Source organism: Leuconostoc carnosum, from assembly GCF_014207505.1.
In the GTDB taxonomy this organism is placed as follows: domain Bacteria; phylum Bacillota; class Bacilli; order Lactobacillales; family Lactobacillaceae; genus Leuconostoc; species Leuconostoc carnosum.
Map to the genome: position 1 here is coordinate 1 of NZ_JACHGL010000008.1, position 57,671 is coordinate 57,671.

Sequence of the window (57,671 nt, forward strand, 5' to 3'; positions counted from 1 at the left end):
CTCTTTCTCTCACTCTTTTTCTTTCCCTTACTCTTTCTCTCTATCCCCCTCTTCCGTTCGCTTTTTCTCTCGGTTTCCCTCATTACCGCTTACTCCCGTTCATGTTTTATCTATTTGAAAATTTGCAGTTTACCAATGCGTTCAGCTGCTTCAATTAATCTGGCCTCGTCAATTGTTAACCCAACTCTTATATAACCTTCTCCAGCATCCCCAAATCCAGAGGCATCGGCTACCGCCACGTTTGCCTCTTCCAACAAGAGTTCTGCAAATTCTGCAGAACTATACCCTTTGGGTACTGGCATTAAAACATAAAATGCACCTTTAGGTACATAGGGTTCCCACCCATATGCTCTCACTGCGTTCACAAAAGCATCACGTCGTTTTTGATAGACAGTATTCAACTTTACAATAGCTTTTTGACGTTCAGAGATATTTGTCAATGCTTCGACTGCTGCATCTTGAATAGCTGGAAATAATGAAACAAACAAGTGATCTTGTATGACATTAATTGCCTCGATCATATCTGCATTACCAACAGCAAAACCTATTCGCCATCCTGCCATATTAAAAGTCTTTGAAAAGGTATAGGTTTCAATACCAACATCCTTGGCACCGGCTGTTTGCAAAAAAGATAGTGGTTTGTATCCATCAAATCCGATGGCACCATATGCAAAATCTGATACGATACCTACTTCATTATTAACCGCAAAATTGACTGTTTCTTCATAAAAATGATCTGTCGCTACTGCACCAGTTGGATTATTAGGATAATTCAGGTATAAGAATTTTGCTTTTTTCGCAGTTTCCGAATCAATTGCTGTGTAATCAACAAGGAAATCGTTTTCACGCGTCAATGGCAAGAAATCACAATGCACTTGCCCTAAAGCAGCACCTGATAAATAATCCGGGTACCCAGGATTAGGTAATAATAACGTTTCACCCGGATTCATCAGCGCCCATGGTAATTCTACTAAACCAATCTTACTCCCAGCTAGAATGGCTACTTCTGTTTCAGGATTTAACGTTACACCATATTCTTCTTTATAAAAATCAACAATAGCTTGTTTCAAGCGATGCTCACCACGAAAAAGAGAATACTTATGATCCCCACTATTGGCTGTTGCTTCTTGCATTGCTCGGACAATGTATTCAGGTGTCGGTTGGTCAGGGTTCCCCTGGCCAAGATTAATCACATCAGCGCCTGCTGAAATTTTGGCATTCACTTTAGCAACTAATGATGCAAAAAACTGCTTTGGCAATGTTTTAAGTAACTCTGATTTTTCAAAATGCATATTTTCACCTATTGATATAACTCTGGACGACGATCTGAAAATACTGGTATTTCACCGCGAACATCTTGTTCGTCATTAGTATTAATCTCTGCCACTAGTAGCGTTTCCTCTTCACCAGCCTGTTGTACGATACGCCCCAACGGATCAATAATGAGCGAACTTCCACCGAAAACATTATGATCATCATATCCGACACGATTAGCTGCCACAACAAATGCTTGGTTTTCAATAGCACGTGCTTGTAACAAAATTTGCCATTGATTAATACGTTGAATTGGCCATTGTGCCGCAATATACAAAATTTCTTGTGGACCTGGCGCCATAATTGTTCGTAACCACTCAGGAAATCGGATATCATAACAAATGGCACCAGCTGAAGGGACACCAGCAAGCTTAAAGCTATTAGTTTTAGTGCCCGAAGTTATATACTGGCCTTCATTCATTAATCCAAATAAATGTAATTTATCATATTCTTGAACTTTTTGGCCATTCTTGTCAAAAATATACATCGTGTTATAGAAATCACCATCACGCAAAATAGCAACAGATCCGCCAATAATATTAAGTTGATAAGTTTTGGCTAATTGACTTAATACCTGTTGACTATTAACACCATCCACATCCGCCAAAGTATCCAATGCAGTCAATGCATAACCTGTATTCCACATTTCAGGATAAATTAAAACATCAGCACCCGCGTCTGCAGCTTTTTTGGCATAATCTGTGATTGTTTTTTGGTTAATTTGGGGCCGTCCTAACGCAATATCAATCTGCGCAATCGCAATTTTTAATTTCATGAATGTTACCTCTTGTGTGTTATTCTGCATTAAATGAGACGTTTTGTCAAATTAAATGATTTTTTATTCATTTTAATCAAATAAAAAACGCCAACGGCGTTTTAAGGAAACTTGGGAAATTGATCAAAGTTAGGGTCGCGCTTTTCTTTGAATGCGTCACGGCCTTCTTTGGCTTCATCACTTGTATAATATAGCATCGTCGCATCACCAGCAAATTGTTGCAACCCAGCTAACCCGTCTGTATCGGCATTCATAGCTGCCTTAATAAAGCGCAATGCCGTTGGTGACTTAGTTAACATCTCATCCGCCCATTCTATTGTTGCTTTTTCAACTTCTGCTAGTGGGACAACCTTGTTAATCCAATTCATTTGATAGGCTTCTTGGGCTGTATAAAAATGATTTAAGAACCAAACTTCCTTGGCGCGCTTATGTCCGATGACACGGGCTAAGTAACCTGATCCATAGCCTGCATCAAACGAACCAACCATTGGCCCTGTTTGCCCAAATTTAGCGTTATCAGCAGCAATCGTTAAATCTGCCACAAGCTGCAAAATATTACCACCACCAACTGACCAACCTTTAACCATCGCAATAATTGGCTTTGGGATGATACGCATCAGACGTTGTAAATCTAACACATTCAAGCGTGGAATGCCATCGGATCCAACGTAACCCCCGTTACCACGGACTTTTTGGTTGCCACCTGATGAAAACGCTTGATCACCGGCACCCGTCAAAATAATGACACCGATATTATTATCATCACGCGCAATCGTAAAAGCTTCAATCATTTCAGTTACCATACCTGGGGTAAACGCATTGTGAGTTGCGACATCATTCATTGTGATTTGAGCAATTTTACCAGGATTTTCACCATCAGCATTTGTTTCAAATAAAATTTCATCATATTGTTTTACGGCGTTCCAAGTTGTCATGTGTTATACTCCATTCAGAAAGGGGAATTTTGTTCTTATGAATATTATAGAACTTTTGGGATTAAAAACTACCTTATTATCAGCAGAAAAAATAATTGTCGAAGTTGACGTCAGTGATAAATTGATGCAACCATTTGGTATTGTGCACGGTGGTGTTAATGCCCTCATTGCTGAAACAGCTGCATCACTAGGTGCAAATGAAGCAACATCTGAGAATCAGATACCTGTCGGTGTCGATATACACACACACCATTTAAAAGCCGTCAAATCTGGACATCTAATCGCTACTGCGACGCCGATCAATATCGGCCGTACGCTACAGATTTGGTCGGTAACTGTTATTGAAAGTCAGCACAAACAGCAAACAAGCATTAGTACTGTGACGCTGATGAACAAAACACGTTAGTTATGACTATCTTTTTTGAAAAAATTGCGTAGTGGCTTGTTTTTTGACTGCATTGCTTTCAATTCATTTTGTCTTTGTAATTCTTCAGGTGTTGGTGTGTCATAGTCTAACGTGGCTAATCTTTCAGCCTGTGGCTGTTTAATCAGTAATTTAATCGTATCGTTAGGCATCATTGGATTACGAAGATAGTTAACGCCCTCGACTGACCGTGTGATAGCTAATGTTGGCGTTGGTGCTAGATCCACATCTTCACTAATAACAGCAAGGCCACCCTTGAATTGACTTTGATAATACAAAGCAGCATAACTAGATATCGGACCATAGCCAATAAATTCGACTTGATGTGCGTGAGCTTGCTTACGTGCTTTTTTAATTGCTGTCATAATGGCATTTTCGTTTGCCCGATAGAAGCCAGCATCAAATTCACTACTAGCGATATACTGTACCGCTTGATGCGTGAGTTTAACCCAATCAGACATATAATCAGTCACATATCGCTCTGGTTCAGAAAAAATCACACGCAAAGTTTTTGTCATGATTTTTTTCGGTTGTTGCAAGTAACTGTACAATCTTGGTGCCAATGTCTCATCATCATCACGCAGAATGCCTTTTTTGTGTGGGCGTATCACGAAATCATGGAAAACAAAACTACCATTACCTGCAGAAACTAAATCAATTGTGTAAAAAGCATACTCATTTGGCACTGTAATCGTTACTTCGTCACTATTTTGACTATTTGTTAGCAATGGTTGGTGATCTTTGTCAAAAAAAGTAACCACTAAATAAGCAAACATGCGCTCACTATTATCAATATGACGCGCAATGGTATAAGTTTGTCCCTTTAATAACCGTGGTAGATCCGATATGCGTTTTTCACCAACATAATATTGTTGAGAATGCCAAGTTGCAATAATTTGACCACTTGGTAAAAAGTAATGTTCGTAATAAACGTCGTTGACAGACTTAAAATCTACCGTCGCACCTTGTAACTGATGTAATTGCGTTTGCGGTGTCCAATACATGTGATATTGCATAAGTATTACTGGTCCTCCTGACGCATATTATCTCTTGCCTTTTTAAGTTCTGTCATAAAAAAACTGATCATTTCTGGGATTTTATCGGTGTGACTACCGACTGCTGTCACATGAGTTACTGTAGCTTGTTGTGCTGTAAAAAAATCATTTAATTGCAGCAAACTATTACCATCATATTCATCTTGCGACATCGTGAATAATGATATTTTGATCTTTGACCAATCAACATTTTGAATATGTTGCCAGAGTCGTTGATCCAATTCTTCTGTATCCTCTGGATTCATACGCCCAACTAAATAACGTCGTACATCCAATATCCAATCTTGGTTGAAAAGTTGTGCAAATTCTGCCTGACTAGTAAATGTTCCTAAATTCAGGATTGGTTTGGCTATCATAACGGTGCTAGGTTTAATATCAGCAGCATAATACAGTGCCGGAAAACTCCCCATGGAACCGCCTGTTAGAATGACATCTTCTGGCTTCAAATTTAATGTTGCCATCGCCTTTTTAATCATGTCAATCACTGCTTGTTGATAAACGGGTGTCCCAATATCAAAGGCGCCACCTTGTATTCTTGAATCGGTAAATAGTAAGTAGGGTGTCCCTAATTCATCTAGAGATGTTTTCATTTCAAAAGCATCGCCATGTAAACGTAAACCAGAGAAATTGACAATAAGCGGTGCCTGACGGTCACCTGGATTAAAGTAACTTAATATTTCTTCATTTTCAGTGGTTAAATGCCAATCATCCCCCGGTAACAGCATCCCCAATCCATGTCTTGACCGTCGTTGATGTAGGGCATGCAAGTCAATTAATCCCTCTCCTCGTGCAAAAACAAGAATTTGATAAGCTTGATAATCCTGCAACCCCCCCACTGTTGTCAGTTCACGCAAGGCTGCACCTTCGATAACCTGTATCGTTTGAATATCATTATCTTTATAAAAAACAAATTGCACTTGTACTTCAACTGACCCTGTTTGACTGTAGTCTAACCAAACTAAATTTGCTTGTGTTGAGGTAAAATCAGTCTCATAAGTTTGAAGTGTTCCAATCTGTTGCCATTCCAAACCAAAGTTACCACTATATTGTGCTGAAAATCGCCCTTCACGTTTAAAATGAATGCCTTCTGGTGGCAGTAGTAAAAATTGTGCTTCACTAAAACGCGTTGAAAAACCAATTTGTTCGGAAGATAGGTCGTTTTGGATACATTTAGTGATTGCTTCAGGTGTATTCTCTTGGATCAAGAAGGCACGTCGTTCATCCAAAACAGCTTGAAATTCAGGTGTGACTTCATGCGCGAAATATAGGGTTCGTAATGGTGGCCAAGCATCGAGCTGGCTAGATAATAATGTACTGTCTAACACGTCGTCTGTCAGCACAACATAGCTTTGCTCCAAGACATAAGGGTCTTTTTGAAAGGCTAACATCGTCGGTAAATCTAAAATAGATGTATATTGCCAGTCAATATCTTTTGACTGCATTTTAGGGGTCCAATCATCGGATCCAATTTGAAGAACTGAAATATTTGACATTTACTTCTGATGACCCCCTTGTTTGATTTTATTGAAAACTTGCTGCCATTTAATCCAAAGCATTTCCTCATTTGACGCCTGACTCATTTCAATTGTAACTGCTCTGGATTTATCAACGTTAGCATAGTCATCAAGATAAAAATGTAATGCTGTTGGTATTTGTTCGTCGTTTGTGACTAACTGACCGTTTCCTCTGGGCACCATATAGTCTGTTTGAACGCGGTTAATTTGTGGTATGCCATAAGTTAATGCTGTTGCCTGCAAATGATGATCTGGTATGTCGTCAAGATCAATCAATAGTCGTACATTGCTCATATAACGCTGACGGCTAGCTTCATTTTGTGGTGGTAAAAACTGAAAGCGAGCTTTGTAGGACTGCTGACTATTTTCATCAATAAGACCATGCTCATTAGTTGCTGACAAACTTGCTGCCTCAATCATATCATCATATACTTCATGATTTTGGGACGTCTCAACCAATAATATAACATTTGAATAATGCGCCACTATCTGACTTACTATTGAAAATACTGCCACTGTTAATTCTTTCGCTGACCAATAAATCGGAACGATTGGCATTGTTGCCTGAGAACTCGCTTTTATGTCCGTAACATAAGGTGGAATAACCGTCATATCATCAGACTGATAGCCATGCTTTACAATAATTTCTGATTGTTTTAATGTATCTACAACAGACAAGTCAACTTGTTCGGGTTTTTCCAGCAAGACATGACGTTCTAATTGTGCCCTAGTACGTTGTGCTTGATAACTGAAGATAGTCGGTTGTTGGGGTGACACATGTTTAACCAAAAACTGAGTAAGTTGGCTCTGAGCAAAAATGAGATAATCTGTCTCGGGCACATGCTGCAAGTGATAATTTAATGCAGCAGCTAACACTTGTGATAAATTATCAAAATGTGTTTGCATTGTCCAAAGTTGTTTTGTTACCACGTGACCTGTTTCAAGATCTTGTTGCATTGCTATTTGTCCGCTCGGTGTCAAATAATCCACTTTTGTAGCGCTGTGATTCTCTTTATCAAAACTTGTCACACGCGACACAAACCCGCGATCATCAATCATTAATTCTTGTATACGTTGATTATCACTCATTAAATCAATACGTTCAAAACGAGAACGTGTTAACATATCTAACCAGACAGTGGCATAATGTGCATCCGCTACGCGAACAATAATACGATCTGGCAAATCAATAAACTGCGCACCAGCAGGCCAAGAAAAATCCATTAAAGCTACAGGTTTGACCGCCTGCAATCGTATTTGCTGCAAAAAATCATATACGGACCATGTCGATACAGCTTCAATATTTTTTTCTGCTAGAATACCACGTAAATTAGGTAAAAAATCAACTAAAATTAATTCTACTTGTTGATTTTGTGATAGAAAAAGCTGTGCTTGGTGAATAGAATCATTAAATTCTGGCAATATCATGCTGTAATCATGCCAATCGGGAATAATATGCAATGTCATGTATAACCTCTTTATGTACGGCGCATACGCGCCTTTTAAAATTGGTAGCAAAGTTGCTCGACTTTGCTTACCATCAAACCTATCGATATAAAACTATTATACCAATTATTCTCATAATTTTTGAAATGAGTCATAATAAAATATGTTTCACGTGAAACATGATAGACAAAACCCACCCATTTACTGGAACTGCTGCCATAATTTAACGATGGCTTGCACACCTTCATCACCGTGATCCTGACTCAGTTTCTCAAATAAGCTTTCAGCTAACTTGGTGCTAGGTAACTCAATGTGCATTTCGGCTGCTGAATCCAAAGCGATGCGTAGATCTTTAAGCAAATGCTTCGCATAAAATCCCGCAGCATAATCACCTGTCATAACACGGGGCATATAATTATCCACTGACCAAGAACCGGCAGCACCAGCACGCCAGACATTGTAAGCTGATGTCATATCCAATCCAGCAGCTTTGGCATATACCATCGATTCAGCCATTGTAATCACAGTCGCCGCTACACCGATATTGTTGCTCATTTTCATATGCTGGCCTTTACCAGCTGAACCTGCATGTACAATTTGCTGGCCAATGTCTTTCAGCACAGGGCGCAATGCCTCGAATGTTGCTGTCTTACCACCGACCATGATCGATAACGTGCCATTTTTAGCCCCAATATCACCACCAGAAACTGGGGAATCTAAGACTTGAAAACCTAATGATTCACCTTTTTGGGCCAATTGTTCAGCTAATTTTGGGGTAGAAGTCGTCATATCAACTAAAATATCCCCTCGACTCGCACCCGCAAAGACACCATTTTTACTCAGCCAAACTTCTTCAACATCACGTGGATAACCAACCATCGTAAAAGTAATCTGCGACTGCTGGGTAACCGCTTTCGGTGTTTCTGCCCATACGGCACCATGAGCAAGAACTGGCTCCGCTTTGGCTGGCGTACGATTATAAACAGTTACCTGGTGCCCCGCCTGCAATAAATTATTGATGATGCCAGTACCCATAACGCCTGTCCCAATAAATCCAATATGCATAAGCTTTTTCACCTCAAAATTTCATTTTCCGTGTAACCATCATTTGCTAGGGTAACCGCATCGTTTAAGGCTATTTCCACCATGTTCTTAATGGCTGTATTGGTATAAAAAGCAATATGTGGTGATAAATAGAAATTGTCCAACTCGGTCAACCGTTGAATGTTTTCAGGTAGGTCGGATAGTGACTGCTTTTGATCCATAAATTCATTTTCGTTTGGTGTTACATCAAACGCCGCACCATATAATTGACCTGACAATAAAGCATTTTCTAAAGCAGTCATATCAACTACTTCGCCTCGTGACATATTCAACATAATTGTACCAGGTTGAATTTTGTCAAAAAAGTTTTGATCAGCTAACCCACGTGTTTCATCATTTAATGGTGTATGAAAACTAATAACATTGGCACGTGATAAAGCATCGTCCAATGTCGTGTACTCAACAAATGCCTCATTTTGTGCATGATACACTGGATCCACTCCTAATACTTTGGCTCCCAATGCATGCAGCATTTGGGCAAAAGCCGTACCAATACGACCAACACCAATTACTGCAACTGTTAACTGATAAATTTCACGCGCTTGACCACCAGCAGCCCAAGTATAATCACCAGTTGCCATGGCTCGGTCAAACTTTTTGCTGTGACGCAATACATTAAAAAGTTGTGTCAAAGTATATTCAGCAATCGCACGGGGAGAATAAGCCGCAACATTAGACAAACGAATATGGTTTTCAAAAGCAGCTGGTAAATCAAAAACATCATACCCTACTTGACGCAAGGCAATTTGCTTAATACCGTATTCATTTAATTTTTTGTAAACTATTGCCGGAATCGCTGTGGTTTGTTGACTAGAGACCGCATCAAATTCTTTTGCTAAATCAACATTATCTTCAGATAATGGGCCAACTTCTCTCACAACTTCATGCCCAGTTTTAGTTGACCAAGCTGTCATAAAAGGTACTTCTTCTTCAACGGCATTATACATTAAAATTTTCATATTCAAGCTCCTTTTCATCCACAATATATCTAAAAACGCTCGCCTAAAGTGTACGCCTTCTTACTTCACTTTACCTAAGAAATACTTTTTCTTACCTCGACGGACTAGTACAAATTGACCATCGTAATGTGTCGAAGGATCAATGTCTGCTGTGACGTCTGTCATCTTATCACCATTTACAGTAATTGCGCCATTCATGACATCTTCACGTGCTTGGCGTTTTGATTTTTCCACACCACCAGCCACCAAGAAATCAACAACATTCTTAACTTCAGCCGCTGTATCAAAACTAGGTACCCCACCAAAGGCATCAGCAATTTGTGCTGCTGATAACTCAGCTACATCCCCATTAAACAACGCCTTTGATAATGCTTCTGCTTCCTCAACCGCTGCTTGACCATGAACAAATCGTGTCACTTCTTGCGCCAAACGACGTTGTGCTTCACGCGCACCAGGATCGGTTTTAACAGTTTGTGCTAAGGTATCAATTTCATCTGGTGCCAAAAAAGTAAAGTATTTCAGATATTTCACAACGTCTTCGTCACTTTGATTCAACCAGAATTGATAGAAAGTGTATGGCGATGTCTTCTCAGGATTTAACCAGATGGCGTTACCTTCTGACTTACCAAATTTTTTACCTGTTGCATCTGTCATCAAAGGAATTGTTAACCCGTACGCATTGGCGTCACTACCTTCAAGTGAATGAATTAAATCAACACCTGATGTGATATTTCCCCATTGATCCGAACCACCAATTTGCAATTGCACATTCTCACGACGCCATAATTCATGAAAGTCAATTGCTTGCAAAATTTGGTAAGTGAATTCTGTGAAAGAAATACCTGATTCCAAACGTGAAGCAACAACATCTTTTTTCAACATGACATTGATAGAAAATAACTTACCATAATCACGTAAAAAGTCAGTTAATGTTAATTTACCTAGCCAGTCGTTATTATTAACAATGGTCGTATTATCGTCCCCAAATAACTTCGTAACTTGTGTTGTAATACCTTTTTCATTGATTAACAACTGTTCTTGACTCAATAACTGGCGCTCAGTTGTTGGGCGCGGATCACCAATAGAACCAGTAGCGCCACCAACAATAATCACTGCTTTACCGCCAGCATTCTGAAAACGTTTAAGTACCATAAAAGGAATTAAATGTCCCAAATGTAAAGAATCAGCTGTTGGGTCTGTGCCAACATAAGCCCCGATTTGTCCTGATTGCATGGCTTCTAACAAACCAGCTTCATCAGTCACTTGATTAAGCGCACCGCGCCATTTTAAATCTTCAATAAAATTCATATCTATCTCCTTATTCACGAAAAAGCCGTCCTATTTTATTCATCAATAAAATAGGACGGCTTTAACCGTGGTACCACCTAAATTGTAAGTCATCGGACTCACCACTTAAATCGCCTTATCGCGGCATACGTCATGTGTTTTTTATGTTGCGTAACTCGATAATATCCGCGGATTAGTTTACAGCAACCACTAACTCTCTTGATTTCGCGCCTGATATATCTTTATCAACTAATGATGGTTTTATTATAGCAGATAAATAGTTTGAGCGGTAATTTTAAAAAGTATATTTTCGATTGCCTAGCCAAAAAATACCAGTACCAGTCCTTGCACCAGCTCTCTTTTGTTGTTATGATGTCATTAACTTAAGGAGAATGACGACTAATTATGATAACCACCCATTATATTAAACGCCACGCATGGCTACGCGTAACTAAACATTTTAAAACCGTTTTTTTAATATCACTCATCCCTATGATTTTTACAGTATTTGGTGTGACTATAAATCATCAAACAACTATTATTGACACCAGATCCTATCAAAATCATGTCAACATTGAAGGTACCTTACCAAATGGTGCCAACTATAATATTTCATCAAACGAATTAGTCCATTTTTTAAATGATAATTGGTTTGTCATCTTAATCATTGGCTTGCTTGTTCTATTTATTACTTTATTGATCGGTATCATATTAACAGCTATTAGTGATTTCTTCACTGAAAGTGCAATTAGTGGCTTAATAGATTGGCGCGATGATGATAGATTACCTCATGATCCAATTAGAGCCGGTCTTCAGTTGCTGACTGGTGTTGCTTTCCGCATTGTGTTGTTGCGTGCCTTATATATTACACTATGGTCTTTCTTATTAATTGTCCCAGGTATCATCAAAAGCTTTTCTTATTCTCAAGCCCTGTACCTATACCGTGACGATTTACGTGCTGGTCGCCCAATTAAAAGTGCTAACGCCTACATCAAATCATCTCAATCATTAATCTACGGTTACAAAGGTCAACTCTTTGTCATGTATATTAGTCTGATTGGCTGGTATATATTAAATTTGATCACTTTTGGTATCGCTAATTTATTTACTTTACCTTATATTCTTGTCTTACGTTCAGAATTTTATATTGCACTACGCGCTACGGCACCAGAACCAACCAAAACAACAATTTTATAGGTATTATAAAAAGGCGCAACGTTATTAGTTTAGTTACTAATAACGTTGCGCCTTTTTAATATCATTCATCAGCTCGCTATCTAAAAACACACTACCTCAGTTCTCGATTTATCCCGTAGTGGCAATAACTATGTAAAATTTATTGACAGCTGGACTCAATTTTGAACGGTGGTCTAGCTGCGAAACTGCTAATTCTTTTACCGTCTTTACCAAATGCATCAACGCACTCTCAAAATTCTTACCTGATTCAATCGCATTTTTAAATGACAATAGCGCAATACGTTCTTTCTCTAATGTCTTAGGATTTAAAATCAGGTCATATGCCTCATTTAACAATAGCTGCTCTTTACCTTGTCTCTTTTTTGAATTCATTATGATTCCCCCTCAAGTAACTTTCCTGTCACTCACATTCAAGTGAGTTATCCAGCACTATTGGCATATATTGTACACTTGTTTTATTTTGCCGTAAAGCATACATTGTCACATCTCAAGCTGAAAACTAAGATGTTTTAGTCTGAAAAATAACGCGTTGACTGAATATATAATTAACTAATACAACGACAATATTATCAATTATTTTCCACACAATTGGATTTTGTCGTAGTAACTGTACACCAAACCAAATAATAATCATCTCAACTAGTAATGTGATAACGCGAGCTGAAAAAAACAGACTCATTTCTCGAATAATGCCACGAAATGATTGTGACGATGATTGAAAAACCCAAATTTTGTTAGTGCTATAAGCAAATAGTATTGATAATAACCAAGAAATCACGACAGCCACTTGAATATTAACATGCCATTCTAATAACATGTAATAAGAAAGAATATTAATAATGGTGGTCAACACACCAAATATAAGGTATAAACTCACAGTACGGTATTGGTTTATTCTTTGCATATTGTTCCCCCTATTCTCTACAAAGCCTGGTGCTACTTCAAATTTTGTCGGCGTGAGTGGTAAAAATTAAATAGGACAATACCCAAATTCAAACCAGCAACGGCTAACAAACTTGACATGATGCTTGGTAGATGGTTCGTAGCAAAAAAGCCAGTTACAATTGGCATCACGAAGAACGCAATACTACCAAAAAAGAAATAAAGTCCTGTAAGACGCCCAGAAAATTTAGGATAACGTGTGATTAACTGACTCAATCCTAATTGCAAGGAACCACCCGCAGCAGATATACCAAAAATGAAACAACCAATACTAGCACTCCTCATATCATGACTCAACACCACAACACTCAGTCCTAATAGTGTCCCTAAAGCTGTCACTATCAGTAAGTTCGCTTCTTTAATCCAGCTTCGATTTGTAATTAAAAAGAGCAAGCCGACCCCGACTAATGACCCCACGCTGTAGAAACTCATCAGCAAATGCGCATTAACAGTTGAAAATGATTGTACAACATGAAAATAACGAGTAATCCACTGAGTAAAGTGAATCATTAACCACATCGAACTAAAACCATAAATCAAAAACAATATTTTTGTTGTATCCCACTGCCAAGTAGCGTCCTTTGTGTTAACCGCCACTTTTTTACTTGGTTTTGCAACATAGAAATTATCAGAACTGATGGTTGCCATGAGGATAAGATTCACGAGTAGTATCGCTGTGGCTAACCAATATAACCAACCAAACCACATATCACGATTCATAATGGCTACTAACACAATCGGCAATATACCTTCACCCAATGAAATCATTGCTTTAATCAGCACGTTACCACTTGAATTACCGTGGTTAATTTCTAACAATGTTGGATATGCCACAGCATCTAAAGCGGCATTACCTAATCCAGCTAATGTTGTTATGATAATGGCAAAAAAGACAGTATGTGTTAGTGGTAATATCGTAAAAAACAGCAAGTACAGGACAGCCGCAACCATCAATAATTTTTTGCGATTTAAGTGGTCAGATAACTCACCTAAAATTGGATAAGCTATCAATTTTCCAATCCCAATTGCCGAAACAACAGCAGTGGTACTAGCAATAGAAGCCTGCCACAATGTACTCAATTGTTGCACAGTTTGTGCCAAAATAATTAACGCAAACCCTTGGACGATGTAATTTAAATAAACTACAAGCCGCAATCGCAAATTACGGCTACTATTCTGACTATTTTTTATAATTCCAGTCATCTTAAACTCTCCTAAATTAAACTACAATGTGATTAAATAATAGTATTAATCTTTAAAAATATATATTTTAGAAATCATTTCATTTTAACACAAATATTATGAAATACCCGACAATTTCTTAAGGATTAATAATAAAAACAGCCTACTCATTTAGTAGACTGTTTTTATTATTTCATTAACTGTGTGCATAATTAATTTTTTTGAGTTTACGTTTTTTCATCATGTAGAAGCTAATGATGATTAATGTAAATACCACAAACATTCCCAATAAGACGAGTACATCTGCTGTTGCCGAATGACCAATCATCAACGACTGACGTAATGCACTCACAGAATACGTCATAGGTAAGTACGGATGGACAACTTCAAAGAAATGATTTGATAGCTCAATCGGATAAGTTCCAGCTGACCCACCTAATTGCACTATCATCAAGAGCATTGTCAAGAAGGAACCTACTTTTCCAAACCACAAATTAAGAGCCGTAACGATGGTAACAAATGCAAAGGATGTCATAATGATTATGCCAAAAGTCGTAGCATAATTTACGGGTTTCAATCCAACAATGACAACTGATACCAAGTACATCAGCGCGCCTTGAAGAAAAGCAAACGGATATACAACTGCCATTTTACTTGCCCACCAACTCATAACCTTTTTAGGATACTTAAGTGGTGTCACCAAATCATACATCAAGTTAAACGAGACTGCACCAATGAATAACGATAACGATAATATATAAGGTGCCATGCCTGTCCCGTTATTCGGTACAGTATCCTTTTCGCTATGTTTTGTGGTAGTGGGATTTGCTAATTGCTCATAAGTCTGTGGTGTTGCCTTAGTTGCACTGACCTTACCACCTACTTGTCTGAGCTTATTAGCTAATAAACTATTGCCATCGGCTACTTGAGAAATACCATCTCCTAGTTTCTGAGAGCCTGATGCTAATTTATTTGACCCATCAGACAATTGCGTGGCACCCTGAGTTAATTTCTGAGAACCACTCAATAGCTGGTTACTATGGTTCGTCAATTGACCTAACCCAGCTGTTGCTTGATTGCTACCACTAGCCAACTGTGATATTGCTGAATGCATAACTGGCATGTTTGTATTAAGTGATGATAGACCATTGGTCAGCTTTTGTGAACCAGTATTCAGCTGCTTGCCATTAGAAGATAATGCTCTGGTTCCTGTATTGAGTTGTGAACTCCCTGTTGCCAAAGCATTAATACCATTGGTTAACGTTGGCATATTCGCATTAAGTTGTGTCAAACCATTCGTTAACTGTGTCGCACCATTAACCAGCTGATTTGACTTCTGATCAAGCTGTGAAAGTCCTGTCGTTAACTGTGTTGCCCCAGTTGCTAATTTATTCGTGCGATCTCCTGCTTGCTGAACTGAACCAATAAGACTGTTGATACCGCCATAAACTGTTGTCGTTTCTGCACCAGTACCGTAGCTGTCAACCAGACGGTTTACTCCATTTTGAACTTGCTTTGAGTTTTCATCAGCTGTTCCTAATGTTTGTAAACGCGTTTGCAAAGTACTTAGATTATTTGTAGCCTCTTTAAGTGCGCTGATAACTCCTCCAGTCGGCAATATCGCATTTGATATTGCTGTAGTCTGTTGATCACTGAGATGCTGTTCTTTGGCTACAGTATTTAACTTTGCTTGCGTCCCAGTCATATATTGGTTAATTGTCGTGATATTGCCCGCCAAACTTGCCATACTAGTGGTGAGCTGATTAATTTCACCAGCATGCTGATTATTACTACTGCTATTCACAGCTGCTTTTAGTTGGTCTAATCCTGTCTTAAAACTTGTTAATCCTGCTTGTAACTGCTGGATTTTATTTTTTGAACCAGCATCGTTTAATGCACTATTCATCTGTGTCAAACCACTAGAAATTTTTTCACTCGCTTTAAATGCAGTTGTTGTCCCATCTGTATATTGAATGACGCCAGTATTTAAATCATTTGAACCATGAGATAATTTCTCAACGCTAGAATTAACTGCTGTACTACCAGTAACTAACTTCTGCGCGCCCTGATTTAGAGCACTAGCACCAGTATTGACTTTATCAATACCAGTAGTATATTGATTGAGTCCTGATTCAAGATTAGTTGAGCCTGTATACAATTGTGACACACCAGTATTAAGACTAGGCATTTTTTCTGACAGTTTGTTTAGCCCTGTTGCAATCTTAGCACTGCCCTTTTGTGCCTGAGACACGCCACTAAAATACTGGCCCAACCCTTGGGTTAATGTATTAGAACCATCACTAAATTTCAGACTACTGGTAGCTAGAACTTGTAAATTCGTTGCAATTTTATCATTTCCATTTTGTATTTTTTGACTACCCGCGGCTAATTGCTGGTTTCCTTTTGCCGCAGTTGAAAATCCACCACCTAACGCCTGCATTTGTTGAAACATAGCTTCAGCATAATTTTGAGTTATTTGTTTAGAAATAGTTCGAGCAATACTTTCAGCTCCAGTTTTAGAGAGCTGACCCGCAATAAAACTATGTCCTAAACTAGTACTATAGTGTAGAGACATTTTTTTCGGATGTTCATCTAACAAAGTTGTGGCATTTTCAGAAAAACTTTTAGGAATGGTTAAAACCATATAATACTTACCGTCTGAAAGTCCTTTGTTGGCAACTTTTTGACTTGGAAAACTAAATTTCATTGTATTCGAATTTTCTAAATTGTGTTTTAATTGTTCACCAACAGCTAGGGTCTTGCCGTTATACTTGACTGATTGATCCTCATTAATCACTGCAACAGGTAAATTTTTAATTTCACCATACGGATCCCACATTGATTTTAAAAATCCTAAAGCGTAGAGTGACGGAACCAACATAACAGCAATTAAAACAATCACCATAAATTTATTCCGCCAAATCTTTTGCCACTCTATTCCAAGCATGATTTTATTCCCCTTTTTTGAACAACGTGTTGATTTATTTTAAACTATAGTTTATATTAGTCATTAAAAGGCACAAAATCAATATACAATTTTTTGAAAAATGTCTAATAATTATCGGAGTATCTCATGAACAGACAAAGGAAAAACGAAATTACACAACAGCGAATTATATCAGCGTTAATTGTTTTAATTAACGAGAAAGGATTTACTAACCTCACCGTTTCAGACATTGCGCGTGTTGCTGAACTCAGTCGTGGCACATTTTATGTTTACTATTTAGATAAATATGACTTATTAGAAAAAGTTGAACAAAATCTGATCAGCAACTTAACAAGGTTAATGCAAACAAATATTGACTGCACAATTTCTTGGTTAGATCACTCAGAAACAAAAAAAACTACCGAAAACTTAACCGACTCACCTTACCGTAGTTTTATTCAATCTTTTGATTATCTTGATCAAAATCGTACCATCATCAAATCTTTATTATCACAAAATGGTGATTCACAATTTCTTTACCAACTGAAAACTCTGATTGATAAACAAATCAAGGAGCATTATCAATTAATTTTTAAAGATGAGAAAAATGTTATACCAATTGATTACAAGCATGATCTATTAATCACTAGCTTGATGAGCATTATTGGTCATTGGCTCCAAAAAGAATCACCTGAGTCACCTACTGAAATTGCTGAAATTTTAATTAATAGTCGTCTACTTGCTTCGTATCAACTAAAGTGAAAGATGTCATGAACAAAACGTATGATATACGTTTTGTTCATGATGTCTTTCTTTTACTCTCTTATTACTGACTACAATTAAAAATTTAAATAAAAAAACCTATCCCGAAAGATAGTGAATCAAGCGCTAATCAAAACATCGCTCACTATTTTTTAGAATAGGGTTCCCCAGCGTATCTTTTTGCTACAATTTGATATGCTCCCAATTAAATTGTAGCAAAATAACCCAGCAAAAATTTCAATTAATTACTGCTAATTTAGCCCAATATATATTATTGATTTTTATAGTTTTTGTGATATAATGTTGTTTTTTAATGAGTTAATCTATGCTACATAAATTTATAATAAATACTTATTGTTCATTAAATCACGAATAGTAGGTGTTTTCGTTATTTTGCTGTATAATGTAAACATTAAACTAACTGATAGAGGTATGAATGAGTATTGGCGAAAAAATCAAGCAACTTCGAAAAACAAACGAACTAACACAACAAGAATTTGCTGAAAAGTTATATATTTCATTTCAATCTGTATCTAATTGGGAGCGCGGTGTAGCGCATCCAACAACTGAAATGATGTTACATATTATTGAAAATTTTCAACTACCAATGGCTTTTTTTATCGATGAACCCTTTGATAGTAAAGAAGAAAAACTCATTTTATCATCCTTTGTAAAAAGCATGTATCATAGTAGAGATGAGGCGCCAAGTCTTGAAAATATTCAAGCTTTATCCGGCCTATCAGCAGAACAGATTACGTCATATTTCCCATCCTATGATGATTTAGTTTATGCTATCATACACCAAGTTGATCAAAATATTAAAATGAGAGTGGCAGACAGGCTGGCGACTAATGATGACGTTATGGCAGTTTTTATAGATGATATGGCCCCTTTACTTTACAGTAAAAAAAATGAACTACATATTTTATACACACGTCCTTACATTAAAGGTGTGTGGATGCAATTTATTAAGTCAAAATATAAATCAATCCTCCTTCAACATACGTTAAATGAGTCGTCATACAATGATAATCTAGCGACTGAATATCTTATTGAAACACTTATGGGCTTTATCTCAGTATGGATGAGCCAAACTGAACCAGAATCTTTAGAACAGTTTCAAAACCGAATTAAGTATCTGGCAAATAATAATCTGTCCTCTTGGCAATATTAAATTTAAAAAGCGCACATGTAATCAGATTCAGTCTAACTACATGTGCGCTTTTATATGACATGCTTATATTAAATCTACAATAGCAAAAATCCCTGTAAATAACATCAATTAATTGTGATTTACTATGCCAGCTGCCACATGATACTTTGTTAACACCATATTGATTCAACTTAATAGCCTCATAAAACAAATTACTTTGACAAACACAGTAATTTGTTTTATGCTATACTTATAAGTTAAAAGAAGGTGGCAAAATGGATATTTCTAAAGATCTTATTCGTGGTCACACAGATACGATTATATTAAACATTCTCAGCCAAGGTGATTCCTATGGCTATCAAGTATCAAAATCTATTCGTAGCCTAAGTGATAATCAATATAGCCTTAATGAAGCCACGCTTTATACTGCATTTCGTCGTTTAGAAAAAATTGGTGAAATTGAGAGCTATTGGGGCGATGAAACACAGGGTGCCCGCCGTAAGTATTATAAAATTACTAGTTCAGGTAGGCAACATCTCGAAGCTGCTTTGAACGAGTGGCAATTCGCCAAAAACATCATTAGTCACCTAATCAGTGGCGAAGTAACTGAAGGAGACAATCTATGACAAGTATAGAAATGGAAATACGCACGCGTTTGGATGTCCTTTTCTCACAATACACACCAAATAACCAATTAACTGAATTCAAAGAAGAGCTTGTCGCTGATTTGCTTGAAGCTTATCAAGACTTTGCTAAACAGGATCGTTCGCACGATGAAGCACTCGATGATGCCTTTGATCAATTGGGTGATATAGAAAGCGTCCTCAGCGATATAAGTCAACAACATACAAGCGATGAGCATCAATCCAAATCCAATCAAAACAAAAAACCCTTTGTAGACTTTTCTGATGACGGCGTGCATATTGGTAATTTACACATCAACGGTAAAGGTGTTAGATTAGGTGATGATATTGTTATTGATGGTAAAAATGATAAAGTAAACCTTGGCGATTGGTTACATGTTGATCATGATGGTGCCCGTATTGGTAGAAAATATTATAAGTTTGATGATAACGACAACAACGAAGAGAGCATGTTCGACTCTGGAAATTTTAAAATGCCATCCTGGGCTGCAGCTCATCATAACGCCCAAATTCCAATCAGCACGCAATCACTAATTTTTGACTATAAAGATGCAACCGTCCATTTTTATACAAATGATAAACTTGATTTGATCACTTTAGATGAGTATTTCAGTCGTGATAACAGCCGATATTTTGCCACTATACATGAGACAGATGATCATATTTCAGTAACTCAAGGTGATTCCCCACTCATTTTCCATGTACGTAAATTAATTAATATTGGTCTACCAAAATCTATAACAAACAGTGATATTACCATTATTAATCGTAATGGCAATATATTAGTACAAGATATTACTTTAGCCAACTTCAATGTTAATATCGAATCTGTTAACTTTAAAGCCCAGCATATTCAAGCTAAACATGCTGACTGGCAAGCGCACTCTGGTAATATTCAAGCTGATCACATACTCTTTGAAACCGCAAAAATTGATAGTCGCTCAGGTCATACTAAACTTGACCACACCACAATTAATCAAGCTCAAATCGACCTATCCTCTGGATCAGCGGACATTAATCACTTTACCGGTGGTGGCAAAATAAAGATCAATTCTGGTTCTGTTCGTTTACGAATCAATAAACTAACTAGTGATCTTAAATTGAAAACTAGTAGTGGGCGTGTTCGCATGACAACACCAGAAACGCAAGATTTCTACTTTGACTTAAACTCCAATTCTGGCAGTATTAAAATTGAACGCACAGATAGTAGTCATCTTGATAAAGATACAAGCAATTATAAACGTGGATTCTTTGGAGATGACCCGCGCTTTACAATTGACGCAACAACTAATTCTGGTACAATTAAGGTGTATTAATACCAATTATTTCAATTAAAAGGAGATTAATTATGACTCATAAAAAGCAATTAACGCGATCACGTAATAACCGCATGGTAGGTGGTGTTATCGGTGGCATTTCGGAATATTTTGGTTGGGATGCAACAATTGTTCGTGTAATATATGTTATTCTCTCTATCTTCCCAGTTATTCCTGGTATTGTACTTTATATTTTGGCGTGGATTATTATTCCAGATTCACCACGCCGGACACATCGCTACACTCATGGGAGCCGTAAAGACATTACACCAGATGATAATTAAATAAAGTTAGCCTCCTCGTCAAGTGATATAACCATTTTTTTCGTATTATAATTTATCTCACTGACAATGGAGGTTATATGGTAGATTACGTATTTAGTCTTTTTACAATAAAAAAAGGACGTTCATAATAAAAAACCGATGACATTAACAGTCATCGGTTTTTTATTGTAATGATGTTACTCAAACATTTACTATTCTTCGGTTGAGGTATCATCTGTTGAGGCACGATCTAATAAATCAGTAACCTGATCAAGTTGATTACTATCTAATGGTGTTTCACGTGGAACATCTTCAGTCACTTCATCAAGTGGTTCATCTTCATGATCGACTTTAGCTAGGGTAGCCACTTGTGCGCCATCTTCTAAGCGAATCAAGCGAACACCCATTGTTGCTCGTCCTGTTTGGCTCACAGTTGATGCAGCAAAGCGAATCATTACGCCTTGAGTCGTTGTTACCATAATATCTTTATTAACATTAATAATAATCATACCAGCTAATGAGCCATTTTTCTCAGTGATATTAGCTGTTTTTATACCCTTACCACCACGCCCTTTAATTGGGTACTCTGTAGCAGGTGTTTGTTTCCCGTAACCATTCTCGGTGATGATCAATACATTATCTTGTTGGCTCAAAACATCAGAACCAATAACTAGATCTCCCTCACGTAAGCGAATACCTCGGACACCAGCAGCAGCACGGCCCATAATACGGACATCTTCTTCAGAAAAACGAACAGAATACCCATCTTTTGTAGCAATAATAATACTCTGTGTTCCATCAGTAATTTGAACAGATAAGACTTCATCATTATCACGCAACGTCAAAGCCTTTAGCCCATTTGTTCGAATATTTGAGAATTCACTCACAGCAGTACGCTTAACGACACCTTGTCGTGTCACAAAGAATAGATAATCTTGGCTTTCACTCGCCTCACCTTTCACAGTGATTACAGTCTGAATTTTTTCGTCACCTTCAAAATTCAGTAAATTAACAACTGGAATACCCTTGGCTTGACGGCCATATTCAGGTACTTCATAGCCTTTCATCCGATAGACTTTGCCCTTATTTGTGAAAAAGAGTAACGTATCATGTGTTGATGTGGCAACCATCTGATCAACGAAGTCCTCATCATTAACGTTCATCCCCTGAACACCACGACCACCACGATTTTGGGCTTTAAATTCCGCCTGTGGTACACGTTTAATGTAACCATTACGTGTTAATGTAACGATGACTGCTTCTTCTTCAATCAAATCTTCATCTTCAATATTTGTCACATCACCAACTTGTAGTTCTGTGCGACGTGGATCTCCAAATTTTGTTTGAATTTCAAGTAATTCATTATAAATGATATCATCAACACGATGCTCATGTGCCAAAATATCTTTCAAATCAGTAATTAATTCAACTAATTTCTGATACTCATCTTCGATCTTATCACGTTCTAAGCCTGTTAAGCGCACCAAACGCATGTCTAAAATCGCTTGTGCTTGTTTATCGCTTAGTGCGTAACCATCAATCAAATGTCTCTTAGCTTCTTCAGATGTTTTAGATGAACGAATAATACCAATGATGGCATCAATATGGTCCAACGCTATCCGCAAGCCTTCAAGAATATGTGCACGCGCCTGTGCCTTCTGCAAATCAAAGGCCGTACGACGACGAATAACTTCTCGCTGGTGTACGAGATAAGCCTCTAAAATTTCTTTGAGGCCCATTGTTTGAGGCTTTCCACCATTAATTGCTAACATGTTGAAACTGAAGTTTGTTTGCAATAAAGTTTCTTTATATAAATTATTTAAAATCACACTAGCTGACGCATCACGACGTACATCAATAGATACACGCAAACCGTCACGATCTGATTCATCACGAATTGCAGTAATGCCTTCAATACGCTTATCACGCGCAAGCTCAGAAATACGCTCAATCAAACGTGCCTTATTAACAGCGTAAGGCAACTCAGTAACAATAATTTGTTCTTTCCCTGTCTTGGTTTGTTCGATATCAACCTTGGCACGCACTGTTACACGACCACGTCCTGTCTCATAAGCACGTCGAATGCCTGACTTACCCATGACAATACCACCTGTTGGAAAATCAGGTCCCGGCAATGCCTCCATTAAATCAGTTGTTGTTGCTTCTGGGTTATTCATCAGAATATGAATGGCTGAAATAACCTCACCCAAGTTATGTGTTGGAATATTTGTTGCCATACCAACGGCAATCCCAGTCGCACCATTGACTAACAAATTTGGAAAACGTGCAGGTAGTACTTCAGGTTCTCGCTCTTCACCATCATAGTTGGGCACAAAATTAACCGTGTCTTTATTCAAGTCACGGACCATTTCCATAGCAACTTTAGATAAACGCGCTTCAGTATAACGCATAGCCGCAGCGCTGTCACCATCGACCGAACCAAAGTTACCATGACCATCCACTAACATGTGACGGTATGAAAATGGTTGCGCCATACGCACCATTGATTCATAAATCGCCGAATCACCGTGTGGATGATATTTACCCATAACGTCTCCAACAATACGTGCAGATTTTTTATGCGGTTTGTCGGGTGTATTCCCTTGTTCAATCATCGAATACAAAATACGACGATGAACAGGCTTCATACCATCACGAACATCAGGTAAAGCACGCGCCACAATAACTGACATTGCATACGATAGAAATGATGTTTTCATTTGTTCAGACAAATTCGCATTGCGAATGCGCGTGTCATTTTGTTCAGACATTTGTTACTCCTTGGTCAATTTTTTGAACTCTTACTATGTACCCGCTTGAATGCTATCATTCAAACTTAACGTTAAATCAATACGGTATATATCAAATATCTAAATTCTCAACAAACACCGCATTTTCTTCAATAAATTCACGACGTGGGGCAACATCGTCCCCCATTAACATATCAAAGATACTATCGGCTGCCTCAGCATCTGCAGGGTCAACACGCAATAAACGACGATTTAAAGGATCCATTGTTGTATCAGCAAGCTGATCAAAATCCATCTCTCCTAGTCCCTTATAACGTTGTACCTTTGGCTTAATATTTGATGGTAATTGCGCTAAATATGCCTCAAGTTCTTCATCAGAATCTAAATATTCTCGTGTTTTAGAATTACCAAGCGCCACACCATACAAAGGTGGTTGTGCAATATAAATATACCCAGCATCAACTAATGGTCGCATGTAGCGATAAAACAATGTTAACAGCAACGTCCTAATATGTGCACCATCAACGTCGGCATCGGTCATAATAATCACTTTGTGATAATTCGCTTTTCCAGCGTTAAAATCTTCACCAAATCCTGTACCCATTGCTGTGAATAATGAACGGATTTCTTCGTTAGCTAGTACCTTATCCAAAGTCGCCTTCTCAACATTTAAAATCTTACCACGAATTGGTAAGATAGCTTGAGTCAAACGGTTACGCCCTTGTTTAGCTGAACCACCGGCCGAGTCTCCCTCGACGATGAACAATTCCGAAATAGATGGATCATTAGAGGTATTATCGGCTAGTTTTCCAGGTAAATTACTAATTTCCAAGCCAGACTGCTTACGCGTCATTTCACGTGCACGCTTAGCTGCCAGACGGGCCTTTTGTGCCAAAATACCCTTTTCAACAATTTGCTTAGCAATTGGTGGATTTTCCATCATGAAACGACTAAAAGTCTCTGAAAACATACGATCAGTCGCTTGACGCGCATCTGAATTACCTAGCTTGGTCTTCGTTTGCCCTTCAAATTGTGGATCTGGATGCTTGATTGAGACAATTGCTGTCATCCCCTCTCGTACATCTTCACCTGTCAAACTTTCCGCATTATCTTTAAGTTGCCCATGTTTACGGGCATAATCGTTGATAACACGTGTCAAGGCTGTCTTAAAGCCTGTTTCATGGGTACCACCTTCATAGGTATTAATATTATTAGTAAATGTTCGTAAACTATCTTTAATATCAGTGGTATACTGCAGTGCCGCTTCAACAACGATGCCATTTTCTTCACCTTCAACATACACTGGATCTGGGAATACAGCTGTTTTATCAGCATTTAAATAAGCTACATATTCTTTAATCCCACCCTCAAAGTGAAAACTTTCAGTCACTGACTGTTCTGGTCGATTATCAGTAATTGAAATACGTAATCCTTTATTCAAAAAAGCTAATTCTCGGACACGAGTCAATAAAGTATTGTAGCTAAATTCTATTGTTTCACGAAAAATATCTGTATCTGGTTTAAAGTGGACAATTGTCCCACGGCTAATCGTTGGCTTTTCATCTAACTTAACCATTTTGGTGTTCACGCGACCGGTCTTGAAATCCATATAATAGACTTGCCCATCACGAATAACTCTAACATCTAGGTCAGTTGATAACGCGTTAACAACTGATGCACCAACCCCATGAAGACCACCAGAAACTTTATAACCGCCACCGCCAAACTTACCACCAGCGTGTAAAATAGTAAACACTGTCTCAAGCGCTGGTTTTCCAGTTTTGTTTTGGATATCAACTGGAATACCACGACCATCGTCTGTAACCGTAATTGAATTATCTTTTTCGATGGCTACCGTGATATGTGTTGCAAAACCAGCTAAGGCTTCATCAATACCATTATCAACAATTTCCCAGACCAAGTGGTGCAAACCTTGTGCTGTTGTCGTTCCAATATACATTCCTGGTCGCTTACGTACCGCTTCAAGACCTTCCAGTACTTGAATTTGGTCTGCATTATAATCACCAGCGCTGGCATCAACCGTACTAGATTGACGAATTTCTTCATCATCCGTAACGATGCCATCAATATTTTCTACTGCTTTATTATTTTCTTCAGACATATTTTTCTCCAGATAGTTGAATATAATAAAACCTGATTTGCAACAGGTTAATCACGCAACTTACTCATGATTGCGCCTCTTCTTCGACATCAATACGACCTTGCTGGACGTGAAACACTTTAGGTTCATGAATCAACTGCCGTGCAACATCACTTAATGATGGCGCCGTTATAAATGTTTGAACTTTATCTTGAATCGCCAACAGTAAGTGTGTCTGACGATTAGCATCTAATTCACTTAAAACATCATCTAGTAGCAAAACCGGATATTCTCCCGTTTCTTGCTGCATCAAATCTATTTCAGCTAATTTAATGGCTAAAGCTGTTGTTCTTTGTTGGCCCTGCGAGCCAAAGACTGCCACATCATTCTCATTAACAATGAATTGAATATCATCACGATGTGGCCCAACAAGTGTTGACCCTTGCATAATTTCGCGTGGTCGCTGCCGCATTAAAGCTGATTCAAAGGCTGATTTTATTGTTTCTAAGTCTATGCCTTGATTAACTTCAACAGCACTTTGATACTTGAGTGTTAGCGTCTCTTGCTGATTAGAAATCGTTGCATGAATCGGCTGTGCTGCCTGTTGTAATTTTTCTAAAAAGCCCTGCCTCGCTAATAGTACTTGGGCGCCCACATCAACTAATTGTGATGTTAAGACGTCCAAAAACATGGTATCTGTCGTTTGCTTGAGTTGCAATCGTTTTAAGTAGGCATTGCGATCCTTTAATATACGGCGATACTGTGTTGTGTTGTATAAATACAATGGATTCATTTGTCCAAATTCCATATCAATAAATCGTCGGCGAACACTAGGTGCCCCTTTAACCAACTCGAGGTCTTCTGGTGCAAATAAAATAACATTCAATTGGCCAATATATTGAGATAACTTGGATTGTTCCAGATGGTTAACACGTGCGCGCTTGCCTTTGTTAGAAAAATGCAAAGATAATGGCGTTTCGCTAATATTTTTCTTTACACGACCACTAATGGTTGCTTCTTTTTCTTGCCAACGAATTAAATCTTTATCACTACTCGTACGATGCGAACGCGCTAAAGCTAAAACGTAAATGCTCTCCAACAAATTCGTCTTTCCTTGCGCATTCTCACCCAAAAACACATTAATGCCCTCACTAAAATCCAACGCTAAATCAGCATAATTACGATAATTTGTGAGCTTTAACGATTTGAGTTCCAAGAACCCGGCCCCTTTGGTCCTCTAGTACCTTGCTTTGATCTCCCAAATCCACCAGCGCGTGTGCCATTTTTACGACGTAATTCTGCAAAACGTGCTTCTTTACGTTCTTTAGCGACAGCGGCCTTTTGTGCTTTGATGCGATCATTACGAATGGTCTTTTTGGCAGCGGCAGCACGCTCATCTTTTTCTTGTTGTGTCGCTGCGATTAGCTCATCAACATTTTCCGCTAATTCGATAACGTACGTTTCACCGTCAATGATAATCTGATCATGGTCGTACAATTTTTTACCACGACGGTTTTCTTCCTCGCCATTAAGCATCACCGGAAAATCCATGAGATAGTATTTAGCTTGTCCACCAGAAGAAATAATATTTTCTTCTTTGAGCAATTGAGTGAGTGTGATGTATTCAGTTGTGATTTTTACATTTTTCGTCATATTAGTTACTTGAGTATTATACCATTTTTTCATCTTAAGTTCTTTAAAAAACGTCCTAAAATCGTTTTTAAGCGATTTTAGGACGTTTTAAGGATTTTTGTTTATTTTCGATTAAATTTATTGAGAACGTAAATCAGTCTATTCTAGCGACTATTGCTTAAAATGTGCGTACTGGTGTAATTAATTGTAATTGCTTATTATCTGTTTCACCAGCTGGTGTAATTGTAAATGGACGTAAGTTACTGGTAAATTTCACATCAACAGACTTACCACTAAATATACGTAATGCATCTCGAACATAGTCTGGGTTAAATGAAATTTCTAAATCAGCACCGTCAACTGATTGAGCTACCAACTCTTCCTGAACTTCACCAACCTCTTGTGATGTCCCTTTTAAAGTCACAACACCGCTAGTTAAAGTTAGCTGTACGACGTTATTTCGACTTTCATGACTTAACAAACTTGCTCGGCCAATGGCACCAAGTAATGTACTAGCCTCAATTGTTAATTGTGTTGTACTTTCAGTCGGAATTAATCGATCAGTTTCTGGATAGTTCCCCTCTAATAAGCGTGAATAAAATGATGTATGTCCTAAATCAAACATCGCTTGATTTGTAGCTAGTTTGATGTCCACACGGTCTTGTCCTTCAAGTAGGCTCTGTAATTCATTAAATGACTTAGCTGGAATAATCACATCAGCCTGAATATGCGCATCTGTGCCAGTTAATGTCACAATCCGTTGTGATAAACGGTGTGAATCTGTGGTTACTGCCTTAACATCTGTACCATCTAATGCTAAATGAATCCCCGTTAAGATAGGTCGACTTTCTTGTGTGGATGCTGAAATTTTTGTTTGTGAAATAATATCAATTAATTGCGCTGCTGAAACACTTAAACTCTGCACATCATCCATTTCTGGTAATTGTGGATAGTTACGGACATCTTGACCATTAATTGTAAAATCTGATGCGCCTGAAGTGATACTTGCACGAACGCCTTCAACGGCTAATGTCATATCATCTGCTGGCAAATTTTTGACAATATTAGAAAAAAACGTTGCGGGTAGTGTAATGCCACCAGTTTTTTTAATAACGAGTTGTGCCGCTGTATCTGACTGGTCAATTCGCGTTTCAATAGAAATATCTGCATTTGATCCGGTTAATACTAATTCTTCATCGTTTAAGAGAATTTTGATATTTGTCAAAATAGGAATTGTTGTTCGAGATGAAATAGCACGTGAGACATCATTTAATGCTTTGATAAAAGCTTGACGATTAATTGAAAATTGCATCAGGTATTCTCCTTTTTATGTGAGCAATCCAGCGGATTAATTGTTTTAAATAAGTTAATTAAAAATCTAGTAGTAATAATAAGGGCTGTGAAAGTTGGGGAAAAGCGGGTTGTGTATAATAAGGCTATAACTTTTAGTTGTGCACAATGCTGTGGGAAAAACGTCATAGTTGTTCTTCTTTATCCACAATCAGTTATTTACCGTTTTTGATCTCGTCAGTCAATGCATCGAGCATTTCTTTTGTTCGGGCATCTGATTCAGCTTTTTCGGTAATTTTGTTGGTTGCATGTAACACCGAGGAATGATCTCTGCCACCAAAAGCTCTGCCAATATCTGGTAAGCTTTCATTTGTCAAAGTTCGTGTCAAATACATGGCAACGTGACGAGCTGTCACGAGATCTTTTTTCCGGCTGGTGCTTTTGAGATCGGCGATTGTCTGCATGTAATAGTCAGCCACAACTTGTTGAATGCGTTCAACTGTGATTTTAAAACCTTGGTTAATATTTAGATCACCTAATATTTGTTGTGCCGTTTCTTTTGTGGCGGGTTTATTTCTAAACCTTAACATCGCTTCAAATCGGTGGAAAGTACCTTCCAACGTGCGAATATTAGAATCGATTTTATCAGCAATCAGCTCTAATACATCATTTGGAATTGTTAAATTGTCTGTTTCGGCCAAATTTTTCAAAATAGCAACACGCGTTGGCAAATCAGGCTTTTGAATGTCCATTGATATCCCTGCTTCAAAGCGAGAAGTTAGACGAGATTGTAAATCAACAATCTCGGTTGGTAACTTATCTGAAGTCATGATAATTTGTTTACCAGTTTTGGTTAGGACATTAAATGTGTTGAAAAATTCTTCTTGAACTTTTTCTTTGCCCGACCAAAACTGAATATCATCAATAAGTAGCAAGTCAACGGTGCGATATTCTTTTTTAAACGCTGCAGTTGCGCCCTCTCCTGCTCGCAGAGATTCGGTAAAATCGTTTAGAAAATCTTCGGCTGTTGCATATTTGATACGTGCACTGGGTGTGGTTTTCGAATACGCATTGCCAATTGCTTGCATCAGATGTGTTTTCCCTAAGCCGACACCACCATAAATTAAATATGGATTGTAGACACGACCAGGATCTTCAGCAACTGCACGTGCGATGGCATAGGCATTTTCATTACCTGTGCCAACAACGAATTTGTCAAACGTAAAGTTCTCATTTAAGTCAGATTCACGTGTAAATGATAAATTGTCATTGAGAACTTGTGCGGGTTTCGTGAGTGTTTGTGCTACCCGTAATTCCGGCTTAATAAACCCTTCTGCAATTTCCATGGCATATTGTACAAAACTCATCGCGTAGGATTTATTCCAATTATCAATAATATCCGTACTCTCATCAGCTGGTACCTCTAGGATAATGCTAGACTCTGTTAAGGTAACCGGCGAAAGTGGTTCTATGTACGTGTCGAACGAAACCGGGCCAATTTCTTGATAGAATTTGGCTTTGATTTGATTCCACAATTCTTCTTTTGTTATGGGTTTTGTCACAAAAATATCTCCTAATATATCGGTCGCTGTGCGAAATTGATGGTAAATCAATTCGAATTAACATGACGACCGATCGACTCACTTATCTATTTAAAGAAGTAGCAAGATTTATTATAACAGTAAGGAAATAAGTTTTCCACAGCTGAGAGACAACTTTAGAGAATATCAACAGCTGTGGACAAAATAGTAAACACTTTGTGGATACAAAAACGAACAAATGTGCGAGTTATCCACAAACGAACAATGTTGTGCACATTTAAAAGTGGGTAAGGACACTATTTGAGATTCGTTATGAACATTATCCACAATTTGGCAATCACAAGCTGTGGATATGTGGATAACTTGTGAACACCCTTGTGGTTAATCAAAGTTAAAAAGCTACTCGTACACAAGGTTGTGACTTGTTTTTTATAACCTTGTGAATAGTAAAGAAAAGGTTAAGACCTTAAAAAACGAGTAGACATCTGTTCGCCTTTTAAGCTATGTTATAATTAATGCTATGATTGTACTATTTAACAAACCATATAACGTTCTAACTAAATTCACCGACAATGAGGGACGCGCAACACTAGCTAACTACATTGATATACCACGAGTTTATGCTGCTGGCCGCTTAGACATGGATAGTGAAGGGTTATTATTGTTAACAGATAATGGTAAGCTCAACCATCAACTAACTGATCCGGACAACAAAGCTTATAAAACTTATGTTGTTCAAGTTGAAGGGATACCAACAAAACAACAGTTAAAACAGTTAGAGCAGGGTGTTGACTTAAAAGATGGACTAACTTTACCAGCCAAGGTTAAACGCATACCGTATCCAAAATGGTTGTGGGAGCGCGATAAACCAATTCGTGTACGTCAGAATCAGCCAACGAGCTTTATTCAACTTAAAATTAAAGAGGGTCGTAATCGTCAGGTGCGACGTATGACAGCGGCAGTAGGGATACCAACTTTACGGTTGATTCGTACTCATATTGGTGATTATCACATTGCTGATTTAAAACCAGGACAATATCGCATCATAAAATAGAGAATGATTGATGCAAAGTGATTAGAAACCGTTATAATAGTAAAAGATATAAATGTCATGAGGTAGAACATGGGACGCAAATGGGAAAACATTAAGATGAAAAAGGCGCAGACAGATGGCGCCGCCGCAAAAACTAATAGTAAGTATGGTATTGAAATTTATGCTGCTGCCAAACAAGGTAACAGTGCTGATCCAGAAGCCAATTCGACATTAAAGTTTGTGATTGAACGTGCTAAGCAAGCACAAGTACCAAAACATGTGATCGAACGTGCGCTTGAAAAAGCAAGTGGTTCAGGAGACGAAACATTTATTAAGGGTCGTTATGAAGGTTTCGGACCTAATGGTTCGCTGATTATTGTGGACACATTAACATCCAACGTTAACCGTACTGCAACAAATGTACGGACAGCATTCAACAAGAATGGTGGTAATTTCGGCGCAGCAGGATCGGTCAGCTACCTGTTTGACGAAACTGGTGTCATTGTTTTTGAGGGTAATGATGCTGATACTGTGTTGGAGAACCTGTTAGATGCAGAAGTAGACGTACGTGATGCTGAACAACAAGATGATCAGGTTGTTGTTTATACTGAACCCAGTGATTTGCATAAAGCTATCGAAACTTTGCGCCAAAGTGGGGTAACTGAATTTACGACGACAGAAATTAGCATGCTACCACAATCTGAGATGACTTTAAGTGGGGATGATTTAGCCGTATTTGAAAAATTAGTTGATGTCCTTGAATCTGATGAAGATGTACAAACTGTTCATCATAATGTGGCCTTATCATAATCAGATATTGACGTAGTTATATCATAGTGAATGTATGAAGTGGTCAGACGTAAACACGCATAGTATTGAGAAGCTAAATTTTGATTATATTTAATTGGTGGCATAAGGTTGCTAATGAAGTTGATCCATGTTATGATTAATGTCGAATTGCAAAGTTTTTGCAGGTAAAAATCGCGAATGGAGGTGAACACACATGAAGCGTACATACCAACCAAAGAAGCGTCATCGTGAACGCGTACACGGATTCCGTAAGCGTATGAGCACGAGCAACGGTCGTAAAGTTTTGGCTCGCCGTCGTGCAAAGGGCCGCAAGGTTCTATCTGCCTAACAAGGTCGCTGCTATGCAGTGGCTTTTTTATTTATTAAAAATTGTGAGCAGTATGGTTAACGGCCATGTGAGCACCTCAAGTGAGATTAAATCTAATGAGAAAAACTTTTCGAATTAAAAAACCAGCAGATTTTCAGGTTGTTTTTAATAAACACCAATCTGTTGCCAATAAATACTTTATTGTTTATCAATTGCATAAATCAGAGCAAAAACATTTTCGACTAGGACTTTCTGTCAGTAAAAAGGTAGGTAAGGCACACGATCGTGTTTGGGTGAAACGTCGTATTCGGCAAAGTATTTTGGAATTAAAACCGCAATTACCAAATGAGCTAGATTTATTGGTAATTGCACGTCCAGCAGTGGCTCACAAGAGTCAAAAATTCATTAAAGAACAGATGATCCATGTGCTACAATTAGCTCAAATACTGAAAGTAGAAAAATAATTGATGAAACGTTTTGAAAATATTTTAAAGAGAATTGGACCATTACCACTTATATTGGCTGTTGTAGCGCTGGTTATTATTGTTATTGCTAGTGTAACCTTTGAGGGACATATTGCATCGCACAGCTTTTGGAGTGCGATTGTTGCGGCATTTACATCAGCTATCTTAGGGACATCAGCATGGTTTGGCAATAGTTATGGTATTGGTATTATTATTTTCACAGTTTTGATTCGTTTTTTGATTTTACCGTTGATGGTTTATCAAATTCAATCAATGATGAAAATGCAAGTTGTTCAACCGGCTTTAAAGGCGTTGCAAGCCAAGTATCCAGGTAAAGACACTGAGAGTCGTCAATTGATGATGGCAGAACAGCAGGCGCTGTATAAGGACGCAGGGGTCAATCCCTTTGCTTCAATGTTGCCTTTGATTGTACAAATGCCAATTTTGATTGCCTTGTATCAAGGTATTTATAATTCGCCAGTTTTAAGATCAGGTCAATTTTTGTGGTTACAACTCGGGAATCGTGACCCGTACTTTGTATTACCCATCTTAGCTGCAATTTTCACATTTGCTTCATCTTGGTTATCAATGCAGTCTAACCCAGAGCAAACGGGGATAACAAAAGCAATGCCGTATATTTTCCCTGTTGTTATCTTCTTTTCCGCAATAGCCGTACCAAGCGCTTTGTCGCTGTATTGGGTTGTTGGAAACTTGTTCCAAACGATTCAGACATTTTTCTTACAAAATCCATTTAAAATTCGCCGTCAACGTGAATTAAAAGCGGAAAAAGAGCGTGAGATTCAGCGCAAAATTAGAAAAGCTAAGCGTGGTAATAAGCGTTAATTAATATAAATATTTACTGTAAACCGTACCTGGTTTGCTTTTTTTTTGCAGAATAATTCAAATTCGTGGTCGGGCTAATGACAATTACTGTACCTATCGGAAATAATATTGTTAATTGTTGTGCTGTAAAATGTGAGTTTGGCATTGAAGTGAACAAAGAGTTGTCCGCTTTTTCTGATAATAGTTGATTGTTAAAACAGGATTATATTCAACAAGTCCTAACTCACTCAACGTAACAAAAACTGTTATAATATAAACCATAGGTTTTAGGCATTCTTATGGCATTTATGACCGTTTCTAAGTTAATAGGAAATGGTTATGGTGTGATAAGTTAAATATGCCTGGACAATCAGATTAAGAAAGACACATTAAGATTAATGATTAAGCAAAAAAAGACTTTAGCCAATAATCATTTAAAATTACGTGCAATGCGACCAGACGATGCGACTGCGCTTGCGCGCATTTACTTAGACACACGTTTAGCTAGTTTCCCTTGGGTAAAAAACCCACGTCTAGAAGATTTTGTGACAGTCACGCAAGGTGAACATGTGCAGGTAGCGATCATTGAAGAAGAAATTGTCGGTTTTGCATCACTTTCAGAAGAAGACAGCTTTTTACATTTACTTTTTATTAAGGAAGGGTGGCAAAATCAAGGGATTGGCCAGCAATTATTGACGTGGGCGCGCCAAGAAGTACGACGACCTTTGGAACTTAAAGTTGTACGTATTAATAAGCGAGCACAACAGTTTTATAAACGTGAAGGTTTTAAAATAATAGCGACCTCAATTTTAGCAAATCCAGCGAATGTGACGTATAGAGATGATCGAAACAGTTAAAGTATTTAAAAAATTTACATGGTATCATGTGCCAAACATGACTTCAGATGATAGGGAAGAGTTAGTGATTACTCATCATTTGACCAGTGAAATGATAGGTTATGCGGTTGATAATAACGAGGCAGTTCGTATGGAATATGATACTTCTGCCGATGAATCGCTAATGGTCATCGATGTTATCTCATACCATGATGAAGCTGTTGAAACACGCCCCATTGGTATCTTATTTGCTCACGGTAATTTATATACGTTCTCACACGATGTGACGGATTATATTCAAGCTGTTTTATTGGACCCTCAAAATCGCCAGAAGCGTCATGATGATACGGAAATTAGTGCGGTTGACTTTGTTATGACGGGTTTATATTCTTTAATGACGCGTTATGTTGAACAAGTGACAGAGATTAATCGTAAACGGCGCATTATTCAAGCGCAATTTGGTCAGCAAAAACGAACAACAAAGCAAATGAATGAACTATTACGGCTGCAAACACAGATGATTTATATTCAAAATTCATTAGCTAACAATCATGTGATGCTTGATGTTTTTAAAAAAGACTTTCAAAAAACGCTGTTAACATTTGAAATAGAGCATATTGATGATGTACGTGTGGAAGTTGGTCAGGCTGAACATATGGCTAACCTAGCTCTCACGGTGATTAATTCTATTTCTGATGCTTATGGTAATCTCAGTAACCGTGATTTGAACTGGACAATGAAGGTATTAACTGTCTATTCGATTGTTTTGACAGTGCCTACAATTGTTAGTGGCTTTTACGGTGAAAATGTTAAATGGCTACCATTTGCTGACGCAATTAGTGGTTGGTGGGTTACCATTGTCATAACGGTCTTGTTAATGGCAGCTGTTAGTTTATTATTGGCTATCAATGGCTTCTTTAGAAAATAGGCCATAAACAACATGTTTATTGGTGAAAAATAACAAGCTTAAACCCTAGAAAAAGGAATGATCATGAAACTATTAGAGGAACGTATTCAACAAGACGGTCGTATTTTGGGAGATGAGATACTGAAGGTAGATGCTTTTTTAAACCATCAAATTGATCCAGAACTTATGGCTGCTATGGGTGAAGAATTTTCACGGTTGTTTGCCAATGATAAGATTGATAAAATTTTAACAGTTGAATCATCTGGTATCGCGCCAGCAGTTTTTGCTGGTTTATCATTACATGTACCAGTTGTATTTGCACGTAAAAATAAATCTTTGACTTTACCAACCACCGTTTGGGCAGCAGATGTTTATTCATTTACAAAACAAACCACAAATCAAATTATGATTGATCAGCAATTTTTAAAAAGTGGTGAAAAAGTGCTCATTATTGATGATTTTTTAGCTAACGGTCAGGCTGTTAATGGGTTATTGAAAATTGCTAGTCAAGCTGATGCACACGTTGTTGGTGCAGGTATTGTTATTGAAAAAACCTTTCAAAAAGGGCGTCAAATTTTAGATGAACAAGGTATTCGTGTCGAAAGTTTAGCTCGGGTAAAAGCATTTGTGGATGGGCAAGTAGCATTTTTGTAATGATATTATGTTCCACGTGAAACACTGTAATAAGTGATATCATATCAATTAACGCAAGTTGTTGATGGCGATATAATTTATAGCAAAAAGCGCTTATGGACAAAGGAAATTTAATTAAGTCAGGGGAACAGAAAATGGTGAAAAAAGCATCTATAAAAGATGTTGCACTTTTGTCTGGTGTGTCAATTACAACTGTTTCGCAAATCATTAATGGTAAAGGACACCGATTTTCTAAGGCAACAATCGACAAAGTACTGCAAGCACGTGATGAACTTGGTTATGTGCCAAATCATGCAGCGCGATCGTTGAAAAGTAAAACAACGATACTGATTGGTGTGATTGTGCCATCTTTTCGACTACCTTTTTTTGCTGATTTAATTCAGAGTATGGAAACACATGCGCCATCATCGGTTAGAATGGTATTTTTATCGTCACCAGATAATCATCTTGAAAATACTATTCACTCACTTGTTGAAAGAGGCGTTGATGCGCTTATTTTTGGGCGACAGTTTCCAAATGATAAAGCCATAGCTCAACTTTTAAGTAAACAAAATATTCCATACCTTGTTTTAGACCAAAATAACGATGAAGCAGCTCGTGATAAAATTATTGTAGATGAATTTCAAGGCGGTAGTTTAGTGGCTGATCACTTTGTGACGCTAGGTCATCAAAAGATTGCTATGGTATTGCCTGAAATGTTGACACAAAATATGCTTGAGCGCCAAGATGGTTTTTTAGCTACCTTACAAAAATATGATGTTAATCCTATTATACTAACAGCTGAAAAATTATCTAAGCATGGTGGTTTTCGTATGAGTCAGAGCGTGATTGACAGTCAAGTAACAGCTGTTTTTGCATTTAATGACGAAATGGCAATGGGGTTGATGCGTGGATTGGTGAATTTAGGCATGACAATTCCAGGAGATATTTCAATAGCTGGCTATGATGATGCCGATTATGCTGAGTTTTTTATTCCAACTTTAACGACAGTAACACAACCAGTTTTTGAGATAGGTTCAGCTGTATTAAGTCTCATTTTAAATCGGCTTAAGTTTCCACAATCACCGCCACAAATACAAAAATTTCAACTAAAATTAGTAGCACGTGAGTCAACTAGAAAAATATAAAGTATGATAAAAAGCTTATTTTAACTTGAGGAGAGTTTTGAAATAAGCTTTTTATTGTGTCTAAGTGACATGCTGTGAGTTTAATGAGTTGACAAATATCATATAGCACGTTAAATTAGAATCGTGGAAGCGCTTACAGAATAAAAACTATTCTGTTTGCTGTATTTTTTTCCGCTTAAAGTAAAACGTTTTACTAAAAATAAAATGGAGAAGAAAAGCCATGAAAAAGAAAGGTATATTAAATTCAGATATTTCACGTGTCGTTGCTGATATGGGGCATATGGACTGGTTAGCGATTGGTGACGCTGGGACACCTGTACCTCGAGAAACAGAGAAGATAGATCTAAGTATCAAAAAAGGATTGCCTAGCTTACTAGCTGTTTTAGATGCGGTGCTAGATGAATTGGCTGTTGAAAAAATATATCTTGCTGAAGAAATTAAGCAACAAAATCCGGCTATGTTGGAGCAGTTGACGCAACGATTTGGTGAAAGCGTGACGGTTGTATTTATTTCACACATAGCGTTAAAACAAAATTTGAAGCAAAGTAAGGCATTTATTCGAACAGGAGAGGAAACGCCTTTTGCCAATATTATATTAGAAAGTGGTGTCATTTTTTAAGCTGGTAGCAGCACAAAGGAGAAAAAATGAAAGTTGATATGATCGGTATTTCAAAATCATTTGGTAAAAATCATGTCCTACGTGACGTAGATTTTCATTTAAAAGATGCAGAAGTACATGCCTTGATGGGGGAAAATGGTGCTGGAAAGTCTACATTGATGAATATTATGACTGGTCTACTTAGTGCTAATGATGGTGATATTTTAGTGGATGGTCAGCAGGTTCATTTCAATGGCCCGAAAGAAGCAGAGGAGGCAGGTATTAGTTTCATTCACCAAGAAATGAATAATTTTGGTGAAATGTCTGTGTTGGAAAACTTATTTTTAAATAAAGAAATAAAAAATAAATTTGGTTTGGTTGATGACTATACGATGCGGCAACAAGCTAATCGTATTTTTAAAACGTTACATATTAATTATGATTTGGATAGACCAATTGGTGAATTGAGTATTGGTTCACAGCAGATGATTGAAATATCTAAAGCAATGATGACGGATGCGAAGGTCATTATTATGGATGAGCCAACTGCTGCTTTGACTAGTTCTGAAATACGATCTCTATTTGAAATTGTCAGACACCTAAAAAAGCAAGGTGTGAGTTTCATTTATATTAGCCACCGTATTGAAGAAATTATGCAAATAGCAGACCGTATCACTGTGATGCGCGATGGGCATACTGTTGATGAATCTTTTATTTCTGATACAAGTGTCGAACAGATTGTGACAAAGATGGTTGGTCGTGATATTGGTGATTTTTTCCCAACACGTCAAGTCCATGTTGGCAAAACAGTGTTGTCTGTTTCAAATCTGAATAGAAAAAATACATTTCATGATATTAGTTTCTCTGTCCGAGAGGGGGAAATATTAGGTTTTTCAGGTTTAATGGGTTCTGGACGAACAGAAATTATGCGGGCAATTTTTGGTGTTGATGCTAAAACGTCTGGGGATGTGTCTATTGATGGTAAAATAGTTCAGATTAAAGAGCCCTCACAAGCTATTAAACAGGGTATAGGATTTGTGACAGAAAATCGTAAAGATGAAGGATTGATTCTTGATTTTTCCGTGGCTGAAAACATCATTCTTCCTAGTTTAAATGATCTCGTTAAGCATCATATATTAGATGAAAAAACAAAAGTAGATTTTGTTGATTTATTGATTCAGCGATTAACTGTTAAAACAGATGGACAAAACATTAGTGTTGGTAGTTTATCAGGCGGGAATCAGCAAAAAACGGTATTGGCTAAGTGGATTGGTGCGGGAAGTAAAATACTGATTTTAGATGAACCGACGAGAGGTGTTGACGTTGGCGCTAAAAGAGAAATTTATAATTTGATGAATGAGCTAACAGATCGTGGTGTTGCTATCATCATGGTTTCAAGTGACTTACCTGAAGTTCTAGCTATGAGCGACCGTATTGCCGTGATGTATGAAGGTACCTTAATGGCTATTGTTGATAGCGATGACAAATTAACAGAAGCAGATATTATGACACTCGCAACGGGAGGAAAAAAATTATGACTCGTGCAAAAGTAGAACAAAAATCATCTGAATCAGTGAACCAGAAAAAATTTTTTAGTCAGTTAGCTGGATTAGGACCAGTGCTAGCTTTAGTTGTTTTGGTCATCATTACAACAATGATGAATTCAAGCTTTTTGGACGTTAACAATTTACTGAATTTATTACGACAAGTATCAATCAATGGCTTGATTGCCTTTGGCATGACGTTTGTGATTTTAACTGGTGGTATTGATTTATCCGTTGGTGCAATGTTAGCTCTAACATCAGCGTTAACGGCTATGATGATTACCAGTGGTGTACCAACACTGTTGGCGATGCTGATTGGTATTTTAATCGGTGGCGTATTAGGCGGTATTAATGGCTTAATTATTACTAAAGGTGGCGCAGCACCGTTCATTGCTTCCTTGGCAACAATGACTATCTTTCGTGGCGCAACATATGTATTTACAGATGGTAATCCGATTACTGGCAAAGTGATGAATGATAGTTTTGCTTTTCAATTTATCGGTCGCGGATATTTTTTTGGTATACCAGTGCCAGTTATTATTATGATTGTTGCCTTTATAATTTTATATATTCTACTTCATAAGATGACTTTTGGTCGTAAAACTTATGCATTGGGCGGTAATGAGAAAGCAGCATTTGTTTCTGGTATTAAAGTAAAGATGACTAAGACATGGATTTATGTCATTTCCGGTATTATGAGTTCAGCCGCTGGCATGGTTTTGATTTCACGTTTGAGTTCAGCACAGCCAGATGCCGGTACTGGGTTTGAGATGGATGCAATTGCGGCTGTTGTCCTAGGAGGTACCTCTCTGGCTGGTGGGCGTGGTCGCATCTTTGGTACATTCATTGGTGCATTGATTATTGGTACGCTTAATAATGGTATGAATTTAATTGGTATTTCGAGCTTTTACCAACAAATTGTGAAAGGAATTGTAATTATTATTGCAGTTCTACTCGATCGTCGCAAGAGCGCATAAAAGAGGAGTTGATTATCATGACTAAGAAAATTATTGGCATAATTGCAGGGCTTATTGTATTAGCATATGGCATCTTCTTTATTGTTTCGGGACGACCAATTTTTTCAATTACTAACCCATTTCAAGTCAATAGGCTACAAGAACGTAAAAAACCAGGTGATTTAAAAATCGGCGTGTCATTATCGACGTTAAATAACCCGTTCTTCATTTCTATCAAAGATGGTGTCAATGAAGCGGCTAAAAAAGAGGGCACAGATGTACAATTGTACGATGGACAAAATAGTACGAACAAACAAAACAACGATGTTGAAGATTTAATTCAAAAAAAGGTTGATGTTTTGATTATTAATCCAGTTGATTCTTCAGCTATTACGCCTGAAGTTAAATCAGCAAATGAAGCGGGTATTCCAGTGATTACGATTGATCGATCATCAGAAGGTGGGAAAGTACTGAGTTTAGTAGCTTCTGATTCACGTGAAGGTGGAAAAATGGCAGCTACATTTATGATCGATGCGTTAGGTCAAAATGCTAAAATTGCGCAATTACAAGGGACGCCGGGCGCCTCTGCAACAAGGGAACGTGGTGCTGGATTTGATGAAACCGCTGAAGGTCATTTAAATATTGTAACCAAACAGACTGCAAATTTTGACCGTACGCAAGGTCTCAACACTTCAGAAAACATCGCGCAGGCACATCCTGATATTAAAGGGCTATTCTCTCAAAATGATGAGATGGCATTAGGTGCTGTCCAAGCTTTGAAATCACAAGAGGATATTGTTATCGTTGGTTTTGATTGATCAGAAGATGGTATTAATGCCGTCAGAAGAGGCCAGATGGCAGCAACTGTTGCACAAAAACCAAAAGAAATGGGAAAGTTGGCTGTTCAAGCAACCTATGACTATTTTCAAGGTAAAAAAGTATCTCCTAATATTAAATCACCGTTGGAATTGGTTGTGGCAGATAAGTACAAGTAGACTTTAGTTGTTAAGTAAAACGTTTTATGAAAGGATTAGGATCATGAATAAAGTTGTTGTCATCGGAAGTTTAAATACAGATTTAGTCACTAAAATCAAGCGACTACCGGCACAAGGCGAAACAGTGTCTGTTATCGAACAAACAACCAACTTTGGTGGTAAAGGTGCTAATCAAGCTGTTGCCGCTGCAAGGCAAGGCGCTGACGTTACATTTATTGGTGCTGTTGGTAATGATGACTATGGTCTCTCATTTAAAACATTACTTCAGGAAGAAAGCATAGTGACAGATTACATTGTGACTAAAGAAAAACCAACTGGAATGGCTACTATTTTATTAGAGTCAAATGGTCATAATACGATACTAGTTAATGGGGCTGCTAATCTGGATTTAAATGCATCTGATGTTAAACAGGCAAATCAAGCTATTGCAGCTGCAGATATTGTTGTGGCACAACTTGAAGTCCCAACTGAGGCAATTATTGCTGGATTTAAAATTGCTAAAAACAATGGGGCAATCACCGTTCTAAATCCAGCGCCAGTTACCAGTCATTTAAGCGATGAATTGATTAACTATACTGACATTATTGTGCCAAATGAATCAGAAGCAGCGGCTTTGGTTGGTAGTACACCAAGTACAGACATTGCGGTGATAGAGGAAACAATTGATCCAGAATTACGTCATAAAGGATTGAAAAATGTCATTATCACTTTAGGTGACAAAGGTGTCTATTATCATGCCGCAGAAAATAAAGGTGTGTTGCCTATATTTAAAGTAGCTGTTGTTGATACCACGGCTGCTGGAGATACCTTCATTGGTACGTTAGTAGCCTATTTACAAGAAGATATGTCAAATTTGCGTGATGTCTTGCGACGTAGCTCTAAGGCAAGTGCTTTAGCAGTTAGTAAAGCTGGTGCAATTACATCTATTCCATACCGAGCAGAAGTTGATCAGGGACTAGTTTCTCTGGTAGATTACGAGGTTTCGCAATGACAGTACAAGATAATAAGAAAAAGCGAGCTGCCAACGCAGCGCTGAGATATATTGAAGATGGCATGGTCGTTGGTTTAGGAACTGGCACAACTGTGTTGTATTTATTACAAGCAATTGCGGCAAGTAAGATCAACATTCTGGGAGTAACAACATCAAAAAAAACCACAGTAATATGCCAACAGTTAGGTATTAAAGTTACTGATATTGATGATGTAGATCATATTGATGTGACGATTGATGGTGCTGATGAAGTTGATACTTACATGAATGGTATCAAGGGAGGAGGTGCGGCACTGTTAATGGAAAAAATTGTAGCCAAAAATTCTAACAAGAACATTTGGATTGTAGATGATAGTAAAGTACATGATACGCTAGGCACTTTCCCCTTACCGGTAGAAGTCATCCCTTATGGTAGTGGCAGATTACTACGTAAATTTGAGGCTAATGATTTTAATCCAGTACTCCGAGTTGATCAAAATCATCAACCAATCATAACAGATAGTGGTCATTATATTATTGATTTACATTTAGGAGATATTATCAATCCCCAAACTTTAGCAGATTACCTTGAAAATCAGGTTGGTATCGTTGAGCATGGTCTGTTTGTCGATATTGTCGATATCATCATTATCGGAGGTGACTCGGTTACCCTCAAGGAAAGACAAACGCAACTTAAATAAATTTTGCGGCATGAGATCAATAAGCTAACAAGGTTGACCTGCAATTAGAAAAAGAAAGAGGAAAATGATATAATGAAAATGTAATAATATTTTTCATGTAATAGGTTACTGAAAGGAGAATTATTATGGGACTATTATGGACATTAATTGTTGGCGCTATTATCGGTGCTGTTGCTGGCGCAATTACCAGTAGGGGTGCAGCAATGGGGTGGATTAGTAATATTATTGCTGGTCTTATTGGTTCATGGCTTGGAGAAAGCCTTTTGGGATCTTGGGGGCCATCGCTTGCCGGTATGGCTTTGATTCCATCTATTATTGGGGCGGTGATACTAGTTGTTATTGTATCTTGGATTGTTGGCAAACAACGCACCTAATTGAAAATAAAAAACAATATGAATTGAAAACACAGTAGTCCCGATCTTAAAATCGGGACTACTGTGTTTTTCAGTGAGATATGGCTAAACTGCTATGTGAATTAAATCATATACGATAGCAAAATAGTGCCGTGCTTCACAATAAGATTATGCTAGTCTTTTGACGTATGATGATTTATCACACAAAAGGATTTAGGATATGAAGAATAAATTAGTAACAAGTTTATTGACGGTTAGCCTAGTTAGTGGACTAGCTGTGAATACAGTTAATGCGGCAGTAATTGGGGATGACTATCCGGCACAGTTGAAAAAGGCGGCCCCGGATACATTGGTAGATAATTGGACGATGTATAATCGTGAATGCGTCTCATTTGTGGCCTGGCGTCTACATGCAATTAACAAATTTGAATTGCCAATCGGTTTTGGTAGCGCAGTGAGTTGGGGTGCACAAGCTCGTGCTAAAGGGTATCAGGTAAATGCAACACCAAAAATTGGAAGTGTGGCGTGGTTTGCTGCAGGGCATGTGGCTTGGGTAGCGGATGTCAAAGGGGACAACGTTGTTATTGAGGAATATAATTATAATTACAATCATAATTATCACCAACGTACAATTAATAAGCGAGATGTTTCAGGTTATATCCATTTTAATGATTTATCCACGAACAATGCGGTCACTGCGAATACGACACCGAAACCACACACAAATAACACAACAATTAAGGTGGGTACAACAGTGAAGTTTACTGGTGTATACCAAGTTAATATGGTGAATTCAGTAAAAAATAGTGTGGCGAGCGACCGCCTATCTGGTGGTAAATCAACGACATTGAACTTAATTGATGCTGTACCATTAGATGAAACAACATCTTCAGGTGCTAAATCAGGAAATCAGGTTTTAGCTGTTGGCGAATATTTTAAAGTCAACGGCAGATACAAAGTATTAGCAGTAGATCCTGCTTCTAACGGTATTAAAGTTAAAATTGGATCCTATGAAACATGGTTAGATATACGCCAAGCCACTGTTGCATAATTGTTTGCCAATTGGCTCAAAATTTTACATAAAAAAGCATTTTCAGACAAGATGACAATTGTATCTGAAAATGCTTTTTTTGCTACCGCAGTAGGAGTCGGTTAAGCCATGGTGATTAAATGTATTCGGATAAATCGACGGGTTGGGTAACAGTCCAAGTTTTATCCCCATAAGTTAAATGTAATGAAGTGCTTTTTAAATCAAGCATTGTTTTAAAGCCTAATTTATGTGCTTGAATGTAAGTATTTCTTAGCTGTTCAGGTATGCTAGCAAAAATCTCATCAATAGATTCTTGACGACGTTCCGATGACAGAACTTTTCCTTGTTTGAGAGCAAAATCAACGAGAGAGCGATTGTTGATAAAAGTTGCTAGTTTAGCAGCAAGCGTTTTGTCGGGGGTAGTTACTGCTGATTTAGCAAACGATAAAGCCTTTTGAAAATCTGATTTTTGTGTTTCCGGTGCATGAGCTACAATTTTTTCTAAGCGCAGGAATAGTGTTTGTGCAAAAACTTGTGCAAATTCAGGCAATGTCTCGCTAGGTGTTTGTGTCGCCACCACATGATTAAAATTAGCGGCGCCGCCATCAATATGTGGCCATTGATTAGGATTTATAATAGCATCTATGATGAGTAAATGTAGGAAGCTTAAAGCTGTTTGTGAAATACCATCTTGAGTGAATGGATCGATATCAAACATTCTAAATTCAATATACGCAGCACCATTTTTGACAATATCTGAGAGGTTATCAGCACCTTTTAGTCGTACTGGCCCATAAAATTCACTTTGGTCATAGAAATCACCGTTCTGAATATACTGTTGAATTTGTTGGATATAAGTTTCAAAATTCGTATAATCAACGTTGATTTCTGGTAAATTAGCAAAACCATGGTGGCTTGAACGCCAGGAACGAACGGGATGCCAGTTATCGTAATGTGTTGAAATATCATCATTGCTATTTTCGGTTAGTGGTGATGCACCAAATAAATAGGTTATGAGCCACCGATAATTTGCGACTTGTTGGACAATTTGGAAAAATAGATAATTTTTAGCTGTGGCATAAGGCAGTTTGGGATGTTGTTTAGCAAAGAATTGTATCAAATCCTCACTTGGTGAAAAATTAACGTGGACACCTGTTAGAATATGTTGATAGTTACCGTAACGTTCAAATAATTTGTTGCGATATTGTTGATACCATGAACGTTCAAAATGTGTTTGTAAAAATTTAATATCAGATGATGTCAGATGTGGTGGCATCGATAATGGCCAAATAATCTCATCATCAGATAACTCGTCAGATAGCATACGCTGTAATTCATGTAAGTGTTGCAACGCCTCTTTTGACGATGGTTTTGGTGCAGTAACAACTTCTTCTTGGCTTTCAGAAAAATCAGTTTGGAAGTATGGTTGTGTTCTGCGATCACCAAGTGTTGTTGGATGAGGATGTTGAGAGAGTGAGTGACTATTGCGGTTGACACGGTGTTCTTCAATTTCCAGACCAAAAAGCCCGTCATATAGCATGTGGTTGGTTGGATTCATGAGTTGATCTGTCATGGCTTTTCCTCACTCAAATCTTTTTCTATATTTTACCGTATTCTGAAAAAAATTGGTAGAATATCAGCTTGTTATTTCTTTATTTTGAAAGTATTTATTTGCAAGATGTTCCACGTGAAACACTAAAAACAGTAATTAACTGGTTCTGACATGGCAATCATGATGGTGATTATTTCTTAAAAAGCTGACCAAGTGCCGACTATTGTGATTGTGCAATGTGAACAAATTTAACAAAAATATTGTTTATTTAGTTTATTACGTGTATGATTATTTTTAATCTCTAGTTGATGTTTTGATTGTTGTATTGTTATTTAACCGGTTAATGGCTATATAAACATCATTAGTAAAATTAGAATTGATTAGTCATTTATCATAATATCTTCATCGGAACAGTAGGAGGCGTTTTATGAATAATTTTTTTCAACCACACCTTATCTGGCAATACTTCCCTGATGTATTATCGGCTTTGCCGGTAACACTACTACTAACACTAGTATCAACAATAATTGGTGTGATTGTTGGTGCTGGAATTGCATATGTCAGAATGGAAGATACACCAGTTTTTAAGCAAATAGCGGCAGTCTTTACTTCATTTATTCGTGGGACACCCATTTTGATACAAATGTTTTTAGTTTACTATGGTTTACCACTTTTCTTAGGTTATGTTGGTATTGATACGGACGGTGTCAATGCACTGGTATATCTATTTATTACTTATGGATTAAATATGGCAGCGTTTTTATCAGAAATTATTCGTGCAGCATTAGAAAGTGTCCCCGCAACACAACGTGAAGCTGCTTTAACTTCAGGCTATACCAAGAGGCAAATGTATTTTAAAATTATTTTCCCTCAAGCAGTGATTATTGCCATGCCTAGTTTTGCAACAATGGTCATATCCTTACTGCAAGATACATCACTGGCATTCACAATTGGCGTACTTGATGTTGTGGGTAAAGCTAAAGCATTGGGGACAGCAACATTTCATACCGTGGAAGCTTACCTAAGTGCCATGATTATATTTGTCATCTTAAGCTTCATTCTTGAAAGACTGTTTCGTTGGATTGAGAAACGGAGTAATTATTCCTCTCGTCAGATGCCAATTGTAGCTACTAACCCTGTTATACCTGTTATTGAGACACCAAAAACAAGTTAAACAAGACACACGTTAATTATGTTTGGGAAGAAATTTATCATAGGAGAACGATTATGCAAAGTAAAACACGAAGTAGTAAGGGATTATGGATTGGCCTAGGGGTTGTTATTGTTGCTATTATTGCCGTTATGTTTTTACATAACACAGGGCAAAGTAGTGAATCATCTTCTAAGGTAGAAACAATTAAGGTTGGTTCTGGAAATGATGGACAGCCCTTTGCCTACTTGGATAAAGATGGTAAACCCGCTGGTATGGATATTGCACTACTTCAAGCAATTGATAAAAAATTGCCACAGTATAAATTTAAGCTGACATTGTCGGATTTTCCAACAATGATTACTAATTTAAAAAGTGGTAAGACAACGATTGCTATGTATCAGATTGAACAGAATGCTGAACGTAAGGAGAATTTTAAATTTGGAACAGTTGGTTATACAGTTTGGGATACGTTGTTAGCTACTAAAAAATCTACCGGTGTATTGGATTCTTTTGCCGATGCTAAGGGTAAAAAGTTATATGTCACTAATTCAACTAACCAAGCGACTTTAACTGATGCTTATTTAAAGAAAAATGCTAATGCATACTCTGTTGTTCGTGGTACTTATACGATGGAACAGGTCGCACAAGGATTAAATTCAGAACAATTTAATGTGTACCCTGCACCTAAATACTCGATTGATTTATTAAATCGTCAATTTAAAACAAATTTGGTTTATGGTAAGTCAGTTAACCATTCTAATGCTTACCCAATGTTTAATAAAAAAGCAGATCCTAAGTTCGTTAAGGCTGTTAACAAGGCAATGGCAGAGATGAAAGAAGATGGTACACTTAAAAAGTTAAGTAATCAATGGCTTAAGGGTGACTATGTACCTAAGGATTAATGGAGGTTTCAGATGAACTTTGATATTGGATTTATATTTCAAGTTATGGGCCAAATTATTCGTTACGTACCAGTCACAATATACATGGCAGTGGTCAGCTTGATTATTGGTGGTGCATTAGGCTTAGTTGTGGCACTGGTCAGGTATTATAAAATACCTGGGTTGTCACAACTGTTATCAATTATGATTACGATATTGAAGGGTGTCCCGCTCATCTTAATATTCTTAATTATCTTTTTGATAACATCTCAAAATTTTAACCGTTTTGCTAAAGCGGTTGGTTGGCATATACGATATGGTGATTTACCAATGAGTGTTTTAGCTATTATTGGTTTATCTTTAATGGCTACAGTTGGATTGAGTGAAGCATTCCGAGGGGCGTTTGAATCAGTTAAGCAAGTACAATTTGACGCTGCGCGTTCCCTAGGTATGACTAAAATGCAAACGATTCGTCGTGTTTTGATACCCCAGACGATGCCTGTGGCATTACCCATGATCATTAATATGCTTATTAATTTAATTAAAGGGACGGCTATTGCATCGTTAGTATCAGTTGTTGAACTTTTTTCGGCAGCTACACAAACTGCCAGTTCAAATTATAAGTATTTTGAAGCTTATATCGCTGCAGCCCTGATTTATTGGATGATGACCATTGTGATTGAGCGTGGCGCTGTCTTCCTAGAATTACGTATGGATAAGAAAATAAAGAGGTCTTGATCATGATTGAAGTCAAAAATGTTCACAAAAGTTTTAACGACAATGAAGTTATTAAAGGCGTCAGTTTATCCCTCAAGGAGGGAGAAGTGGTTACAATTTTAGGACCTTCAGGTTCAGGAAAAACAACTTTTCTACGGTGCTTGAATTTTTTAGAAGAAGCGGATTCAGGTTCTATTACGGTTAATGATCACGAAGTGATTTTTGGACAAGCGAGTGCAAATGATGTTTTACAGTTGCGTCGGAGCATGGGCATGGTTTTTCAGAATTATGCCTTATTCTTAAATAAAACAGCAAAACAAAATATCATGGAGCCGATGGTCATTGTCCATGGGTATAGTACTCAGCAAGCCGCAGCACGTGCAGAAGAGTTACTAGCAGTTATTGGTTTGCCAGATCACGGTGATTATTACCCCTCGCAACTTTCTGGTGGTCAAAAGCAGCGGATAGGGATTGCCCGTGCTTTAGCGGTTCATCCGACAGTATTATTATTCGATGAACCAACCGCAGCGCTTGATCCAGAATTAGTTGGCGAAGTGCTTAAAGTTATGAAAGCAGTCAAAGACGCTGGTGTTGCCATGATTGTCGTGACACATGAAATGCAGTTTGCTTATGAGGTGAGTAATCGTGTTATTTTCATGGCTGATGGGGTCATTGTTGAAGAAGGCACCCCACAACAGATATTCGAGACCCCACAAGAAGCGCGTACCAAATCATTTTTGAACCGTTTTACTGTACATTGATTGATTATTTAGAAGGAGATTTGCTATATGTCAGAATTGCGTTATCAGTTTGCATCACGTGTGTCTAGTTTGATCCCCAACCCTTTACGTGAACAAGCTAAGCATGTTCAAAGGGCCGACGATTATATTAAATTAACCTATGGTTATCCGAGTAATGAGGCTTTCCCAATCGAAAAGTTAGCCAGGCTTTCTGATAAAATTTATCGTCAACATGCTGTCGAATTTATGCAATATGGAGAAACTGAAGGTATTCCAAGACTCCGAGAGCAAATTAAAGCACGGTTACATCAATACCAAGATTTAGATATTGTGACTAATGATGTCTTGATTACCTCTGGATCAACTCAGGGGATGGATTTGGTATTTAAAATATTTGTTAATGAGGGTGATACAGTACTCACCGAAGAACAAACATTTATTGGGGCTGTCAATTCAATTAAGTCTTATGGTGGTCACGCACAGGGATTACCATTTGATATGGTTAGCGGTTGCATTGATACTGGGGCGTTAGAAGCAACATTAGCTGCTGACACGGCACATCATATTAAGCTACTTTATTTGATTCCAACTTTTCAAAATCCAATTGGGACATCAATGTCTTTTGAGAAGCGACAAGAAGTTTATGATATTTGTCAGAAACATCAGATTATGATTTATGAAGATGATCCATATGGTGATTTACTTTATTCAGAAATCGAATCAATTCCTAAAATTAAGTCGTTGGACACAACTGGAAATGTGATTTATGCGGGTTCTTTTTCAAAAATTTTAGCGCCTGGTTCACGGTTAGGTTACTTATTAGCACCAAAATCAGTGTTTGATAAATTAGTATTGGTCAAGCAGGTGGCAGACTCGTTTGCTAACTTGTACTGGCAGTATCTTGCCAGTCAGTTAATGGATGATTATGATTTTAACGAACATATTGATTATTTACGCCAATTATACAAGGTGAAGGCAGATGCAATGGTTGGCGCATTACGGGACTATGCCACACAAAATATGACTTTTGTTGTACCTGACGGTGGTTACTTCATTTCTGTTAAGCTCAACGATGATATTGATCCTAGTACATTCTATGATGCATTAGATCAGCACCATGTAGGTGTCATTCCTGGAAATATTATGAGTGCAGCTGGTCAGGGTTATGAACGTTATTTTAGGTTGAATTTCACACTACCATCGGTAGAAGAAATTGAAACTGGTATTAAACGTATTGCGCAAGCCGCAACAGTCGCCAAAATAAAACAGCAAATGGTATTTTGAGGTAGGGAGAAAGTGCATATGAAAATACTTTTCTATAATGTAGCAGATATAGAAAAAAGCTTCATTAATGATTGGGCTAAAAACAATAACATAACTGTCAAAACACTGTCGGTAGCAATTGATTCTAACAATATTGAATTAACACGTGATTATGATGCTGTTGTGTTTTATCCAGGGGAAGCTTTTCTAACCGATAAAAAGTTGTATGCTCAGTTGGCTCAAAATGGGATGAGACAAATTTCAGTTAAATCAACAGGTTATGATAATATTAATTTTACTTTTGCTGAAAAATACCAGCTCAGTATTACTAATGTCCCTAACTATTCACCTGAATCAGTGGCGCACTTTACTGTTATGTCAATCATTATGTTGTTACGTCATATGCCAATTTATTTACATAAACAGGCGACAACTCACAGAAAAGATTTTATTGGACAAGAATTGACTGATTTAACCATTGGTATATATGGTGCAGGGCGGTTAGGCAGCTTAGTTGCGAAAACATTAAAATACATGGGGGCTCGCGTACTGATTAATTCACGTACAAGCAAACCAGAACTCGAACAGTTAGGCATTGAAAGTGTTGATTTTAAAACATTATTAACAGTCAGTGATGTGATTAGTATCCATGTGCCACTTAATGAACAAACACACCATTTGTTTGACTTCGACAATTTAGATTTGATGAAACAAGAGGCCATGTTAGTCAATACGGCACGTGGTAGTATCATTGATACAAAGGCATTAATCAAGCATCTTCAGCAAGGAAAATTCAAAGGGGTGGCACTTGATGCTTTGGAGGATGAAGAATTCTTTGAGGTAACAGATAATCCATATTATCAAGCACTTATGGCATTTGATAATGTCTTGATAACGCCACACATTGCTTATTTTACACAAGCAGCCGTACGTGATATCGCAATTACTGCTTTAGACAATGCACGTGATATTGTGACGAACGGCGAGTCAGAAAACATAGTTTTGAACTAGGAGGCTAGCCATGAGTTTTATTGAAATTAAGGACGTGCATAAATCTTTTTATCAAAAAGAAATTTTAAAGGGTATTGATCTTACGGTTCATAAGGGTGAGGTAATTGTTATTCTAGGACCGTCAGGTTCGGGTAAAACCACCTTTTTAAGATGTTTGAACACCTTGGAACAAGCTGATAAAGGTCAAATTAAAATTAACGATGTGACCAAGGATTTCACGCAAAAAGATCGGCGTAACACGCGTGATCTGATTTTGAAAACGGCAATGGTTTTTCAAGGACATGCTCTGTTCAATAATATGACGGTATTGCAGAATGTAATAGAAGGATTAGTTCGCGTAAAAAAGAAACCTCGTGATGAAGCCTCTAAAATTGGGTTAGCCATGTTAGAAAAAGTGGGCCTATCTGATCGTGCCGATTACTATCCAGTCCAATTATCTGGAGGCCAACAACAGCGTGCAGGGATTGCTCGTGCCATGGCTATGAAACCGGAATTGTTATTATTTGATGAACCAACTAGTGCATTAGATCCAGAGTTGGTTGGTGAAGTTCTATCTGCTATGAAAGAATTGGCACAAGAGGGTCATACCATGATTGTTGTCACACATGAAATGCAATTTGCTTACGAAGTAGCAGATCGTGTGCTCTACATGGAAGGCGGGATAGTGGTTGAAGAAGGGACGCCACAAGCTATATTTAATACCCCACAAGATGAGCGGACAAAGAAGTTTTTGGCACGTTTATCTGGTAAAAATTTTGATGATGTTGAACTGGTAGAAGTATGATGCAATTTAAGCAAGAACGTGTTAGTAAATCAACTGGCACGGAGAAAATATCAGCAGAAAGTCATGAAAAACAGCTTTTTTCTAAGGATATGGTGTTGCTAATGGTCATTAACTTTTTGGTTATGACAGCTGTGACAACGCAGATGGGAACTTTACCTCTATATGTCACACGATTAGGTGGGAATGCTGTGATGTCAGGACTAGTTGTTGGTATTTGGGGATTGGCAGCGTTAGCTGCGCGGATACCTGTTGGCAAGTTAATTGATAGTTACGGGCGCAAGCAACTTGTGTTGATTGGACTAGGCATATTAGTCATTGATTTTTCAACGTTGATTTTTGTGAGCACCATTGTGAGTTTAATTATATTACGTGCGGTGCAAGGCTTAGGTAATGGGACGCAATCAACTGCAGTAGCGACATTGGTTGCTGATAAAATACCAAAAGAAAAGCTGTCGATTGGACTAGGATATTTCAGTATTTCACAAACTTTACCAGCGGCAATTGGTCCAGCAATTGGGTTAATGATTGTTGAAAATTTAGGCTTTCAGTCGCTTTTTTATTTTAGTTTGTTACTTGTTAGCCTAGCATTTCTACTCACTTTATTCATCAAAGATAGCTATGATAGTGATACGCAAGTTCAGGAAACAACACAAATCAGAACCGGGTTTAAGGCATTGATCCGATTACAAAGTATTTGGGTGCCTAGTTTGTTAATTTTTGTTGTTTCTTTTGCAAATGCTGCTGTGGCAGCATTTTTGATTCAATTCGGTGAGCAAAAAAACTTATCGCCAGCTATTGTTGGTTTGAGTTTTACTGCGCAGGCCGTTATAGGTGCATTAGCTAGAATTTGGTTTGGTAGGATGTATTTATATTTCAAATCTTTTGTGTTGATTTTAGCTGGAATCATCATGATTGCTTTAGCTTACATATGTATTGCTTTTGGTGATACGATTGAACTATTATTGTTAGCTGGGGCACTAGATGGGTTTGGTTTCGCCTTGTTAATGCCATTGATGAACGCGGTTGTTTTACGTGATGTGACTTCAGAACAGCGTGGACGTGCAACAGCTATTTTTTCATCTGGGACAGACGTGGCATATGGTTTAGGTGCTTTGGTGTGGGGAATTGTTGTGAGCTTAATTGGTTTTCAGGGGATGTATCTCTGCACAACGATAGTTGTTTTAGCTACGTTAGGACTTGTTTTGGCACATCGTCAGCTGTTGCGTTAGAAGTTGATATGGTAGTAAAAAATATAGTAGTATTTTAATAAATTATATCAATATGTTTGAAAAATCAAAAGCATACTGTAACTCATTATCTGTTAGATATTTGGCTAAATATCTTTTTTCATTGTTCATGAATGCTGGATTGTGGTCAGTGAGATGTGCAATGAGATTAGATTTTTTAATTAATGATAAACCAACAACTTTTTCGCCATGAAGGTACTGTGCTAAGCCTTGCAAATTAAGCAGGCGGGCACGATGGTAATAGTCTTTTTCTTGCTGTTTAAAATAAGTCGACAAGTTCTCGATCAATAAGTCAGCTGTATCAAGATGGTTACGATCTAACATAATCGAAATGATATTATTATAAATATAAAAAATCATAGAAAAACTGTCGTATCTGAAATTATCGTATAAAAAACCCTTTTGATGTAATTCTTTAAATAGATTGAACATGAATGTTTCTTCAAGAAATGGCATAGCATGTCCAAAAAGATATAATTCGAAAAATGTCCAATTTTGGATACTTTTAAAATAATTTTCAAGAAGTAATAAGTCGTTAGCTGTGATGCTTGCTGCGTTTAGCGTGGTCAGCATCATTTTAATGTGGATAACTTGTAATTCGGCAAATTTTCCGGATTGACCTTGCCGAATCCGTAGATGATCTCTCAGTGTTGAGACATCACCAGATTGATAAGCGTTTTGAAAGCTAGGTAATAAATCATTTTTTTCGGAATTATTTTTCTGATACAAAAACTCAAATTCTGATAGTTGAACATTAATGCGATCAAGAAGTTCTAATAGGTGGGTAAAAGAAATATCAGTTAACCCACGCTCAAAGCGTGACAAAAAAGGATAAGAAACAATATTTTGACTTGCTTCTTTGAGGGTAATATTTTTCCCAGTCCTGAAGATTTTAAATATTTCACCGATTTTAGTCATTTTTTAACCTATATGCACATTTCTTATTTTTATTTTATATTGAGTTTAACATAAAAAAGAATAGGAATATTTTTTGCTAGTTTAGAAAAAGATAAAATGGTGCGAGCGATGAAAGAATTAAGTTGGACTTATTTATGGTTTAGTTTTCTAGTTTCTTCTATGGGTGATTGGCTTTATCGATTAGCCTTACCAATTATTATTTTGCAAAAAAGTGGGTCAGCCTATCATGCTGCCACTACCTTTGGGGTGTCTTTTATACCTTGGGTATTATTTTCATTAATTGGTGGTAGTTTGGCAGATCATTATGCAAAAAATAAAATACTGATTTTAGGTAATTTGGGGGCTATCGGTGCCAGTTTATTTTTGATTTTTGTTTTAAAAAGTCCGCACATTGACTTTTCCTTATTGTATTTGGCAGTTTTTATTTTGGCATCGGTTGATCCATTAATCCACCCTAGTTTTCAAATTATTATCCCTGAAATTGTTGCTCAAGATAAATTTGCTCAGGCTAACGCAGTTATTCAAACCATCGATAACACATTATCAATTATGGGTCCTTTAGCTGGTGGAACGGTGGTTATGATATTGGGTGGTGCTAATGTCCTATGGCTCGATACTTTTTCCTTTACGGTAGCAGTTGGTATTTTATGGTTATTGCCTAGCTCAAGTGCAACTAAATCTAGAAAAACCATCATTAGAAATCTGCGATTTGATATTGTTAAAGGGGTAAAATATAGTTTCCATCAACGGGTTATTTTTAGTGGATCAATGATGTTTTTATTGACAAATTTTGCATTGAATATGTTTGAAGCTAATTGCATTTTTTATATGACCAAGACGTTGAATTATCCGTTAATTAACGCAACGATTGCTATGTCGATTGGCGGTATTGGGTCACTAATAGCTGGTATTTTAGGTAGTCAAATTGTGACACGATTTAGAGCGGGCATATTGTTATCATCGAGTACAATTATGGCCGGATTAAGTACACTATTACTTTTATTGAATACCAATTATCTGTATATTGGTGGTATTTTAGGACTAGTAAGTTTCTTTGGTACGATTAATGTGATTACCTACTTCACTTTGCGACAGCGGACGGTACCAAAAGAAATGCTGGGTCGTGTCGTTGCCGTCACGCGTATGGTGTCATATGCCTCAATTCCTGTGGGATCATGGTTTGGTGGTCTACTATTAAGTCATGGGCACCCAATGATAGTGGTGATTATGATAGCTGGCATTGTTCGGACGTTGGCAGGTGTTATGGCCAAATTTTCACCGTTGGGTAGGGAAAAATAAAAGAACTGTTAGTCCATAATAACTAACAGTTCTTTTATTTGAATAGGTGCATACGCCGAATGATTCTAATTCTAGTGTGTTGTTTAACTTAGGTTTTTTCGATATCATAAATCCTAATCTAATTTTTCAATGCTTTAGATTGTGCGACGCGATTATAAATATTGTTACCAATTAGCGCCAAAATAGTGATTGCAACGCCAGCCAATTCAAAACCAGATATGTTATAGCCATTTACAATACTAATGACAAATGAAGTAATAGGCACTAAGTTCATAAACAAAATACCATTAATTGGCCCAACTATACGATTACCAAGATTCCAAGCAAATACAGCAATGACACCAGCGAATGAAATCATGTAAATTAACGCGCCGCTCACGCCGGATATTTGTCCAAAGCTTGGCGCTGATAACCAGCCCATCAATGTAGCGACAAACAAAATAACAATGACTGAGAGAACGCCATAAATACTAGTTAATGTTGAATAGCGTAGAATTGACCATTGCTTAAAGTGTCCCCGCCACCGGTAGTATAAATTACCCAACATAGGGCACCAAGCAAAATGAGTATAAGTGCAAATATCGTATGATCACCTTTATATAGAACGGATAGATCACCTTTAGTAACGACCATAAATACGCCAATGGCGGCGACAATCATCGAAATTAAAGATACAATTGTAGGTTTAACACCACGATAAACCCAGCCTACTAATACGCCAAGTAACGGTTGTATGGCCATCATTACAGAAGCAATAATAGAACCAGAAGGGCCGGCAGTCTTTTGTCCAAGGAAAACTAAAAAACTAAATCCGGCAAAAGCAGATGTCCCAAAGAGCCATAGCTTTAAAAAGTTTCCGTCAGATTTGAAAGCTGATTTACCTTCGACAAATAGCAAAATGATAGCAAATATAACCGCAACTGTACCATAACGAAACAGTGTAAAATAAAATGGATCCATAATTTTTAATGCAGGGGCCATTACAGGAAACATACCACCCCAAGAAAATACAGCAATTAAACATAGGACAATTCCTAATAAATATTTTTTAGTCATCTCAATTCCTCTTCCTAAAACCCATGATATTTAATTTTTCCAGACAAATTAAATTACCTCTTTGGCTTGTTTAAAATATAGCATCTATATTGCTATACCGGAATTAACAGTATAAACTAGGGGGATATAGAAATATGTTATAGGGTCATGAATTCATATGTTTAGAGGGGGTAGGGCATGATTGGAAATGAAAATATAAGCTTTGACATGTTGAACGTATTTATTAAAGATAGTATTGCTAAAGCAATAGATCTCCAAAAATTTAAATTAGTATTACTGCCTATGTACTGTCCTATTCATCAGCAAGTTGTTAAAGTATTTAATCGCTTAAATGTGGCGCTCCCTGAAATATTTGAAAATGACTATAGTGAGTTAACGATCTCCTTAGTCAAAAATTCTGATTTTGTTACTGTGTTGCCTGAATCCATTGC

At 37.5% G+C, this 57,671-nt stretch carries 54 protein-coding genes and 2 pseudogenes (1 of these 56 running past the window's edge); 34 read left to right on the forward strand and 22 right to left on the reverse strand.

Going from position 1 to position 57,671, the window contains the following annotated elements:
• Positions 1–110 precede the first annotated feature (110 nt).
• The 3 genes from HNQ98_RS08320 to menB form a co-directional block, all read right to left on the reverse strand.
• Positions 111–1,292, reverse strand: a complete 1,182-nt coding sequence (locus HNQ98_RS08320) for a pyridoxal phosphate-dependent aminotransferase (RefSeq protein ID WP_135197237.1) — start codon at positions 1,290–1,292, stop codon at positions 111–113.
• 8 nt (positions 1,293–1,300) lie between these two features.
• Positions 1,301–2,089 carry a carbon-nitrogen family hydrolase gene (locus tag HNQ98_RS08325; RefSeq protein ID WP_135198090.1) on the reverse strand — a complete coding sequence of 263 codons (789 nt, stop codon included), beginning with the start codon at positions 2,087–2,089 and terminating at the stop codon, positions 1,301–1,303.
• Positions 2,090–2,190: 101 nt separating this feature from the next.
• Positions 2,191–3,024 carry a 1,4-dihydroxy-2-naphthoyl-CoA synthase gene (gene menB / locus HNQ98_RS08330; protein ID WP_135197236.1) on the reverse strand — a complete coding sequence of 278 codons (834 nt, stop codon included), beginning with the start codon at positions 3,022–3,024 and terminating at the stop codon, positions 2,191–2,193.
• Positions 3,025–3,061: 37 nt separating this feature from the next.
• Between menB and HNQ98_RS08335 the strand changes: the two genes are divergently transcribed.
• The gene (locus HNQ98_RS08335; protein WP_135197235.1) at positions 3,062–3,430 is read left to right on the forward strand and encodes a PaaI family thioesterase; all 369 of its coding nucleotides are present in this window, start codon (positions 3,062–3,064) and stop codon (positions 3,428–3,430) included.
• Here the strand turns inward: HNQ98_RS08335 and asp3 are convergent.
• The 6 genes from asp3 to tyrS all read right to left on the reverse strand — a co-directional run bounded on the left by asp3 (position 3,427) and on the right by tyrS (position 10,834).
• Positions 3,427–4,464 carry an accessory Sec system protein Asp3 gene (asp3, locus tag HNQ98_RS08340; RefSeq protein WP_135197234.1) on the reverse strand — a complete coding sequence of 346 codons (1,038 nt, stop codon included), beginning with the start codon at positions 4,462–4,464 and terminating at the stop codon, positions 3,427–3,429. The two genes, HNQ98_RS08335 and asp3, sit on opposite strands and share 4 nt — an antisense overlap.
• Before the next feature lie 5 nt (positions 4,465–4,469).
• Positions 4,470–5,996, reverse strand: coding sequence for an accessory Sec system protein Asp2 (asp2, locus tag HNQ98_RS08345; protein ID WP_135197233.1), 1,527 nt, complete (start codon positions 5,994–5,996; stop codon positions 4,470–4,472).
• Complete coding sequence (asp1, locus tag HNQ98_RS08350) at positions 5,997–7,484, reverse strand: accessory Sec system protein Asp1 (RefSeq protein WP_135197232.1); 1,488 nt, start codon at positions 7,482–7,484, stop codon at positions 5,997–5,999.
• Positions 7,485–7,664: 180 nt separating this feature from the next.
• Positions 7,665–8,528, reverse strand: a complete 864-nt coding sequence (locus tag HNQ98_RS08355) for an NAD(P)-dependent oxidoreductase (protein WP_184285045.1) — start codon at positions 8,526–8,528, stop codon at positions 7,665–7,667.
• An 8-nt stretch (positions 8,529–8,536) separates the two neighbouring features.
• Complete coding sequence (locus tag HNQ98_RS08360) at positions 8,537–9,526, reverse strand: D-2-hydroxyacid dehydrogenase (RefSeq protein WP_135197230.1); 990 nt, start codon at positions 9,524–9,526, stop codon at positions 8,537–8,539.
• A 60-nt stretch (positions 9,527–9,586) separates the two neighbouring features.
• Positions 9,587–10,834, reverse strand: a complete 1,248-nt coding sequence (gene tyrS / locus HNQ98_RS08365; protein ID WP_135197229.1) for a tyrosine--tRNA ligase — start codon at positions 10,832–10,834, stop codon at positions 9,587–9,589.
• Positions 10,835–11,218: 384 nt separating this feature from the next.
• Here tyrS and HNQ98_RS08370 point away from each other — a divergent pair, with 384 nt between their 5' ends.
• On the forward strand, positions 11,219–12,010 hold the full coding sequence (locus HNQ98_RS08370) for a DUF975 family protein (RefSeq protein WP_135197228.1): 792 nt from the start codon (positions 11,219–11,221) through the stop codon (positions 12,008–12,010).
• 108 nt (positions 12,011–12,118) lie between these two features.
• On the opposite strand, the gene HNQ98_RS08375 is transcribed toward HNQ98_RS08370, so the two are convergent.
• From HNQ98_RS08375 to HNQ98_RS08390, 4 genes are all read right to left on the reverse strand, one after another.
• On the reverse strand, positions 12,119–12,382 hold the full coding sequence (locus HNQ98_RS08375; RefSeq protein WP_019040459.1) for a bacteriocin immunity family protein: 264 nt from the start codon (positions 12,380–12,382) through the stop codon (positions 12,119–12,121).
• 127 nt (positions 12,383–12,509) lie between these two features.
• Positions 12,510–12,914, reverse strand: coding sequence for a GtrA family protein (locus HNQ98_RS08380; protein WP_019040460.1), 405 nt, complete (start codon positions 12,912–12,914; stop codon positions 12,510–12,512).
• 32 nt (positions 12,915–12,946) lie between these two features.
• Positions 12,947–14,155: an MFS transporter gene (locus tag HNQ98_RS08385; RefSeq protein ID WP_014973551.1), complete on the reverse strand. Its 1,209-nt coding sequence runs from the start codon at positions 14,153–14,155 to the stop codon at positions 12,947–12,949.
• Positions 14,156–14,330: 175 nt separating this feature from the next.
• Positions 14,331–17,081, reverse strand: a complete 2,751-nt coding sequence (locus HNQ98_RS08390) for a YhgE/Pip domain-containing protein (protein ID WP_135197226.1) — start codon at positions 17,079–17,081, stop codon at positions 14,331–14,333.
• A 126-nt stretch (positions 17,082–17,207) separates the two neighbouring features.
• Between HNQ98_RS08390 and HNQ98_RS08395 the strand changes: the two genes are divergently transcribed.
• From HNQ98_RS08395 to HNQ98_RS08415, 5 genes are all read left to right on the forward strand, one after another.
• On the forward strand, positions 17,208–17,822 hold the full coding sequence (locus tag HNQ98_RS08395; protein WP_135197225.1) for a TetR/AcrR family transcriptional regulator: 615 nt from the start codon (positions 17,208–17,210) through the stop codon (positions 17,820–17,822).
• A 436-nt stretch (positions 17,823–18,258) separates the two neighbouring features.
• The gene (locus HNQ98_RS08400) at positions 18,259–18,996 is read left to right on the forward strand and encodes a helix-turn-helix domain-containing protein (protein ID WP_135197224.1); all 738 of its coding nucleotides are present in this window, start codon (positions 18,259–18,261) and stop codon (positions 18,994–18,996) included.
• 254 nt (positions 18,997–19,250) lie between these two features.
• Positions 19,251–19,601 carry a PadR family transcriptional regulator gene (locus HNQ98_RS08405; protein WP_135197223.1) on the forward strand — a complete coding sequence of 117 codons (351 nt, stop codon included), beginning with the start codon at positions 19,251–19,253 and terminating at the stop codon, positions 19,599–19,601.
• Positions 19,598–20,935 carry a DUF4097 family beta strand repeat-containing protein gene (locus HNQ98_RS08410; protein ID WP_019041372.1) on the forward strand — a complete coding sequence of 446 codons (1,338 nt, stop codon included), beginning with the start codon at positions 19,598–19,600 and terminating at the stop codon, positions 20,933–20,935. The genes HNQ98_RS08405 and HNQ98_RS08410 overlap by 4 nt, the downstream gene beginning before the upstream one ends.
• A 32-nt stretch (positions 20,936–20,967) precedes the next feature.
• Positions 20,968–21,219: a PspC domain-containing protein gene (locus HNQ98_RS08415; protein WP_014973545.1), complete on the forward strand. Its 252-nt coding sequence runs from the start codon at positions 20,968–20,970 to the stop codon at positions 21,217–21,219.
• Between the two features lie 191 nt (positions 21,220–21,410).
• Here HNQ98_RS08415 and gyrA read toward each other — a convergent pair whose 3' ends face one another.
• The 6 genes from gyrA to dnaA form a co-directional block, all read right to left on the reverse strand.
• Entirely contained in the window at positions 21,411–23,969 is a 2,559-nt protein-coding gene (gene gyrA / locus HNQ98_RS08420) for a DNA gyrase subunit A (RefSeq protein ID WP_135197221.1), read from the reverse strand.
• A gap of 91 nt (positions 23,970–24,060) precedes the next feature.
• The gene (gyrB, locus tag HNQ98_RS08425) at positions 24,061–26,070 is read right to left on the reverse strand and encodes a DNA topoisomerase (ATP-hydrolyzing) subunit B (RefSeq protein WP_014973543.1); all 2,010 of its coding nucleotides are present in this window, start codon (positions 26,068–26,070) and stop codon (positions 24,061–24,063) included.
• 64 nt (positions 26,071–26,134) lie between these two features.
• Complete coding sequence (gene recF / locus HNQ98_RS08430) at positions 26,135–27,265, reverse strand: DNA replication/repair protein RecF (RefSeq protein WP_135197220.1); 1,131 nt, start codon at positions 27,263–27,265, stop codon at positions 26,135–26,137.
• Complete coding sequence (yaaA, locus tag HNQ98_RS08435; protein ID WP_014973541.1) at positions 27,247–27,702, reverse strand: S4 domain-containing protein YaaA; 456 nt, start codon at positions 27,700–27,702, stop codon at positions 27,247–27,249. The genes recF and yaaA overlap by 19 nt, the downstream gene beginning before the upstream one ends.
• 157 nt (positions 27,703–27,859) lie before the next feature.
• A complete protein-coding gene (gene dnaN, locus HNQ98_RS08440; RefSeq protein WP_135197219.1) occupies positions 27,860–28,993 on the reverse strand; it encodes a DNA polymerase III subunit beta in 1,134 nt (377 codons plus the stop codon).
• A gap of 193 nt (positions 28,994–29,186) precedes the next feature.
• Positions 29,187–30,533, reverse strand: a complete 1,347-nt coding sequence (gene dnaA / locus HNQ98_RS08445) for a chromosomal replication initiator protein DnaA (protein WP_014973539.1) — start codon at positions 30,531–30,533, stop codon at positions 29,187–29,189.
• Between the two features lie 499 nt (positions 30,534–31,032).
• Between dnaA and HNQ98_RS08450 the strand changes: the two genes are divergently transcribed.
• The 17 genes and pseudogenes from HNQ98_RS08450 (at position 31,033) to HNQ98_RS08530 (ending at position 44,640) form a co-directional block, all read left to right on the forward strand.
• Positions 31,033–31,566: an rRNA large subunit pseudouridine synthase E gene (locus tag HNQ98_RS08450; protein ID WP_135197950.1), complete on the forward strand. Its 534-nt coding sequence runs from the start codon at positions 31,033–31,035 to the stop codon at positions 31,564–31,566.
• Positions 31,567–31,635: 69 nt separating this feature from the next.
• A complete protein-coding gene (locus tag HNQ98_RS08455; RefSeq protein WP_135197949.1) occupies positions 31,636–32,355 on the forward strand; it encodes a YebC/PmpR family DNA-binding transcriptional regulator in 720 nt (239 codons plus the stop codon).
• 193 nt (positions 32,356–32,548) lie between these two features.
• Entirely contained in the window at positions 32,549–32,683 is a 135-nt protein-coding gene (gene rpmH, locus HNQ98_RS08460; RefSeq protein ID WP_002816117.1) for a 50S ribosomal protein L34, read from the forward strand.
• 95 nt (positions 32,684–32,778) lie between these two features.
• Positions 32,779–33,126: a ribonuclease P protein component gene (gene rnpA / locus HNQ98_RS08465; RefSeq protein WP_014975074.1), complete on the forward strand. Its 348-nt coding sequence runs from the start codon at positions 32,779–32,781 to the stop codon at positions 33,124–33,126.
• A 3-nt stretch (positions 33,127–33,129) separates the two neighbouring features.
• Positions 33,130–33,969: a membrane protein insertase YidC gene (locus HNQ98_RS08470; protein ID WP_014975073.1), complete on the forward strand. Its 840-nt coding sequence runs from the start codon at positions 33,130–33,132 to the stop codon at positions 33,967–33,969.
• Positions 33,970–34,346: 377 nt separating this feature from the next.
• On the forward strand, positions 34,347–34,805 hold the full coding sequence (locus HNQ98_RS08475; RefSeq protein ID WP_019040403.1) for a GNAT family N-acetyltransferase: 459 nt from the start codon (positions 34,347–34,349) through the stop codon (positions 34,803–34,805).
• Positions 34,789–35,712, forward strand: a complete 924-nt coding sequence (locus HNQ98_RS08480) for a magnesium transporter CorA family protein (protein ID WP_135197948.1) — start codon at positions 34,789–34,791, stop codon at positions 35,710–35,712. The genes HNQ98_RS08475 and HNQ98_RS08480 overlap by 17 nt, the downstream gene beginning before the upstream one ends.
• Positions 35,713–35,775: 63 nt before the next feature.
• Positions 35,776–36,345 carry a xanthine phosphoribosyltransferase gene (locus HNQ98_RS08485; protein WP_014975070.1) on the forward strand — a complete coding sequence of 190 codons (570 nt, stop codon included), beginning with the start codon at positions 35,776–35,778 and terminating at the stop codon, positions 36,343–36,345.
• A 137-nt stretch (positions 36,346–36,482) separates the two neighbouring features.
• Positions 36,483–37,472: a ribose utilization transcriptional repressor RbsR gene (gene rbsR, locus HNQ98_RS08490; RefSeq protein WP_135197952.1), complete on the forward strand. Its 990-nt coding sequence runs from the start codon at positions 36,483–36,485 to the stop codon at positions 37,470–37,472.
• A gap of 220 nt (positions 37,473–37,692) precedes the next feature.
• Positions 37,693–38,091 (forward strand): D-ribose pyranase, encoded by a 399-nt coding sequence (gene rbsD, locus HNQ98_RS08495; protein ID WP_135197947.1) that lies wholly within the window; start codon positions 37,693–37,695, stop codon positions 38,089–38,091.
• Between the two features lie 26 nt (positions 38,092–38,117).
• The gene (locus tag HNQ98_RS08500; protein ID WP_135197946.1) at positions 38,118–39,608 is read left to right on the forward strand and encodes a sugar ABC transporter ATP-binding protein; all 1,491 of its coding nucleotides are present in this window, start codon (positions 38,118–38,120) and stop codon (positions 39,606–39,608) included.
• Positions 39,605–40,591: an ABC transporter permease gene (locus tag HNQ98_RS08505; protein WP_014975066.1), complete on the forward strand. Its 987-nt coding sequence runs from the start codon at positions 39,605–39,607 to the stop codon at positions 40,589–40,591. The genes HNQ98_RS08500 and HNQ98_RS08505 overlap by 4 nt, the downstream gene beginning before the upstream one ends.
• 17 nt (positions 40,592–40,608) lie before the next feature.
• Positions 40,609–41,565 (forward strand): annotated as a pseudogene (locus tag HNQ98_RS08510) (D-ribose ABC transporter substrate-binding protein).
• 43 nt (positions 41,566–41,608) lie between these two features.
• Positions 41,609–42,556, forward strand: a complete 948-nt coding sequence (gene rbsK, locus HNQ98_RS08515; protein ID WP_135197945.1) for a ribokinase — start codon at positions 41,609–41,611, stop codon at positions 42,554–42,556.
• Entirely contained in the window at positions 42,553–43,236 is a 684-nt protein-coding gene (gene rpiA / locus HNQ98_RS08520) for a ribose-5-phosphate isomerase RpiA (protein ID WP_014975063.1), read from the forward strand. Before rbsK ends, rpiA begins: the two co-directional genes overlap by 4 nt.
• 125 nt (positions 43,237–43,361) lie before the next feature.
• Positions 43,362–43,610, forward strand: coding sequence for a GlsB/YeaQ/YmgE family stress response membrane protein (locus HNQ98_RS08525; RefSeq protein ID WP_014975062.1), 249 nt, complete (start codon positions 43,362–43,364; stop codon positions 43,608–43,610).
• Positions 43,611–43,809: 199 nt separating this feature from the next.
• Positions 43,810–44,640, forward strand: a complete 831-nt coding sequence (locus HNQ98_RS08530) for a CHAP domain-containing protein (protein WP_135197944.1) — start codon at positions 43,810–43,812, stop codon at positions 44,638–44,640.
• Between the two features lie 115 nt (positions 44,641–44,755).
• Here HNQ98_RS08530 and HNQ98_RS08535 read toward each other — a convergent pair whose 3' ends face one another.
• Positions 44,756–46,192 carry a glutamate--cysteine ligase gene (locus HNQ98_RS08535; protein ID WP_135198214.1) on the reverse strand — a complete coding sequence of 479 codons (1,437 nt, stop codon included), beginning with the start codon at positions 46,190–46,192 and terminating at the stop codon, positions 44,756–44,758.
• A gap of 406 nt (positions 46,193–46,598) precedes the next feature.
• On the opposite strand from HNQ98_RS08535, the gene HNQ98_RS08540 reads away from it, so the two are divergent.
• The 8 genes from HNQ98_RS08540 to HNQ98_RS08575 are packed head-to-tail and all read left to right on the forward strand — an operon-like array spanning position 46,599 to position 53,949.
• A complete protein-coding gene (locus HNQ98_RS08540; protein WP_014975059.1) occupies positions 46,599–47,345 on the forward strand; it encodes an amino acid ABC transporter permease in 747 nt (248 codons plus the stop codon).
• 53 nt (positions 47,346–47,398) lie between these two features.
• Positions 47,399–48,226, forward strand: coding sequence for a transporter substrate-binding domain-containing protein (locus HNQ98_RS08545; protein ID WP_135197942.1), 828 nt, complete (start codon positions 47,399–47,401; stop codon positions 48,224–48,226).
• A gap of 12 nt (positions 48,227–48,238) precedes the next feature.
• Entirely contained in the window at positions 48,239–48,943 is a 705-nt protein-coding gene (locus tag HNQ98_RS08550) for an amino acid ABC transporter permease (protein ID WP_014975057.1), read from the forward strand.
• Between the two features lie 2 nt (positions 48,944–48,945).
• The gene (locus tag HNQ98_RS08555) at positions 48,946–49,683 is read left to right on the forward strand and encodes an amino acid ABC transporter ATP-binding protein (protein ID WP_014975056.1); all 738 of its coding nucleotides are present in this window, start codon (positions 48,946–48,948) and stop codon (positions 49,681–49,683) included.
• A 27-nt stretch (positions 49,684–49,710) separates the two neighbouring features.
• On the forward strand, positions 49,711–50,946 hold the full coding sequence (locus tag HNQ98_RS08560; RefSeq protein WP_135197941.1) for an aminotransferase-like domain-containing protein: 1,236 nt from the start codon (positions 49,711–49,713) through the stop codon (positions 50,944–50,946).
• A gap of 18 nt (positions 50,947–50,964) precedes the next feature.
• Positions 50,965–51,936, forward strand: coding sequence for an NAD(P)-dependent oxidoreductase (locus tag HNQ98_RS08565; RefSeq protein WP_184285046.1), 972 nt, complete (start codon positions 50,965–50,967; stop codon positions 51,934–51,936).
• A gap of 10 nt (positions 51,937–51,946) precedes the next feature.
• Positions 51,947–52,720 (forward strand): amino acid ABC transporter ATP-binding protein, encoded by a 774-nt coding sequence (locus HNQ98_RS08570; RefSeq protein WP_135197939.1) that lies wholly within the window; start codon positions 51,947–51,949, stop codon positions 52,718–52,720.
• Positions 52,720–53,949: an MFS transporter gene (locus tag HNQ98_RS08575; protein WP_135197951.1), complete on the forward strand. Its 1,230-nt coding sequence runs from the start codon at positions 52,720–52,722 to the stop codon at positions 53,947–53,949. The genes HNQ98_RS08570 and HNQ98_RS08575 overlap by 1 nt, the downstream gene beginning before the upstream one ends.
• 42 nt (positions 53,950–53,991) lie before the next feature.
• Here HNQ98_RS08575 and HNQ98_RS08580 read toward each other — a convergent pair whose 3' ends face one another.
• Positions 53,992–54,885, reverse strand: a complete 894-nt coding sequence (locus HNQ98_RS08580) for a helix-turn-helix domain-containing protein (RefSeq protein ID WP_019039944.1) — start codon at positions 54,883–54,885, stop codon at positions 53,992–53,994.
• 108 nt (positions 54,886–54,993) lie between these two features.
• Here HNQ98_RS08580 and HNQ98_RS08585 point away from each other — a divergent pair, with 108 nt between their 5' ends.
• Positions 54,994–56,184 carry an MFS transporter gene (locus HNQ98_RS08585; RefSeq protein ID WP_135197938.1) on the forward strand — a complete coding sequence of 397 codons (1,191 nt, stop codon included), beginning with the start codon at positions 54,994–54,996 and terminating at the stop codon, positions 56,182–56,184.
• A 118-nt stretch (positions 56,185–56,302) separates the two neighbouring features.
• On the opposite strand, the pseudogene HNQ98_RS08590 reads toward HNQ98_RS08585, so the two are convergent.
• Positions 56,303–57,240, reverse strand: a pseudogene (locus HNQ98_RS08590) (DMT family transporter).
• A 177-nt stretch (positions 57,241–57,417) separates the two neighbouring features.
• Between HNQ98_RS08590 and HNQ98_RS08595 the strand changes: the two are divergent.
• Positions 57,418–57,671 carry the 5' portion of a type 2 periplasmic-binding domain-containing protein gene (locus HNQ98_RS08595; RefSeq protein ID WP_223822791.1) on the forward strand. 130 nt of this gene lie beyond the right edge of the window, so 254 of the gene's 384 nt are visible here — the first part of the coding sequence; the start codon lies at positions 57,418–57,420; the stop codon falls past the right edge of the window.

What these genes read in the sequence shown, in the direction of transcription:
- rpiA (WP_014975063.1), top strand. Translation starts at nt 42,553, where the DNA reads ATGACAGTACAAGATAATAAGAAAAAGCGAGCTGCCAACGCAGCGCTG.
- asp3 (WP_135197234.1), bottom strand. Translation starts at nt 4,464, where the DNA reads ATGCAATATCACATGTATTGGACACCGCAAACGCAATTACATCAGTTA.
- HNQ98_RS08570 (WP_135197939.1), top strand. Translation starts at nt 51,947, where the DNA reads ATGAGTTTTATTGAAATTAAGGACGTGCATAAATCTTTTTATCAAAAA.
- HNQ98_RS08555 (WP_014975056.1), top strand. Translation starts at nt 48,946, where the DNA reads ATGATTGAAGTCAAAAATGTTCACAAAAGTTTTAACGACAATGAAGTT.
- HNQ98_RS08395 (WP_135197225.1), top strand. Translation starts at nt 17,208, where the DNA reads ATGAACAGACAAAGGAAAAACGAAATTACACAACAGCGAATTATATCA.
- HNQ98_RS08565 (WP_184285046.1), top strand. Translation starts at nt 50,965, where the DNA reads ATGAAAATACTTTTCTATAATGTAGCAGATATAGAAAAAAGCTTCATT.
- HNQ98_RS08485 (WP_014975070.1), top strand. Translation starts at nt 35,776, where the DNA reads ATGAAACTATTAGAGGAACGTATTCAACAAGACGGTCGTATTTTGGGA.
- rbsK (WP_135197945.1), top strand. Translation starts at nt 41,609, where the DNA reads ATGAATAAAGTTGTTGTCATCGGAAGTTTAAATACAGATTTAGTCACT.
- HNQ98_RS08410 (WP_019041372.1), top strand. Translation starts at nt 19,598, where the DNA reads ATGACAAGTATAGAAATGGAAATACGCACGCGTTTGGATGTCCTTTTC.
- tyrS (WP_135197229.1), bottom strand. Translation starts at nt 10,834, where the DNA reads ATGAATTTTATTGAAGATTTAAAATGGCGCGGTGCGCTTAATCAAGTG.
- HNQ98_RS08450 (WP_135197950.1), top strand. Translation starts at nt 31,033, where the DNA reads ATGATTGTACTATTTAACAAACCATATAACGTTCTAACTAAATTCACC.
- asp2 (WP_135197233.1), bottom strand. Translation starts at nt 5,996, where the DNA reads ATGTCAAATATTTCAGTTCTTCAAATTGGATCCGATGATTGGACCCCT.
- gyrB (WP_014973543.1), bottom strand. Translation starts at nt 26,070, where the DNA reads ATGTCTGAAGAAAATAATAAAGCAGTAGAAAATATTGATGGCATCGTT.
- HNQ98_RS08505 (WP_014975066.1), top strand. Translation starts at nt 39,605, where the DNA reads ATGACTCGTGCAAAAGTAGAACAAAAATCATCTGAATCAGTGAACCAG.
- gyrA (WP_135197221.1), bottom strand. Translation starts at nt 23,969, where the DNA reads ATGTCTGAACAAAATGACACGCGCATTCGCAATGCGAATTTGTCTGAA.
- rbsD (WP_135197947.1), top strand. Translation starts at nt 37,693, where the DNA reads ATGAAAAAGAAAGGTATATTAAATTCAGATATTTCACGTGTCGTTGCT.
- HNQ98_RS08415 (WP_014973545.1), top strand. Translation starts at nt 20,968, where the DNA reads ATGACTCATAAAAAGCAATTAACGCGATCACGTAATAACCGCATGGTA.
- HNQ98_RS08470 (WP_014975073.1), top strand. Translation starts at nt 33,130, where the DNA reads ATGAAACGTTTTGAAAATATTTTAAAGAGAATTGGACCATTACCACTT.
- yaaA (WP_014973541.1), bottom strand. Translation starts at nt 27,702, where the DNA reads ATGACGAAAAATGTAAAAATCACAACTGAATACATCACACTCACTCAA.
- HNQ98_RS08560 (WP_135197941.1), top strand. Translation starts at nt 49,711, where the DNA reads ATGTCAGAATTGCGTTATCAGTTTGCATCACGTGTGTCTAGTTTGATC.
- HNQ98_RS08575 (WP_135197951.1), top strand. Translation starts at nt 52,720, where the DNA reads ATGCAATTTAAGCAAGAACGTGTTAGTAAATCAACTGGCACGGAGAAA.
- HNQ98_RS08530 (WP_135197944.1), top strand. Translation starts at nt 43,810, where the DNA reads ATGAAGAATAAATTAGTAACAAGTTTATTGACGGTTAGCCTAGTTAGT.
- HNQ98_RS08480 (WP_135197948.1), top strand. Translation starts at nt 34,789, where the DNA reads ATGATCGAAACAGTTAAAGTATTTAAAAAATTTACATGGTATCATGTG.
- HNQ98_RS08355 (WP_184285045.1), bottom strand. Translation starts at nt 8,528, where the DNA reads ATGCATATTGGATTTATTGGGACAGGCGTTATGGGTACTGGCATCATC.
- dnaN (WP_135197219.1), bottom strand. Translation starts at nt 28,993, where the DNA reads ATGCAATTTTCAATTAATCGTCAAGCTTTTATCAAAGCATTAAATGAT.
- HNQ98_RS08540 (WP_014975059.1), top strand. Translation starts at nt 46,599, where the DNA reads ATGAATAATTTTTTTCAACCACACCTTATCTGGCAATACTTCCCTGAT.
- HNQ98_RS08405 (WP_135197223.1), top strand. Translation starts at nt 19,251, where the DNA reads ATGGATATTTCTAAAGATCTTATTCGTGGTCACACAGATACGATTATA.
- HNQ98_RS08385 (WP_014973551.1), bottom strand. Translation starts at nt 14,155, where the DNA reads ATGACTGGAATTATAAAAAATAGTCAGAATAGTAGCCGTAATTTGCGA.
- HNQ98_RS08580 (WP_019039944.1), bottom strand. Translation starts at nt 54,885, where the DNA reads ATGACTAAAATCGGTGAAATATTTAAAATCTTCAGGACTGGGAAAAAT.
- HNQ98_RS08585 (WP_135197938.1), top strand. Translation starts at nt 54,994, where the DNA reads ATGAAAGAATTAAGTTGGACTTATTTATGGTTTAGTTTTCTAGTTTCT.
- HNQ98_RS08500 (WP_135197946.1), top strand. Translation starts at nt 38,118, where the DNA reads ATGAAAGTTGATATGATCGGTATTTCAAAATCATTTGGTAAAAATCAT.
- asp1 (WP_135197232.1), bottom strand. Translation starts at nt 7,484, where the DNA reads ATGACATTGCATATTATTCCCGATTGGCATGATTACAGCATGATATTG.
- rpmH (WP_002816117.1), top strand. Translation starts at nt 32,549, where the DNA reads ATGAAGCGTACATACCAACCAAAGAAGCGTCATCGTGAACGCGTACAC.
- HNQ98_RS08375 (WP_019040459.1), bottom strand. Translation starts at nt 12,382, where the DNA reads ATGAATTCAAAAAAGAGACAAGGTAAAGAGCAGCTATTGTTAAATGAG.
- menB (WP_135197236.1), bottom strand. Translation starts at nt 3,024, where the DNA reads ATGACAACTTGGAACGCCGTAAAACAATATGATGAAATTTTATTTGAA.
- HNQ98_RS08360 (WP_135197230.1), bottom strand. Translation starts at nt 9,526, where the DNA reads ATGAAAATTTTAATGTATAATGCCGTTGAAGAAGAAGTACCTTTTATG.
- HNQ98_RS08325 (WP_135198090.1), bottom strand. Translation starts at nt 2,089, where the DNA reads ATGAAATTAAAAATTGCGATTGCGCAGATTGATATTGCGTTAGGACGG.
- HNQ98_RS08390 (WP_135197226.1), bottom strand. Translation starts at nt 17,081, where the DNA reads ATGCTTGGAATAGAGTGGCAAAAGATTTGGCGGAATAAATTTATGGTG.
- HNQ98_RS08550 (WP_014975057.1), top strand. Translation starts at nt 48,239, where the DNA reads ATGAACTTTGATATTGGATTTATATTTCAAGTTATGGGCCAAATTATT.
- HNQ98_RS08455 (WP_135197949.1), top strand. Translation starts at nt 31,636, where the DNA reads ATGGGACGCAAATGGGAAAACATTAAGATGAAAAAGGCGCAGACAGAT.
- HNQ98_RS08335 (WP_135197235.1), top strand. Translation starts at nt 3,062, where the DNA reads ATGAATATTATAGAACTTTTGGGATTAAAAACTACCTTATTATCAGCA.
- rnpA (WP_014975074.1), top strand. Translation starts at nt 32,779, where the DNA reads ATGAGAAAAACTTTTCGAATTAAAAAACCAGCAGATTTTCAGGTTGTT.
- HNQ98_RS08380 (WP_019040460.1), bottom strand. Translation starts at nt 12,914, where the DNA reads ATGCAAAGAATAAACCAATACCGTACTGTGAGTTTATACCTTATATTT.
- HNQ98_RS08525 (WP_014975062.1), top strand. Translation starts at nt 43,362, where the DNA reads ATGGGACTATTATGGACATTAATTGTTGGCGCTATTATCGGTGCTGTT.
- HNQ98_RS08320 (WP_135197237.1), bottom strand. Translation starts at nt 1,292, where the DNA reads ATGCATTTTGAAAAATCAGAGTTACTTAAAACATTGCCAAAGCAGTTT.
- HNQ98_RS08535 (WP_135198214.1), bottom strand. Translation starts at nt 46,192, where the DNA reads ATGACAGATCAACTCATGAATCCAACCAACCACATGCTATATGACGGG.
- HNQ98_RS08475 (WP_019040403.1), top strand. Translation starts at nt 34,347, where the DNA reads ATGATTAAGCAAAAAAAGACTTTAGCCAATAATCATTTAAAATTACGT.
- HNQ98_RS08370 (WP_135197228.1), top strand. Translation starts at nt 11,219, where the DNA reads ATGATAACCACCCATTATATTAAACGCCACGCATGGCTACGCGTAACT.
- HNQ98_RS08545 (WP_135197942.1), top strand. Translation starts at nt 47,399, where the DNA reads ATGCAAAGTAAAACACGAAGTAGTAAGGGATTATGGATTGGCCTAGGG.
- HNQ98_RS08400 (WP_135197224.1), top strand. Translation starts at nt 18,259, where the DNA reads ATGAGTATTGGCGAAAAAATCAAGCAACTTCGAAAAACAAACGAACTA.